Genomic DNA, 55,589 nt, shown 5'->3' on the forward strand with positions numbered 1-55,589 from the left:
TCCCTGCATCCCTGCAGTGCTCGCCTCAGGCGGGGTCCGCGTGAAACTCGCTTCGCTCAGACACACGCGGCCCTGATCCGCCTGAGGCTGCGCGCTTCGGCGGCGCAGAAGGGTCGCACAGCCCGCACCGCATACCGGGCTCCGTGGTTGTGCGACGGTTGCGTATGTATTCGCCGTGGTCGCGCGCTACGCGCCTAAACTTGCGAGCGGAACCCGAAAGGTCATGATGGCTACACCAGAACCAGCATTCGTTCGCTCCAGCATTGAACTTTCTCGGCGCACCGTTGCTGCTGCACTGGTCGCGTCGCCCGCGCTATGGCTGGGACCACGCGCGCAGCCGGCGGCGGCGCGCACCGCGACGCCTTCTCAGACGGAAGGGCCTTTCTATCCGGTCCGCTTGCCGAAGGACACTGACTACGATCTCCTGCGCAACGGCACGCTGAACTACCGTGACGGTGAACCCACCTGGGTGGACGGCATCGTGACGGACCTCGACGGAAAGCCACTGCGTGGCGCGCAGGTCGAGATCTGGCAATGCGATGAGAACGGGCACTACCACCACCCGGGCGACGGCGACCGCGCCGACGCCGCGTTCCAGGGTTTCGGTCGCGTCGCCGTCGGTGCGGACGGCAGCTACCGCTTCCACACGATCCGGCCCGTGGCGTACAGCGGCCGCACGCCGCACATTCACTTCAAGGTAAGGCTCGGCACGCGCGAACTGCTGACCACGCAGCTTTACGTGGCGGGCGAGCAGGGCAACGCGCGCGACTTCCTGTGGCGCAATCTCTCTCCGGCTGCGCGAGACGCTGTCACCGTGCCGTTCGAGCGGGGCACGGATGGATTTCAAGCGCATTTCCCGATCGCGGTGAAGGCCTGAGTTCGGCGACACAATCGAGCCCCGCTTGTCAATTCCGGCGGGCCGAGAATTCCTCCTGCATGTCTTCCCCTCCACCACCCGCTTCTTTCGCCTCATCCACGTTTTCTCTCCGCAAGATAGCCGTCCCGGCCTTTGGACCTTCCTTGCTGTTCGGTTTGGGCGAAGGCGCGATCCTTCCCATCATTCCGCTCACGGCGCGCGACCTGGGGGCCTCGGTGTCAATGGCTGCGCTGGTGGTCGGGCTGATCAGCATCGGCTCGCTGATCAACAACATCCCGGCATCGCTCATCACCATGCGCTGGGGCGAGCGCTGGGCCATCGTTGTCGCTGGTATCTGGAGCGGCCTGGGCATGGCTTTGTGCCTATGGACTTCGCACCTGAGCCTGTTCGCGACGGGCTGCCTCATGGTGGGCATGTCGCAGGCCGTCTACAACCTGGCGCGCCAGAGCTACATGTCAGAAGCCGTTCCGGTCGTGTATCGCGCGCGGGCGCTCTCGACGCTCGGCGGCGTGATGCGCATCGGCATGTTCGTCGGCCCCTTTCTTGCCGCAGCGGCAGTGCACGTCTTCGGCCTCTCGGCGGCCTACGTCATCGGGATCGTCGGGGTCCTGGGCGCGGCGGGAATCGGCGCGCGCATTCCCGACCTGGAAGTGCCGCCAGCGCCTGCCGGACAGAGCACCCCGGCGTCCGTGACCCTCATCTCCACGCTGAAGGATTACCGCCGCGTGTTTCTCACCGTGGGCGTAGGGGTGGTACTGGTCAGTGCGGTACGGGCATCGCGGCAGGCCGTCATACCGCTGTGGGCTGAGCACCTGGCGCTGGCGCCTGCGGTGGCTTCCTTGATCTACGGCCTGGCCGGCGGCATCGACATGCTGGTGTTCTATCCGGCAGGCAAGGTGATGGATCACAAGGGCCGGCGCTGGGTCGCGGTGCCGTCGATGCTGATCATGGGCATGGCGATGCTGCTGATGCCGCTGAGTACCGGATTCGTCACACTGCTGATCGCCGCGCTGGCGATCGGCTTCGGCAACGGCATCGGCTCGGGGATGATCATGACGCTCGGCGCCGATCACTCGCCACGGCACGGGCGTGCGCATTTCCTGGGCGTGTGGCGCCTGATGTCGGATATCGGTTCTTCGAGCGGTCCGGCGCTGCTGTCGTTCCTGGCCGCCAGCCTGTCCCTGGCCCTGGGCATCGCTGCGACCGGGTTGATCGCATTGGTGGCGGCTGGGGCGTTGGCCTATTGGATTCCGTCCCGTCGCGCGGGTGCGGGCGGCGCGGCGCACCAAGAGGCTGGGTGAGGACCGCTCGCGGCTGGTGGTCCTCGGTGCCGAGCAAGCTCGAGAGCTTGGAGGTCATCGTGGACAACGAGCAGGGCCCCGGCGCTGAAACTGTCCCGCGACGCCATGTATGCATCGCTCAAGGACAAGCTGCCGCCCGACGTTTGGGACTACCCCGCGCCGTAGATTGACCGCGGCGTCCGATCAGCCCGACCCGGCTCCCGGCGAGAGGGTGCGCTTCGCCTGCTCCGCAGTCACGACGCTCACGGGCACGCCGAACCGCTCGATGCGATGGGCGAGGTCGAGGCGCAACCACCGGGAGATCCGCTCTGGCAGCGTCGAGACGATGACCTCGTCGTACTTCTCGCGCTCGAGCGTCTGGTGTACGGCCTCGTACGGGTCGGTGGCCCCGACGATCCCCTGCACATGCGAGCCCGCGGCCACGTCGAGCAGCGGAATCGCGAGCTCGAGCGTGATGGCCGCTTCTTCGGTGTCCGGGTCCCAATACGGCCGAGGGACCAGGAGCGTGAACTTGCACGGCCCGCGTGCGGCTCGCTCGGCGACGGCGGCGAGCAGCTTGGGCGAGGCCGCGGTCCGGTGAGCCACGATGAGGATGCGCCGGTCACTCATGATGTGGGCGACGCCAGAGCGAACCCCAATGGCAGTCCGACGGACAAGTTACGTTGAGTGCTCACGGTTCTTCGGCTCCAGGCCGCTCACTCACCTCCGGGCGGTCGGCATCATGCTAATCCTGTCTTTCGCTTGGTGCAATCGAGGGCGTACCCAACTGGCTTCATGGGTATTGAACCGATCGTGCGTTTCCGGGAATGAACGTTCCGCTTTACCGCGGAATCAACCGTGCCGCGGGCTGTCTCCAGACTCGAACCGCAGCAATTCGAAACTGGTGGGCGCCGTACTCCGCGGTGCGCGAACAAGAAGGACTAACGAATGAAAACCCTTGTCCCCTTCATCCTGGTTGCCACTTGCGGCGGCTTTTCCATGTCGGCCGGCGCGCAGTTCGCCAAGACCGAAGATGCCATCAAGTACCGTCAGAGCGCGATGTTCATCCAGGGCCAGCACGTCGGCCGCCTGGGTGCCATGGCCGCCGGCAGGGTGCCCTACGACGCGACGGCCGCGGTGGCCAACGCAGAAGTCGTGGTCGAAATATCGAAGCTTCCCTGGGCCGGATTCGGGCCCGGCACGGAAGGCGGCAAGGCCAAGCCTGAGATCTGGCAGGAGCAGGCGAAATTCAAGGAGCTGAGCGAGACGTTAATGTCCGACACGGAGAAGCTCCTGGTCGCCGCGAAAGCCGGCAACCTCGACGCACTGAAAGCCGCCATGGGCCCGTTGGGCGAGACCTGCAAGACCTGCCACGACACCTTCAGGAAGAAGTAGCTCGCCCCCAGGTTGCCGGGAGTAGCCATTGGCGATCGAACCTTCGCGTCTTCACGGAATCCGAAGACTCGCAAGGCATGGCGCAGGTGAGGCTCACCAGACTGGCAATGACGATGACCCTGTGGTCCGAGCATGAAAAGGGGCGCCGATATACTCGCGCCCGTCACGTCAAAAAAGGCGTGATCGGGTTTAGCAGCCCATTGCCATCCTGCGACGCAAGCCGCAGTTCTGTTCCGCAGATCGTGCGGCTTCGTTGTCTGTGCCCCATGTTTTGGCGGCTCGGATGGGAGGCCCGCAAGGGCCTGCCGGTTTCCGCAAGGATGGCCCGGTCTGCTAACCCGTTCGAGTCGCCGCCCCCGTTTAGCAGTGGGTGCGGCGGTTGTAGCAAACCGCCATCCTTGGAGGCCATTCATGGCACACCCTACCTGCGCGCTCGCGCGCCACCCGAACGTCTCCTCCTTCGCCGCTTCGCGCATGCAGGCTACGGCAGCCTTCGACGCATTGCATGAGGCGTATCACGCCGCCTCATGCGTCCGTTGCCTGCTCATGCACTTGGAGAACGTACGCGATAGTCAGCGCTATTTCACCCGCACCGAATTGACAGCGCTGCATGCGGTCGTCGATTCAGAAGTCGAACGTCGATTGCAGATCGCCCGCACAGCAGCAAGCTCCGTGGTGCAGGCTCCTTAGCCTTGAAGCGATCCGACGCTGGGCACGCTGGACAGGCCGGCCAGGGAAACTGGCGGCCCCGCGTTGGACGCCGTACTCGCCCGGATTCGGCCATGATTTTTCAGTCGCCCTGCGCGGCGGTCGGGATGGTGAATCGGAAGAGGGCGCCGCCGGTCGGATTGTGCGAGGCCCACAGCATGCCGCCATGCGCCTCGATCAGCTTGCGGCAGATGGCCAGGCCAACCCCCAGGCCGCTCGCCTTGGTCGAGTAGAAGGACTCGAAGACCCGCTCCAGATCGCCTTCGGCAATGCCGCTGCCGGTGTCCGCGACCTCCACCTGGATTTCCTCGCGCTGGTTGAGCGCAATGGAGACGCTGACCACGCGCTCGCCACCACCTTGCTCGATGGCCTCCATCGCGTTGCGCAGCAGGTTCAGCACCACCTGCTGCAAATGGATCTCGTCGACTTTGACCGGTGGCAGTCCGCTCTGCGCCGACAAACGGACATCGATCTCGCGCAGGTCGCAGTCCATCTTCACCATGCCGATGCATTCGGCGATGGCGCGTTCGATGTCGATCAGTTTCGGATCCAGCGCGTGCCGCTGCACCATGCTTCGCATGCGCGTGACCACGTCGCCGGCGCGTGTGGCCTGTCCGATGACTTTGTCCAGCAACTCCGACACGCGCGTCAGGTCAGGCGCCGATTCGCCGGCACGCCGGCGCGCCGCCAGCGCGTAGTTCTCGATGGCGCCCAGCGGTTGGGTGATCTCGTGGGCGAGTGCGACCGACATCTCGCCCGCCGTATGAACCCGGACCAGATGCGCCAGCCGTTCGCGCCAATGCGCCGCCTCGACCTCCGCGGCGAGCTTGCGGCGTTCAGCCGTATCTCGCGCGTGAAGGCTGCCGAACACCTCGGCCAGCAGGCTGACACCGGGCATCAACGCGTCCGGCCATTCGTGTTCGAGCTGTGTGCTCGCGATCGACAAGGCACCCGCGACCTTGCCCGAGACGGAGATCGGCACTGCAAACAACGATCGAACGCCGGCTGCCTGCAACGCGATGCGGTCGACCTCGGCTTCGCGCGGAAGATCGCCGACCCGAGGCAGGCGAACGACGTTGCCTGCCGCCAGGCGCTGCATGGTCCAGGGGAGATCGGGTGTGTCGCCCACGGCGAACGGCGGCGCAAAGCCGTCGGCATGCCAGCGCTGAACGGAGTGAAACGTGGCGTCGCCGGATGTGCGTTCCCAGAGCCCGACCCGTTGGGCCTCCATGAACTGGCCGATCTGGCGCAGGCCGATTCCGATCGCAGCTTCGGTCTGGCCCGGCTCGGCCAGCACCAGGGAGGCCAGGATGCCACTGGCCAGCCGCTCGAACCCGATCGCATGGTCGAGCTGCTCCTGCGTATGCTTGCGCGCCAGGGCGCTGCCGAGGACGTTCGCCAGCAGCCGCATGCGGCTCAGAAGGTCGTCCGGCCAGTTGCGTTCCGCGCGGACGCAACCGAAGCTCAGGGCGCCATGCAGTTCGCCGGCCACGATGATCGGCATCGTCACATGCGATTTGAGGCCGATGCTGCGCAGCGTCTCCTTGTCGACGGTGGCTTCGGGCGGCAGGTCGTCAAGGCGCTCGAAAACCACCGGCCGATTGGCCATCACCATCCTGAGGGACCAGGGGGCGAATTCGCGCGCCGCAACGTTCATCAGCGGCGGCCCGATACCTTCCGCCGCGAACGTATGGGTGACCTCCATCCGCCCGCTCAAGGGGAAGACCCGACTGAGCGTGGATCGATCGATGCCAAGTGTCGAGACGATGCGCGCCAGACAGTCACGGATGGCACCGTCGATTTCCTGGGAGGGCAGCGCGATGAATGTCGCCGACAGATCCGACAGCAGGCGCTCGAAGCGCAGCAGGTCGTGCGCCGAGACCGACGTCGGCCCTTGCACCTGGGCCACCAGCGAGTCGGGAGCGAGTCGCATGGCAGTCGGTGTCGTGCGGGCATTGGAGGGGCGCACAGCCATCGATGACGTCCGGTTGATCGTGTTTCGGGCGACCCTAGTCAGCGTGAAAGCCCGACGCCTTCACGATGGGCGCCCAGCGCGCAATATCGGCTGCCAGGGTCGCTGCGAGTTCATCCGACGTGGTGCCAGTGGGTTCGAGTCCCCACTCGGCGAATTTGGCCGTCGATTGCGGCGAATGCACGATCGTCGCGAACACCGTTGACCATCGGTCGATGTCCTTCTTCGGGGTTCCGGATGGAGCGAAGACGCCGACCCAGCCGGCGGCCTGGATCGATGGATAGCCTTGCTCGGCAAACGTCGGCACATCCGGCAGTTGCGCCAAGCGCTGCGCGCCCGACACCGCAATGATCCGAAGCTTGTGCGCGTGATGCATCTCGATGAAGTCGGAGGTCGATGAAATGCCGGCAGGAATATGCCCCCCCACGAGATCGACCGTCATTGGCCCGGCGCCCTTGTAAGCCACAGGCTTCAACTCGATGCCCGTCTCCCGCGCGATCATGACGCCGAGAAACTGAGCCAGGCTTCCCGCGGCGCCCATTCCGTAGAACGATTGCGTCGGATGGTCCTTCGCCCAGGCCACGAACCCTGCGAGCGAGGTGGCGGGATGATCGTTCGGCACCGCGAGCGCCAAGGTGTATGTCGCAATCTGCGAGACCGGAGCGAAGTCGTGCACCGCGTCGTAGTGGACATCCTTGAAGATCAGCGGCGCCAGGACGGGCACCACGAAGGGAAACAGCGCAATGGTCTTGCCGTCGGGCGCCGCATTCTTGACCAACATGGCGCCAATGCGGCCGCTCGCGCCGGGCTTTTCATCGATATAGATGTGGGAGCCGTCATCCGCGTTCGCACGTTCGGCCATGTAGAGCGCGAGCGCCGCGGCAGAGCCGCCTTCGAAGGGCACCACGAACCTGACCGGCCCGCCGTCTTCTGCACGTGAAGGGGCGGCAAGGCAGATGCCCAGTACAAGAGTGAGGATCTTCAGGGCCTCGGCCAGACGCATAGCCGCTCCTTCGGAAGTGCGCTCGCGCGATGGACGAACCTGATATGCCATTGCGAGCTACTTCGGATCGTCCGCCAGGGCCGGAGTATGGCACCTATGGCCGCTCCGGCATGCGACCCCAGGCCTGAATGAAGACGCTCGACAGCACCAGTGTTTCAGGGTCTTCGAGGTGACGCTTCAGAAGGGCCGCCAACTCGTTCAGTTCGGTTTCTCCGATCAGTTGCTGATCGAGGAGCCTGGCCCGCGCGTTCTCTACGAAATCAAGCAGCAGCATTCGACGCCCATGGCCCACAGGGTACGCGTGGACCCACGGTTGCACGCGAATATCCACCAACCCGGCTTCACGCATCAAACGCGGCACCTTGGAGCCGATCGTCCGGTCAATCCCGTCCATTCCAGCCGACGTGTTGAGCAGATCAAGCAAACGGGTTTGGGCGTGGTGGGGTGGATCGCATCGCTGCGTGGTTGCCTCGGCCTCATGTAGGGCCACCACGCCACCGGGTCGGACAAGACGGACCATCTCATGCACCAGGCCCTCGGGTTGCGGAATGTTGACCAGAACCAGCCGCGCGGTCGCGAGATCGAACGACTGCTCAGGCAAACCTGTCTTGCGCCCATCGGCATGCAGGACTTCGACGTTCGTCAGATGGCAGTCCGCGACGAAGCCTCGTGCACGCTGCACTTGCTCGGCGCTGCGTTCCACGCCGACGACTCGGCCCGTCGCGCCGACGCGCTCCGCGAGAAGGCCCACGCAACCCTGGGGGCCACAGCCAATCTCGATCACGCGCCAGCCCGCAGCTACACCGATGTGATCGAACAGCCAGTTCGAATCGGCGGCAAGCTCTTCCGCTTGTCGCCCCAGGCGATCTTGCTCCGCCTGGCGATAGCCTAGAAAGTAGGGATCAGCTTCAGTCACTGTCCACCTCCGGGACTGTATTAGGCGCTGGATCGCACGGAGCCGAGTCAAGGCAGTATCGGCCAGGCATTGCCGGCCTTCAAGGTCCTATCAATTCAACAAGGCCAATCCCGACAACGATGGCGCGCTCGATCTGGCCGAGCATCTTCGCGCCCTGACTCTGAAGGCGAAGTAGTCGCTCGCCCGCAGATCCCTCAGCCCTGCATAGCCAAGGGATTGAGAGTCGGCTCACCGATCTTCGAGAGCGTGTTGCGGTCCGTGTGATGAAAGGGCTCGGCCAGCCCCTGGATCTGCATGACCGTGTCCTGGTTGTACGCCCAGGTGCCATCGGCATTGAACGCCACCTGGATGCGCCACTCCAGCGTGGTGAATGCATGCTCGATGAACGGGTTGGACACGATGCCGTTGACGAGGCTCCCGCGCGCAGCGACGAGTTCGAAGCGGTCCGCATCTGCATCCACATGGCCGCTCGCCATCGCGATCTGGCCGCGCGGGATCGCCAGCGTGAGCATGACGGTGCTGGTGGCAGGTTCCCACAGCCAGTAGCCGACCTGATCGTGATACATCTTGGTCAGGCCCGGCTTGTGGATGAAGGTGTGATAGCGCAGGCCATACAGCACTTGCGGGCCATTGGTCTGTGGATCGATCGGCTGCAGTTCGTAGTGCTCCACATAGACCTGCGTCTTCGGCCCCTGCGCCTTGGGCTTGACGTCCACGCCTTTCTCGCCCTGCCAAACGCCCGCCATCCTGCGCAGTGGGCCGAGGTTGGCGAGGGTTCGCCCATCGAGGTTGGAAGGCTCGGTGTAGATGTCGTCCGGAAACATGGGCATGGGATTGATGTGAAGGTTGGCAACTGGAATGCGTCGAAGTCTACGAGCAGATCCACAACAAGTGCTTCAAGGCGCGTAGGTAGCCCCGGTCGCTTTCCACGTACGTGGAGGTAGGTGGCCGCTGGGATGGCGTACTCGGACGCCGTGGCCACAATCGTCGGTGCGTTCCTACACGATCGGGGTAGAAGCATGAAAAGGATCTTCGCCATCATCGGCGTGCTCGTTGTGGTTGGCGGGGCCATCGCCGGAGCGCTCTATGTCGCGTTCCCGGTGCCGATGACGACCTACGGCGGCATGGGACTCAACTTTCTCAAGTCGCTGTCTACGCCGGCGGGCACGCTGGCTGTGGAATCGAATCCCGCCTACAAGGCGCCCGCAGCCGCAGCGCCTTCATCGCCTGTCGCCGACGCGCCCTGGCCGAACGCGAGCGCCGGAGACTGGCCGAGCTACAACCGGACACCGACCTCGCAGCGCTTCTCGCCGCTCGCCGAGATCAACACGAAGAATGTCGGGAACCTGAAGATCCTGTGCACTTACGACCTCGGCATCTTCACCGCTTTCGAATCGGGTCTGATCATGGTGAACAACGCCTTGATCGGCACGGCCGAGTTCGAAATCTTCTCCATCAATCCGACCACGTGCGCCGAGAACTGGCGCACCCGCCTGGACTATCCCGGCGGGCTCCTGCCGGCCAATCGCGGCGCCGCCTACATGGACGGCCTGCTGTTCCGCGGGACGCAGGACTGCCGGGTGCTGGCCTTCGACTTCAAGACCGGCAAGCAGGTGTGGGAGACGACCATCTGCGATCCGAAGCGCGGCGAGTCGGTGCCTTCGGCGCCGATCGCTTGGGATGGCCTCGTCTACATCGGCAATGCCGGCGGCGACTACAAGGGTGGCAAGGGTAACGTCTACGCACTCGACGGCAAGACCGGCAAGGTCGTCTGGCAGTTCTTCCTCGTTCCCAAAGCCGAGGGCGACGTCGTCCGTGGACCGGAAGGCAAGTCACCGCTCGACGGGAAGACCTGGAACAACGCGCCAGGCATACCGATCAGCGGCGGCGGCACCTGGACCTCGTACACCCTCGATATCAAGAATGGCTTGCTGTACGTCCCGGGAGGCAATCCGGCCCCTGACTTCGCCTCAGGGGCACGCGAAGGCGAAAACCTCTTCACGGACTCGGTCGTGGTCCTCGATGCCAAGACGGGCGACTACAAGAACAACTTCAAGGTCGTGAAGAAGGACTGGCATGACTGGGATGTGTCCAGTCCACCCATCCTGCATCAGACCATGGGCGGCAAGCAGCTCATGTCGGTCGCTCCGAAGGATGGGCACCTCTATGGCTACGAGCTCCCCAGCAACAACTTGATCTACCGCGTGCCGGTCACCCAAATCGAGAATGCCGAGGGCACGTTCGCCGTCGGCCAGGACGTTCACTTCTGTCCGGGTCCGGTGGGAGGCACCGAATGGAACACGCCAGGTTTCGATCCGACCACGAATCTCGTCATCACCGGCACCGTCGACTGGTGCGATACGGTGACGATCAAGACCGATGAGAGGATGCGAAAAGTGGCCGTCGGCCAGCCCTGGACCGGAATGGCAACGCTCAATCCCATCAACATGTTCGGCAAGGAAGACAAAACCGACGGACATTGGGCCGGATGGATCTATGCCAGCGACGCAGACACCGGTGTCTGGAAGTGGCGGGTCAAGTCCAACTATCCCATCGTCGCCGGGATCACGCCGACGGCCGGGGGCATCGTGTTCTTTGCCGACCTCGGCGGCAATTTCTATGCGCTTGACGCCTCCACCGGGGAGAAGCTCTGGGGAGGCCCGCTCGGAAGCGGCGGCGCGATCGGAGGCGGCGTGATCACGTACACGGCGGATGGCGCGCAGAAGGTTGCTGTCGCCGACGGATTCACCATGGTCGCATGGCCAACGAAGCCGAGGCACGCGAAGGTCGTCATCCTGGGCCTGGACAGCGCCGCAGCGAAGAAATGAAACGGGAGTTCGAACATGGACCTCGACCCCGTGACACTGTCGCGAATCCAGTTCGGGTTCGTGATCAGCTTCCACATCATCTTTCCCGCCTTCACGATCGGGCTCGCGGCTTGGCTGGCCACCATCGAAGGCGCCAGGCTGGCGACGGGCAACGCGCTCTATCGCAGGGTGTTCGACTTCTGGCTGCCAATCTTTGCCGTGTCTTTCGGCATGGGGGTGGTCACGGGCATCGTGATGGCGTTCCAGTTCGGAACCAACTGGGGTGTGCTCGCCGTCAAGACCGGTTCGATTCAAGGACCGTTGCTCGGCTATGAGGGCTTCACGGCCTTCATGCTCGAGGCGACTTTCTTCGGCGTGATGCTGCTCGGGCGCGACCGGGTATCGCCGCGCTTCTATTTCTTCTCGTGCTGCATGGTGTCGCTGGGCACGATGTTCTCGTCGTTCTGGATCCTGGCCAACAACAGCTGGATGCAGGTGCCGCTGGGCCACACGATCGTGGACGGCAAGATCATTCCGGCCGACTGGATGCAGATCGTGCTGGGGCCCATACAGATGGTGCGCTGGCCGCACATGCTGCTCGCCGCCTTGCTGACGACTTCGATGTGCGTGTCGGCGACCGGTGCCTGGTATCTCCTGCGCCGCGTGCACTTCGATGAAGGCCGGATGATGCTCCACTGGGGCCTCGGGCTGGCCGCCGTGCTGATCCCGGTCCAACTCTTCTTCGGCCACCTGACGGGCCTGTACGTGCTGGCCCACCAGCCCGCCAAGTTCGCTGCGATCGAGGCACGCTGGAAGAACGAGCAGCCCGCCAGCGAAGTCCTGGTCGCCATCCCCGACGAGGCGAACCAGCGCAACCTCTTCGCCATCACGGTGCCCAAGCTCGGCAGCCTCATCGCATCGGGCAACCTCACCGCCCCCGAGCGCGGCCTCGAGTCTTTTCCTCGCGAAGACTGGCCGCCGGTGCTGATTCCCTTCTGGACCTTCCGGCTGATGGTCGGCATGGGCCTCATCATGCTGGCCGTCTCGTGGCTCGGCAATTTCCTGCGATGGCGGGGCAAGCTGGAGTCGTCGCGCTGGTTCCTGTGGATCACCTTCGCGGCCTTCCCGACCGGCTTCGTCGCCATCCTCACCGGCTGGTACACGGCGGAGATCGGACGCCAGCCCTGGGTGGTCTACGGCCTGCTGCGCACCAAGGACGCCGTCACCCCCTCGCTGACCACGGGTGACGTGCTGACCTCGCTAATCGTCTACGTGGTGGTGTACTGGCTCTTCATTTCCTTCGGCATCTACTACATCTACAAGCTCCTGCGCCAGGGACCGCGTGCCAAGACGCAAGCCACGGGCAACGTCACCGGCAGCCGGCCGCTGGCCATCGCCGCGCGCACGGACGCTGCGCCCAACGGCGGATCCGGAGGCACGCGGTGAGCCCGGCCGTGCCCAGCGACCTGGCGCTCTTCTGGGCGGCGGTCATCGCCATCTCGATCCTGGTCTACGTGATCCTGGACGGCTTCGACCTTGGCGTGGGGATTCTTTTCGGCACCACCAGCGAGCAGGACCACCGCCTGCACATGATGGACACCATCGCGCCGTTCTGGGACGGCAACGAGACCTGGCTGGTGATCATCGGCGCGGGCCTGTTCGCGACCTTCCCGGTGGTGTATGCCGTGTTCCTGGGGGCGTTCTATCTGCCGGTGCTGTTGTTGCTCGTCGGCTTGATCTTTCGCGGCGTCGCCTTCGAATTCCGCTTCCGCAGCGTGAAGACACGCTGGCTGTGGGACACGGGATTCTTCCTGGGATCGACAGTGGTCGCCTTCGTGCAGGGGGCCGCCGTGGGGGCGTTGATGCGGGGCCTTCCAGTGGCGAATGGCCAGTTCGCGGGCACGTCCCTCGAATGGCTGCATCCGTTCTCGGTCCTGACCGGCATTGGCCTCGTCTTTGGCTATGCGCTGCTGGGTGCGGGCTGGATCGTGCTCAAGAGCGAAGGCGATCTGCGGGACTGGGCCTATCGCCGCATTCCCTGGCTCGCGGTGGCCGTCTTCGTGGTGCTCGGACTGGCATTCGCCGTGTCGTTGAGCTTCGATGCAGGTGCGATCGCGCAGAGTCACCTGAAGGATCGGCCATGGGGATGGGTCTTCGTCGCGGTGGCCGTCGCCTCGTTGATCGGCGTCATCATGGGGGCTCGTGCGCGCCGCGATGGTGTCGCGTACACGCTGACGGTGGTGTTCATCGCGGCGGCCTACCTGACGCTCGGCGTGATGTTCTGGCCCTACATGGTCCCGTACGCGGTCACCGTGGCCAGTGCGGCTGCGCCGGAGGAATCGCTCCGCTTCCTGTTCTACGGTGCCGCGGTGGTGCTGCCGGTGATTGCGATCTACACCTTCGGGGTGTACTGGGTGTTCCGCGGCAAGGTCCGCAGCGGCTACCGGTGAGGAAGAACACGTCGCCATGGATAGCGCAGGCCACACATGATCGATTCCCTGATGGATGTCTTCGTCCGCACATGGTCGGACGTCACGAGCGGCCGGCATGCGCCGCTTTCGTTCCGGTTCATCCTGCAGCCGGCGGTGGCCGCCTTCTTCGCTTTCAGGGCCGGCAGGCAGGACGCGCGAGACGGGAGGCCCGTCTACCTATGGGCGCTCGTTCACGATCGCACGCAACGCAAGGCGTTGCTGCTCGAAGGCTGGCGAGACGTCGGGAAAGTGTTCATCTTCGCCATCGTCATGGATGCCATCTATCAGTTCATCTCGGTGCGTTGGGTCTATCCCGGCGAGGCCGTGATGGTCGCGGCGGTCCTCGCGGTCGTGCCTTACCTGCTGTTCCGCAGCCTGGTGAATATCGTGCTGCGTCGCCGGCCGCACACCTGAGTCAGGCGACGAAATGAAACGGGACTTTGTTCTTGCCCTTTGGGGCATCGAAGTTCCCATCGATCAATCGGGGCGAGCCTGGCGTGGCTTGCCGGATTGGGGGGCGCGAGGCCAAGCACCTTGCCGAGCATCTTTAACTTCATTCAATGCGAAGGAAAAATCATGGCAGCGAAGAAACCCAACATCTTGATTCTTTGGGGTGACGACATCGGCATTTCGAACATCAGCCACAACAGCCGAGGCATGATGGGCTATCGGACCCCCAACATCGATCGCATCGCAGAGGAAGGGGTGACGTTCACCGACTACTACTCGCAGCAAAGCTGTACGGCCGGCCGCGCCTGCTTCATTTGCGGCCAGAACCCGATCCGTACCGGCCTGACCAAGGTCGGCATGCCGGGCGCCACGGTCGGTCTGCAGAAGGAAGACCCGACCATCGCCGAATTGCTGAAGCCGCTCGGCTACGCCACGGGTCAGTTCGGCAAGAACCATCTCGGCGACCGCGACGAGTTCCTGCCGACCATGCACGGCTTTGACGAGTTCTTCGGCAATCTTTATCACCTGAACGCCGAGGAAGAACCCGAGCTCCCCGACTATCCGAAGGACCCCGAGTTCAAGAAGCGGTTCGGTCCACGCGGCGTGCTTCACTGCATATCTGACGGCAAGGGCGGGCAGACGATCGAGGACACCGGCGCGTTGACCAAGAAGCGCATGGAAACCATTGACGAGGAGATCACTGACGGCGCGATCGCCTGGATGGAAAAGCAGGCGAAGGCGGATCAGCCGTTCTTCCTCTGGTACAACTCGACAGCGATGCACTTCCGCACGCACGTCGCCGAGAAGAACCTGGGCAAGAGCGGACAGGACCCCTACAGCGATCGCATGGTTGTCCACGATGAGCAGATCGGACAGATGCTCGACAAGCTCGACGAACTGGGCATTGCCGACAACACCATCGTCATGTACTCCACCGACAACGGCCCGGAGAACGACACCTGGCCTGATGGCGCCACCACCCCGTTTCGTGGCCAGAAGGACTCCAACTGGGAGGGCGGTTGGCGTGTGCCGTGCTTCATGCGCTGGCCGGGCAAGATCAAGGCCGGCTCGGTGCTGAACGGCATCGTCTCGCACATCGACATGTTCCCGACCTTGCTCGCGGCCGCCGGCAATGCTGACGTGAAACAGCAACTGCTCGACGGCTGTACGGTTGACGGCAAGAAATTCAACGTCCATCTCGACGGCTACAACCAGATCCCCTACCTGACCGGCGCTGTGAAGGAGAGCCCGAGAAACGCTATCGTGTACTTCAGCGATGACGGCGAAGTGATCGCGGTGCGGGTTGGCGACTACAAGTTCCACCTGGCCGTGCAACGCGCGAATACGATGCGACAGTGGGCCGAGCCGTTCGTGAAGCTTCGGCTGCCGTACATCATGAATCTGCGCCGCGACCCGTACGAGCGGGCCGAGTTCAACTCGAACACCTACCTGGACTGGATGGTCGATCACGTGCCCCAGCTGTATCTGATGCAGGCGGTGATTGCGGGGCAGATCGCGGACTTTGCCAAGTTCCCGCCGCGCCAGAAGCCCGCTTCGTTCAACCTGGACGCCGTGTTGGCGCAGGTGTCAAATCACGGCAATTCCTGAGATCGATGGGTCGTGGCAGGGCTGGCCGGGGAAGGCCCGGGGCCCTTGCATCAACCTGCACACCGGCCATGTTGAAAGACCGCGAAGCGATAGGCACCGATGGGGGTCGGGTGGCGCTGGAAGTGAGCGCCTTTTACGAACGCCATCCCTATCCGCCGCCGGTCGACGATCTCGATCACTACCGGCAGTTGTGGAACGACGATCGGCGGCGCGCCGAGTCCTTCATGTTCTGGCCGGACGAACCGTATCGGGACGACCGGACCATCCTGGTCGCCGGATGCGGGACCTCCCAGGCGGCCAAGCACGCAATGCGCTGGCCTCGCGCGAAGGTGGTCGGCATCGATTTCAGCGCGACGAGCATCGAAATGACCGAAGGGCTCAGGCGCAAGTACGGACTGGACAATCTCGAACTCCACCGTCTCCCGGTGGAGCGCGCAGCCGAGCTGGGGCGCACGTTCGAACATGTCGTCTGCACGGGTGTGCTGCATCATTTGCCGGACCCCGACGCGGGGTTGCGAGCCCTTCACGATGTGCTCGACCTGGAAGGCGCCATGCACCTGATGGTCTATGCACCTTACGGCCGCGCCGGTGTGTACCTGTTGCAGGACTACTGCCGCCGGCTGGGTATCGGAACGACGACGGATGAGATCAATGCGCTGGCGGCAAGCATCCGGGCGTTGCCGCCAGACCACCCGCTGATGCCGCTGCTGCGCAGTGCGCCGGATTTCAAGGACAAGGCCGGGCTGGCGGATGCGCTGCTTCATCCTCAGGACCGGGCCTACTCGGTCCCGCAACTCTTCGACTTCCTTCGAACGGGCGGCTTGAGCTTTGGCCGCTGGTTGGGGCAAGGGGCCTATCTGCCTCAGTGCGGCGGGCTGGCGTCGTCCCCGCACCAACCGCTGCTGGCGGCGCTTCCTCGGGAGGAACAGTATGCCGCGGTCGAACTCTTCCGCGGGTCGATGATCCGCCACAGCGTGGTGGCGTATCGCGACGACCGGGCGCAGCACAAGCCCATCGACTTCGAGGGCGATGCATGGCTTGACTACGTGCCCCATCGCTTGCCCGACACGCTGATGGTCCAGGAGCGGCTACAGCCAGGCGCAGCGGCAGTGCTGATCAACCGGCACCACACCTTCACCGACCTGTACCTTCCGATCACCGCGCAGCAGAAGAAGCTCGTCGACGCCATCGATGGCAAGCGCTCCATCGGCGAGATCGCGTCGGAGCACGCACTTCGCCCCGTCGCGCGCGTCCTTTTCGAGGGGTTATGGTGGTACGACCAGGTGGTGTTCGATCGATCACGGTCCGGTTCGCCTTTGCCGAAGGGAGGGTTCGGCAATCACTGAGCAGCGACGCCGCCAGAGGGATAGATTCACACACCATGACCGAATCTCTCGACCTGGACCACCTGCGCAGCTGGATCGGCCGCACCGAGACGCGAGACGAACTGCTCTCGCCCTGGACTGCGAGCGCGATGGCCGCGACCGTGCGCAACGACGGGAATGACTGGCAACCCGGACAGGCACTGCCGCCGCTGTGGCACTGGTGCTATTTCCTGCCGATCGCGCCGCAGAACGGGCTCGGGCCCGACGGCCACCCCGCGCGCGGCGGCTTCCTGCCGCCAGTGCCGCTGCCGCGCCGCATGTGGGCCGGCAGCCAGCTCGAGTTCCTCGCACCCTTGAAGCTCGCCACGCCCACCACGAAGACGTCGCGCGTGGTCGATGTGAATCTCAAGCAGGGCAAGGGCGGTGCGCTCGTATTCGTCAAGGTGCAGCATGAAGTGCACGCCGGCGGCACGCTGCTGCTGCGCGAATTCCACGACATCGTCTATCGCGAGGCGCCGAAGCCCGGCGAATCCGCACCGCCGCAGGCGCCACCGGCCGATGCGGCATGGGCGGTGGAGCATCGGCCGGATGCACCGTTGCTGTTCCGCTATTCGGCGCTGACATTCAACAGTCACCGCATCCACTACGACTATCCCTACGTGACGCAGATCGAAGGCTATGACGATCTCATCGTGCACGGCCCGCTGATCGCCACGCTCCTGCTCGAAGCCGCGCAGCAACACAATCCGGGCCGTGCGGTTGCCGCGTACAGCTTCAAGGCCGTGCGCCCGCTGACCTGCGGCAAGCTGTTGCGCGTGGCCGGCCATTCTCCGCAGCCGGATGGCACCGTTTCGCTGTGGGCCGAAGATGGGCAGGGCGCGCTGCTGATGCAGGCCACGGCCCGCCTAGCCTGACGTGCCGACACACGACTTTCTTCCACCTCATTGCCCCTCACCATGAACGACTCCAATCACCGCTACCAGGACATCCGCGATGCCGTGCGCGACCTGTGCGCGCAGTTTCCCAATGAATATTTCCGCAAGATCGATGAGGCACGCGCCTATCCGGCCGATTTCGTCGACGCACTGACCAAGGCCGGCTGGATGGCCGCGCTGATTCCACACGAATACGGTGGCTCGGGTCTCGGGCTCACCGAGGCGTCGGTGATCATGGAAGAAATCAACCGTTCGGGCGGCAACTCCGGCGCCTGCCACGGCCAGATGTACAACATGGGCACGCTGCTGCGCCACGGCTCCGAAGCGCAGAAGCAGAAGTACCTGCCGAAGATCGCGACCGGCGAACTGCGCCTGCAGTCCATGGGCGTGACCGAACCCTCCACCGGCACCGACACCACCAGGATCAAGACGACGGCGGTGAAGAAGGGCGACCGCTACATCATCAACGGCCAGAAGGTCTGGATCTCGCGCATCCAGCATTCCGACCTGATGATCCTGCTCGCACGCACGACGCCGCTGGCCGACGTGAAGAAGAAGTCCGAGGGCATGTCGATCTTCATCGTCGACCTGCGCGAGGCGATCGGCAACGGGCTCACGGTGCGGCCGATCCTGAACATGGTCAACCACGAGACCAACGAACTGTTCTTCGAGAATCTGGAGATTCCGGCCGAGAACCTCATCGGCGAGGAAGGGCAGGGCTTCAAGTACATCCTCGACGGCCTCAATGCCGAGCGCACGCTGATCGCGGCCGAGTGCATCGGCGACGGCTACTGGTTCATCGACAAGGTCACGGCCTACACCAAGGAGCGCGTGGTCTTTGGTCGCCCGATCGGGCAGAACCAGGGCGTGCAGTTCCCGATCGCGGAGGCTTTCATCGAGGTCGAGGCGGCGGACCTGATGCGCTATGAAGCCTGCCGTCGCTTCGACGCGCACGAGCCCTGCGGTGCGCAGGCCAACATGGCGAAGTACCTCGCGGCCAAGGCTTCGTGGGAAGCAGCCAACGCCTGCCTGCAATTCCACGGCGGCTTCGGCTTCGCCTGCGAATACGACGTGGAGCGCAAGTTCCGCGAGACACGGCTCTACCAGGTCGCGCCGATCTCGACCAACCTGATCCTGAGCTATGTCGCCGAGCACATGCTGGGCTTGCCGAGGAGTTTTTGATGCCCCCCTTACTCACTTCGTTCGCCGCCCCCCAAGGGGGTGGTCAGTGCCCTTCGGGCGGCCGGGCGGGCACTGAGATGCGCCCGCTCGAAGGCATCACCGTCCTCACGCTCGAGCACGCCATTGCGGCGCCGTTCTGCACGCGCCAGCTGGCGGACCTCGGTGCGCGCGTCATCAAGGTCGAGCGCCCGGGCAGCGGCGACTTCGCGCGCGCGTATGACCAGCGTGTCCGCGGGCTCGCATCGCATTTCGTGTGGACCAACCGGTCGAAGGAAAGCCTGACGCTCGACGTGAAGCATCCGAAGGGGCAGGAGGTTCTCAAGCGCCTGGTTGCAGACGCCGACGTGCTCGTGCAGAACCTCGCGCCGGGCGCAGCCGCGCGGCTGGGGTTGTCTTTCGAGGCGCTGTCGCCGGCGAATCCTGGCCTGATCGTGTGCGACATCTCGGGCTACGGCGATGACCCGTGCCAGCCAGGCCGGTACCGCGACAAGAAAGCCTACGACCTGCTCATCCAGAGCGAATCGGGCTTCCTCTCCGTGACAGGCACGCCGGACGAGATGGCCAAGGCCGGCTGTTCGATCGCGGACATTTCCGCCGGCATGTACGCCTACAGCAACATCCTCGCGGCACTCCTGCAGCGCGGCAAGACCGGCAAGGGCTGCCGCATCGACGTCTCCATGCTCGAAAGCATGGTCGAGTGGATGAATTTCCCGTTGTACTACGCGTTCGAAGGCGCCGAGCCGCCGCCGCGCGCGGGTGCAGCGCACGCGACGATCTATCCCTACGGCCCGTTCCCGGCCGGCGATGGCAAGCAAGTGATGCTGGGCATCCAGAACGAGCGCGAATGGCAGGCGTTCTGCGCGAAGGTGCTGGAGCAGCCCGGCCTCGCGACCGATGCGCGCTTTGCGTCCAACACACTGCGCACGGCTTCCCGCGTGGCCTTGCGCGAGATCATCGTGCAGTCGTTCTCGGCTTTCAGTGCCGCGCAGATCATCGAGCGGCTCGACGCCGCGCAGATCGCCAATGCGCAGGTCAACACCATGCAGGACGTCTGGAACCATCCTCAACTGAGGGCGCGAGAACGCTGGACCGAAGTGGGAACGGGCGCTGGTCCGGTTTCCGCGCTGTGGCCGCCCGGCGTTCCGCGCGAATGGGATCCGCGGATGGACGCGGTGCCCACGTTGGGCCAGCACACCGATGCGATCCTGGCCGAAGCCGGCTACGACGCAGCAACCATCGCCGCACTACGCGCCGAAGGCGCGGTCTGAGATCGACCCCGGCGCCCTTGTTTCACCTCTCTATTCAACCTTCGCCATGAACCAGCATCCCAGCCAGACTCTGGCCACCTTTGCCGCCGAGCTCGCCTTCGCGCAAATTCCCGCGCCGGTGATCCGGCGCGCCGAGGACCTGATGCTCGACTGGCTGGGCTCGGTGCTCGCCGCCCGTTCGGCGCGACCTGTGCACAGCATCCAGCGCTTCGCCGAGATGATGGGGCCCGCCGAGGGGCCGAGTGAAGTGTTGAACTCGCGCCGCACGACATCGCCGGTCTTCGCCGCGCTCGTGAATGCAGCAGCCTCGCACTACGTCGAGCAGGACGACGTGCACAACGGTTCGGTGTTCCATCCCGCGGCAGTGGTGTTCGCGCCGGCACTGGCAACGGCACAAGCCATTGGCGCGAGCGGTTCGCTGCTGTTGACGGCCGTGGTCGCGGGCTACGAAGTCGGCATCCGCGTGGGTGAGTTCCTGGGACGCTCGCACTACCGCACCTTTCACACCACGTCCACGGCGGGCACGCTTGCCGCTGCCGCAGCGGTCGGACGCCTGCTCGAACTCACACCCTTGCAGATGCTGCATGCCTTCGGCTCGGCAGGCACGCAGTCGGCGGGCGTGTGGGAGTTCCTGCGCGATGCGGCCGATTCCAAGCAATTGCACTGCGCACATGCGGCGGCGAGTGGCCTGATGTCGGCCTATCTGGCGCAGGATGGCTTCACTGGTGCGGCCCATGTGCTTGAAGGCCCGCAAGGCCTCGGCGTGGGCATGTCGACCGACGCTGACCCGTCGCGGCTCACGGACGGACTTGGCACGCGCTGGACGCTGGCGGAGACTTCGTTCAAATATCACGCCTCGTGCCGCCACACGCATCCTGCGGCCGATGCATTGCTGCAAGTCATGAAGCAGAACGACCTGAAGGCCGGCGACATCGCCCGCGTCGTGACGCATGTTCACCAGGGCGCCATCGACGTGCTCGGCCGCGTCGTCGTGCCGGTCACGGTGCACCAGGCCAAGTTCTCGATGGGCACGGTGCTGGGGCTCATCGCGGTGCATGGCCGCGCGGGTCTCACCGAATTCGATCGCGACTTCCTCGCGCCCGAAGTCGCCTCGTTCCGCGACAAGGTCATGATGGAACTCGACCGCGAGGTCGACACGGCCTACCCGGGGCGGTGGATCGGCAAGGTGAGCGTGACCACGACCGACGGCCGCACCTTCCCTGGTCGCGTCGACGAACCCAAGGGCGACCCGGGCAACACGCTGAGCCGTGCCGAGATCGAGGACAAGATGCAGCGCCTCACGCAATACGGCGAAGGCGCGACGGCGCAGGAGGCGAAGGCGCTGTGCGTGCGCATCTGGCGTCTTGCCGACGAGGCGCGCGTCACGCGTCTGCTCGACTGAGGATCGAAACCCATGCCGAACGCTTCGCTTTCCGAACGCGCTGTTGCGCGCAGCCTGCTGTTCGTACCCGGCCACCAGCCCGCGCGTTTCGACAAGGCCTCCCAGAGCGGCGCCGATGTGATCGTGCTCGACCTCGAAGACGCCGTACCGCCGGACCGCAAGGACGAAGCGCGCACTCAGGTGGCGCAGTGGCTTGCTGGACGCGCAGGCTCCGGCAGCACCGGCGTTCTTGTTGCCGTCCGCATCAACGCCGCGGATACGCCTTGGCATGCCGCCGATCTGGCCTTGTTTGTCGAAGCGCGCATCGATGCGCTGATGCTGCCCAAGGCGGAGGACGCTGCCGTGCTTCACGCCATCGCCGAAGTGCACCCCGCCGTGGCGTTGCTGCCCCTGGTCGAGACTGCGCGCGGCATCGCCAGGATGGACGAGATCGCTTCGGCGCCCGGGGTGCAGCGGCTGGTGTTCGGCACCGTCGACTTCCAGGCCGATCTCGATATTGAAGGCGATGGGCAGGAGTTGCTCTACTTCCGTTCGCGCATGGTGCTGGCTTCGAGGCTCGTGGGGCTGCAGCCGCCGGTGGACGGCGTGAGCACGACGATTGACGATCCGGCGCGCATCGAGGCCGATGCGCTGCACGCGCGACACCTGGGCTTCGGCGGCAAGCTCTGCATCCATCCGAAACAGGTCGCCGTCGTCAACCAGGGTTTCTCTCCAACGCCCGCGCAGATCGATTGGGCACGGCGGGTGATCGATGCCGATGCAGCCAGCGGCGGCGCACCGGTCGCGGTCGACGGCAAGATGGTCGACCGGCCCGTGGTGCTCAAGGCGCGGTCGGTGCTGCGCGCGGCCGGGCACTGAGCCGACGCGTTCAGGCGAAGAGGCGGCCGTGGCCCGGCGAGCGCGGGTCCAGTCCGGCGCAGCGCACCAGATCCCAGAAGCCCGCGGGCGAACTCGAAACGACCGGCACCTGGAGTGACGCCTCGACTTCCCTCACTGCGTCGAGCGTGACCAAGCCTCCGCAGGAGATCAGGATGCCGTCCGCGCCGGGGCTGGCTTCGAAGACGCGCACGCAAAGATCGACCAGCACCTGCGTCGGCACCTTGCCGACCGCCTGCACGTCCGAAATCGAGAGGCCCTCCAGCGCGAGCGTCTCGAAGTCGCTGTCCTGCAAGTAGCGGCGCAGCTGTGTGTTGACCTCGTCGATGTAGGCCGTGGCCACGGCAACCCGGCGTACGCCGAGCGTCCGCAAGCCGCCGACGATGGCATTGCTCATCGTGCTGCACGGCAAGCCAGTGGCGCGCGCCATTTCGGCCTGCAGTTCACGATTGAAACCCGCGCCCCGAAAGAAGCTGAGCGAAGTGCCCATCAGCGAGACGGCACTGACGCCTTCGCCCGCCAGTTCGAGGGCCTTGCCGACGACCGAATCGATCACTTCGGTGTAGCCACGCGTGGAGATTTCGCCCAGGCCGAGTCCGCGCGCGCTGAAGCGAATGCGGTCTCCGTACAGCAGCGGCCCGTCGACAGGCACAGCACCCGCGGCGGGTGGAACGATCAGGCCCAGCTGCGGCTGCGGCTGCGGCATTCAGCTTCCCTCCATCGTGATGTGCTGGTCGGCGATGGTCCGCTTCCATCGTGCGGTTTCGTCCTTCATGTCCTTTCGCAACTGTTCCGGCGTGCTGTAGGCCCGCAGGGTGCCTTGCGCAGCCGCCGTTGTCGCGGCCTCGGGCGTGTCGAGCACCGTCTTCACCGCGGCCGACAGCTTGTCGACGATCTCGTCGGGCGTGCCGGCCGGTGCGAGCAAGAAAATGCGCGGCGCGACGTCGAAGCCCGGCAGTGCGGAGGCCAGCGGCGCAACGTTGTCGGCGCCTTCGAGGTGTGTGGTGTTCATCAGCGCGACTGCACGCAGCTTGCCGGCCTTCGCCTGCGACATCGCGGCGGTGGCGCTCACGACACCGATCGGCACTTGTCCGCCGATCACGTCGGGCACGATCTGCGCGGCGCCGCGATACGGCACGTGGACCACGAAGGCGCCCGTGCTCTGCTTGAGCATCTCGAAGCCAAGGTGCTGCACGGTGCCGACGCCCGAGGTGGCATACGAGTATTGGCCCGGATGAGCCTTCAGCAGCGTGACCAGTTCCGTGGGTGTGCGGGCCGGGAAGTCGTTGCCCGTGACGATCATCAGCGGCGAGATGAACGCGCCGGCCACGGGCTTGAAGCTCGTGAGCGGATCGATGCCGATCTTGGGCTGGAGCAGCTTGGCGATGAGCAGGGCGCTGTCGCCCATCATCAAGGTGTAACCGTCCGGCGGGGACTTGGCGACGAGATCCGCGGCGATCAGCCCGGTCGCGCCGGTGCGGTTCTCGACCAGCACCTGTTGTCCCAGCACCGCCGGCAGGCGCGCGCTGAGCAGCCGCGCGACCGCATCGACGCCACCGCCCGCGGAGTAACCCACGATGAGCCGGATCGGCTTGTCCGGGTACTTCTGCGCCCATGCGGCGGGGGCGGCGAGCGTTCCCGCCATGCCGAGCGCCGCTGCCATCGCCGCCCAACGCAATGCATGCCGGCGTGCCGATCGAATGACTGGTCTCTGTTCCATCGTGTCTCCGTTGTCTTTTCTTGTTGCCGCTAGGCTTTGCCCTTGCCGTGGGATGTCGGCAGCTTGGCGAATTCGCGCACGCGGTCAGCGTTCGGCGAAAAACCGAGTCCTGGTGTCTCGGGCAGCGTCAACCAGCCCTGGTCGGGCACCGGCAGGCCGTCGAAGATCTGCTTGAGCATCTGCACCGCCACATAGTGGTACTCCACCATCCCGCCGTTCGAGACGCCCGCGTGCAGGTGCATATTGTGGAAGGGCCACGCACCGCCGTTGTCGATCGGCACGTTGAAGGCCTGCGCCATGCCTGCGATCTTCAGGCACTGCGAGTAGCCGCCGGAGATCGTCACATTCGGTTGCAGCACGTCGGCGGCCTGGCCGACCAGCAGGTCGCGGAAGCGGAAGGCGAGCCCTTCGTTCTGGCCGCACGCGAGCGGGATGGTGGTACGGGTGCGCAGGTCGGCCATCTGGCGCACGTCGTTCTGAGTCAACGGCTCCTCGAAGAAGCTGATGCCGTAGGGCTCGATGCGGCGCGCGAGATCGGCTGCATGGAACAGGTCGAGGCCGCAGTTGGCGTCGACGTAGAGCTTCACGTCGGGACCGACGGCCTCGCGCACCGCGGCAACGCGGCGCACGTCCTCGTCGATCACCTCGTCGATCGGGCGCGGCTCGTCGCGGCGTGCGAGCGCGTGGCCGCCGACCGTCATCTTCAGACGCTGGAAGCCCTGTGAAACCCACAGCTTCGCGGCGGCGGCGAGTTGGTCGCGCTCGAAGAAGGCGAAGCCGAAGGTCGCATAGACCGGCACGCGAGAGCGCGCGCCGCCGAGCAGGCGCCACAGAGGCTGCCCGAGCGCCTTGGCCTTGAGGTCCCACAGCGCGATGTCGAGCGCGGCGATGGTGTGACTCGCATACCCGGTCTGGCCGCGCGGCGAGAGCAGCCAATAGAGCTTGCTCCAGAGCCGCTCCGTGGCCATCGGGTCCTCGCCGATCAGTGCAGGGCCCGCCACTTCGCGCACGGCGGCGGCGATGATTTCCTCCTCGGTGATGGCGGTCATGCCGTGCCCGACGAGTCCGGTGTCGGACTCGATCTCGGTCAGGCAGAGCGAGAGCGACGTTTGTTTGTCGAGACCCAGCACGTCGATGGTGACCGGGATGTTCAGCGGCGTGGCGCTGACGCGGATGATCTTCAAGAAATGTCCCCTTGCGCGATTGGCTCGCACCATTTTTGATGCCCGGGCCGCGGAGAACAATTCGTTTCTGGCGGGCGCGAGGCTTCGCGTTTGGCGAAGGCTCAGGCGGGCTGGCGCAGGTGCTCCAGCACCGAGCGAGCGGCGGAGGTCAGATCCTGCTCGCGCCGCACGCAGAGAAGATGCTGGCGCCGGGCCCAGGGCGCATCGAGCCTCAGGCAGCGCAGACGAAGGATCTGCAACTGAGGAAGGATCGCCGCATAGGGCAGCACGCCGATGCCGATGCCCTGTTCGACCATGCGGCACACCATGTCGAAGCTGCCGACCTGCATGCGGACCTTGAGCGGCGCCTGCGCTTCGAGCGCGGCGCTCAGCAGCAAGCGGTGCAGGGCCGTGCCTTCGCGGACCACGATATGGTCGTGCCGCAGTACTTCGTCCACGCCGATGCGCTTGCGCCGGGCCAGCGGATGGTCGCGCGCCACGATCACGGCAAGCTCGTCGCTGCGGTAGGGAAGGCACTCGAGTTCGCCGCGCGCCGTATGGCCCTCGATCACGCCGATGTCGGCCAGGCCGGCGCCCACCGCCTTGACCACCTCGGTGCTTGCGCGCTCTTGAAGATCGATCTTGAGCGCTGGGTGGTGCCGCAGGAAGGAACCGATCTGCGTCGGCAGGAACTGGGCAATGGCCGACGCGTTGGCCGTGATGCTGACCACGCCGGCTACGCCGTTCTGGAAATCGTCGAGCTCGGCGCCCAGCCGGTCCATCGCCGACAGCACGGCGCGGGCATGCAGCAGCAGGCCGTGGCCGGCCGAGGTGAGCGTGACGCCGCGCGCATGGCGGACCAGCAGCGGCAGCCGTGCCCGCGCCTCGAGGTCGGAGATGCGCTTGCTGGCGGCCGCCAGAGCGATGTGGCAGCGCTTGGCGCCTTCGCTGATGCTGCCGTGGTCCGCGACGGCTGTGAACAGGCGCAACGACTTCGGATCGATCGACATCAGGGATGCACTACGGCTTCTCGGCTGGCTGTGCCAGATAGTCGAACAGCTCGCGCGCCGAAGCCGGCAACAGCTCGCGATTGCGCGCGACGATCTTCAATTCGCGCTCTGCCCAGGCATCGGCAAGCGGCACCGTCACGATCCGCATCGAGCGGGCATGGCGCCGGGCGGACGAAGCCGGCAACACACCGACGCCGACACCTGCCTCGATCATCAGGCAGATGGCCTCGAAGCTGCCCACCTGGATGCGCGGGCTGTAGCCCCGTCCCGCAAGCTCGGCCTTGAGCAGCAGGAAGCGATGGATCGCGCTGCCGTGGTGCAGGCCCACGTGCTGTTCTTCGAGCGTGTCGCCGAAGGACACCCCACTCGCTCCTGCAAGCCGATGCGTGGCCGGCACGACGAGAACGAGCTGGTTGCGCCCGAAAGGCCGCGCATCGAAGTCGCCCGTGTGAACGTCGCCGGCGAGGATGCCGATGTCCGCGGTGCCATCGGCCACCGAGCGCACGATTTCCTCGCTGAGGTATTCGCGCAGGTCCACCTGCACGGCCGGATGCCGCGTGAGAAAGCCGGCCAGCTTTTCCGGAAGGTATTCGGTGATCGAGGTGGTGTTGGCGAAGACGCGCACATGGCCCTTGATGCCCTTGCCGAAGTCCTGCATGTCGATGCGCAAGTGCTCCATCTGCTGCATCACGCGCTTGGCGTGGTAGAGCAGGGCCTCGCCCGCAGCCGTCAGGCTCACCCCCTGCGCATTGCGATGCAACAGCTTGCCGCCCACGGCCTCTTCCATCTGCTTGATGCGCGTGGATGCCGCCGCGAGCGAGATGCAGGCCTTGTCCGCACCGCGCGTCAAGCTCCTCGCATCCGCCACGTAGACGAACAGTTTCAGGTCGAAGAGGTCGAAATGCAGGTTCAAGGGAAGAGGGCGCGGGCACACCGCGCGGCTGGATCAGGAAAACGCGATTGTCCCGCGAAAGCACTCAGACTCGCCTTGGGACTGGCCCGGGCCGCGAGCCCGTTCGGGAAACACCGCGGAACCGGCTTCGCCGGGCCGCTGGTGTTGCCCCCGGTAGGGGGTGGGCGCCCGGACACGAAGTGCCGGGCAACCTGGGGGCGAGCTTTGTTTCATACTGGGTCCCAGCTGAATACGTCCGCCGATCGATCCAAGGGATAAAAGCTCGCGCGCATCGCCGGCATCGCATGATCGGCAATGGTCTGCGGCGTCCAGCCTTCGGAGCGGTGGATGGAGCGCACCGGGCGCGGCTGGCTGATCAGCGAGATCTCGTTGTTGCGCACCGAGAAGATCTGGCCGTTGACTTCCTTCGCGGCATCGCTCGCGAGATAGACCGCGAGCGGCGCGATCTTGGACGGCGTCATCTGCTGGATCTTGGCGACACGTGCCTTCTGTTCTTCGGTGTCGGTCGGAATCGCTCCGATCATCCGGCTCCAGGCAAAGGGCGCGATGCAGTTGGAGCGCACGTTGAACTTGAGCATGTCGAGCGCGATCGATTTCGACAGCGCCACGATGCCGAGCTTGGCGGCCGAATAGTTGGCCTGGCCGAAGTTGCCGATCAGCCCCGAGGTCGACGTCATGTGCACCATCGCGCCCGAAGCCTGTTCCTTGAAGAACACGGCGGCGGCGCGGCTCACGAAGTAGGTGCCGTAGAGATGGACCTTGATGACCGAGTCCCACTCGTCGACCGACATCTTGTGAAAGAAGCGGTCGCGCAGGATGCCGGCGTTGTTCACGACGGCGTCGATGCGGCCGAAATTGTCGACCGCGCACTGCACGATCTTCGCCGCGCTCGCGGCGTCCGCCACGCTGTCGGTGCTGGGAACGGCTTCGCCGCCCAGCGCGTGGATCTCGTCGACCACCTGCTGCGCCGGCCCGGCGTTGCGGCCTTCGCCGTCGACCGCGGCGCCGATGTCGTTGACCACCACCCTCGCACCGTGGCTGGCCATGGCGAGCGCGATGTCCCGACCGATGCCGCCGCCTGCGCCCGTGACGAGCACGACTTTTCCTTCAACCATGAGACATCTCCGGAATTCTTGCGGAATAGCCGGCAAAGGATGCCACGGGAGGCGCCATCCGCGGTTCGTCTTTCCGAAAACTGGCGCTTCGGCAGCCCGGCGGTGGCCAGGCAGTGCGATTACAGTTGCGCCACTTCCGAAATTTCAATCCGCAGCAATGCGTTCCCCATGCGCCGATTCGCCACCCTTTCCGTCTTCGTCCTTGCGACCCTCGTCATGGGGTGTGCGTCGTCCCGGCAAGCGCCCCGCGTGACTTTTCTCGGCGACGGCGTGCTCAAGTCGCCCACCGCCGCTGAAGCCGAAGCCTATTGCCGCAATTTCGGCGCACCGATGCGCTTCCTCAACACCAAGGGGCCGGGTACGCCGGAGGGGGAAGTCACCTATCGTTGCGACTGACGGCGACCCGCTCTCGCACCATGCCTCGCTACGTCGCATTTCTTCGTGGCGTGAGCCCGATGAACGCCAGGATGCCGGAACTGAAGCGCTGCTTCGAGAGCGCGGGTTTCACCGACGTGAAGACGGTGTTGTCGAGCGGCAACGTCGTTTTCAACGCGCGGACTTCGGCGGACGCAGCGCTCGAACGCAAGGCCGAGGCGGCCATGGCGAAGCACCTGGACCGCACATTCCGCACCATCGTGCGGCCGGTCGATGCGTTGCTTGCCCTTCTTGACGCCGATCCCTACGCTGCCTTCAGCCTGCCGGCGAACGCCAAGCGGGTCGTGACCTTCCTGCGCAACCGTCAGGAAGCGAAGCTTTCGCTCCCGATCGAGTTCGATGCTGCGCGCATCCTGGCGATGAATGGAGGCGAAGTCTTTTCGGCCTACGTTCCAGGACCTCGCGGCCCGGTGTTCATGGCGTTGATCGAGAAGACCTTCGGCGACGGCGTGACCACCCGCACCTGGGACACGGTCAGGAAATGCGCCGCCGCCTGAACGGACGGTTGGCCCTCAGGTCTCGGTGACCGGCTTGTCCAAGTGACTTCCCAGGATGCGGGCCGCGCGTTCGAGCAGGTCGAACTCCTCGTCCGACATCGGCTGTCTCACCATGTCGAAGTGACTCAGCGTTCCCCATAGCTCGCCGAATTCGTTCGAGAGTGGAACGCTGTGATAGGACACGACCACGCCGCTATATGGGTGGCCCTGCAGTCTCTGGTCGCGCCCGGAGTCGTCCGTACGAAACGATTGATCCTTTCGCACGAACTGGCAGAAGCTGTGTTCGAAGGGCACGGCAAGCAGAAACTGCGGACGTAGCTCATCGCGCTTGTCGTGCAACAACACATTGCGCAGCAGGTTGTCGTCGAACCTGTAGACGGCGGTGTACCGATGAGGCACACCCCTGTTCAGGTACGCCAACGCGGCAGCAGGCCCTTCGCTGAGAAGCACCGCTGAAAACGCATCGATGTTTCGTGGTGGCGGGGTCGTCATCCTTGCTCACCTGGGAGGGCTCGGACGACTATAGAGCAATCGCACGGTGCGCAAAGAACGCTCGCGTTCGTTTTTGTTTCAGGCCTACGGCCGTAGCAGGTGCTTCAACAGCTTCCCGGTTGCCGTCCGTGGCACGGTGTCGCGGAACTCATAGGCGCGCGGGATCTTGTAGCGCGCCAGGCGCGGGGCGAGGAATTCCCGCAGGGCTGCTTCATCGAGCGTGCGGCCGGAGCGCGCGACCAGCACCGCCGTCACCGTCTCACCCCACTCCGGGTGCGGCCGACCGATGACGGCGACATCCTGCACGTCGGGATGGGTCGCGAGCGCGTCCTCGACTTCCTTCGAATACACGTTCTCGCCGCCGGTGATGATCATGTCGCGCAGCCGGTCGACGATGAAGAGAAAGCCGTCCTCGTCGACGCGCGCCAGGTCGCCCGTGCGATACCAGCCCTGCGGATCGAAGGCGGCGGCGGTGGCCTCGGGGTTGTCGAGGTAGCCCTTCATGACGGCTGGCGAGCGCAGGTGGATCTCGCCGACCTCCCCGGCCGTGCAGCACTGGCCGTCGGCCCGGCGCACTTCGATCGCCACGCCCGGAACGCCCGAGCGGCCGATGGAGCCGGCCTTGGCGATGGCTTCCTCCGGGTACAAGACGGTTCCCAGCGGGCCGGACTCCGTCATGCCGTAGACCTGCACGAAGCGGTCGCTGCGGTAGCTCGCGGCGAGCTTGCGCGCCATGTCCGCACCCAGCGGCCCACCGCCATAGGCCCACATGCGCATCGCGCCGAAGTCGTACGAGCCCACGTCCGGCACCACAGACAGCGGCGCCAGGAACGCGATGGGCGCACCGAAGGTGAAGCTGATGCGTTCCTGCGCCAGCGCGTCGAGGAAAGCCTTTGGCGCGTATTCGCGCAGCAACACGGCGGTGCCACCCATCAGCAGCGTGCCGAGCAGCCAGTTGTTGAGCGGCGACGAATGCCACACGGGCATCGCGATCAGTGTGCGTTCATGGCGTGAGAGGCCCGTGCTCGCGGCGGCGCAGATCGCGGCCAGGAACACGTTGCCGTGCGTGTGCAGGCAGCCCTTGGGCTTGCCGGTGGTGCCCGAGGTGTAGAGGATCTCGGCCAGCGCTTCGGCGGCGGGCGGAGCACCTGCCGCGCAAGGTTCGGCCCGCTCCAGCAGTTCTTCGAACAGCGGCATGTCGGCGGCGACGCTGTCCGTCGTGATCCAGGTCACCGCGTGCTCGATGCGCTGTGCTACCGTCGCGAGCGCGCCGTCCACCACGCAAAGACGACTGCCGGAATGCGCCAGCATGTAGTCGATCTCCGGCGCCTGGAGCTTGTGGTTGATCGGCACCACGACCGCACCGAGTCGCCATGCGCCGAACAGCGCGATGACGAAGCCCGGCGTGTTGAAGCACAGCAGCGCGACCTTGTCTCCCGGGCCCACGCCGTTGTTGCGCAGCACGGTGGCTGCGCGGCGCGTCAGGTCGGCGAACTCGGCATAGCTGATCGAACGGCCGGCGGCACGCAGGCATTCCTTGTCGGCCTGCACGCGCGCGTGTTGGTCGATCACCGAAACAAAATCTGTCATCGATGCCTCCGTCTCACTGCCAGGCTGCGCGAAGCAGCGCAGCCGGGTCGCTGGTGCCGGCGCTGATGCCGGTCACCGGGCCCCAATCCGGATCGAAGCGGCTGTCGATGAAGGCGGCCGAGGCCTCGGGACTCGCGTGCTGAAGCATCAGGCAAGCCTGCGCCGTGAGCACGAGACGCTGGGTGAAACGGCGAGCCTGGCGTTCGAGTTCGACCGGTGACAGCTGGATGGCGTCGCGCAATGTCTGCACCTGGGTCCGCACGCGGGCGTCTTGAGACGCCACGTCCTGCAGATGGTCGAGCACGAGGTGGGCATCGTCCGGGTTGCGCGACACGGCGCGCAGGACGTCCAGGCTCATGACGTTGCCAGAGCCTTCCCAGATCGAGTTGACCGGCGCTTCGCGGAACAGGCGACCCATCGGGCCGTCCTCCACATAGCCGTTGCCGCCGAAGACTTCCATGGCCTCGCCAGTCAGCGACACCGCGCGCTTGCAGTTCCAGAACTTGGCGGCGGGCGTCATCAGCCGGCGCCATGCGACGTCCAGCGGATCGGTGGACCCGAAATGCGAGGCGAGGTCCATCGCGAGCAGCGTCGCGGCCTCGGATTCGAGGGCCATGTCGCCGAGCAGCTCGGTCATCACGGGTTGGTCGACCAGCGCCTTGCCGAAGGCGTGGCGGTTGCGCGTGTAGTGCAGCGCTTGCGCCAGCGCCTGGCGGATGAAGCCTGCGCTCGACAGCGCGCAGTCGAGCCGCGTGTAGGTCGCCATCTCGATGATGGTCGGGATGCCGCGGCCTTCCTCGCCCACGAGCACGCCCCAGGCTTCCTTGAACTCGACCTCGCTGCTGGCGTTGGAGCGGTTCCCCACCTTGTCCTTCAGGCGCTGGATGTGGATCGGGTTCTTGCTGCCGTCCGGTCGCCAGCGCGGCACGAAGAAGCACGATGAGCCGCGCTCGTCGGTCTTGGCGAGCACCAGGTGGCCGTCGCACATCGGCGCCGAGAAGAACCACTTGTGGCCGGTGATGAGGAACTCGCTGCCCCACGGGCCCTGGCCGGCAGGCACGGCGCGCGTGGTGTTGGTGCGCACGTCGCTGCCACCTTGCTTTTCGGTCATGCCCATGCCGACGGTGATGGAGCGCTTCTGTTCGAGCGGCAGGTCGCGCGCGTCGTGTTCCATCGATGCGAGCTTGCCGCCGACGGCACCGAAGAGTGCGCCGTTGTGGCGCAGCACGGGGATGCAGGCCTTGGTCATCGTCGTCGGGCAGGTCGAGCCCGATTCGATCTGGCTGTGCATGTAGAGCGAGGCACCGTAGGCGGTCCAGGCTGAGGGGCGCTCGTCGAAGAAGGGCAGGTTGGCGATGCCGTTGCGCCGGGCGATCGACATCATGGTGTGCCAGCCGGGATGGAACTTCACGAGATCGATGCGTTCGCCGGTGCGCGAGTGCGTGTGCAGTTCGGGCTCGTGGCGATTGGCGTCCTCAGCGGCGCGAAGCGTGGCTTCGGCGCCGTATTCCGCGCCTTGGCGCGCGAGTTCGTCGTCGCGCCAATCGGCACCGCCGCGCGTCACGGCGCGACACAGTGCCGGGTCGCTGGTGTAGACGTTGTAGTCCTTGAGTTCGGGAACCTGGTTGTCTGGATGGATGCCGATCATGATGTGTTTCGATGGGTCGATGGATGGAATTGGAGATGTGTCTATGCGCCGGCGCCGCGCTCGCGCAGCACCAGCGTCTGGATGGCGACGCCGATCGGTCCGCGCTCGTCGTAGAGGCGCGAAAGCGTCGTGCCCGCGCCGCTGCCGTCGGCCTGCGTCTCGGACGCGAGGCCGATCCATTCGCCCACAGGCGCACGGTGCAGGTGCATGCTGAGGTCGGCGTTGGAGAACAAGTAGCGCTGGGGCGGCAGGACCCAGCTCAGCCCGTTGCCGAAATCCGCCGCTGCCGCCGCGCGCATGGCCGGCGAGGTGGGGGCGCCTTGCAGCATCGGCACGATGAGCCGGAACCATGCGGCAGCCGGCCCCGGATTGGCAGGATCGCCATGCGCCACACGCGAATCCACGGCCTGGCGATGGAAGTACACGCCGTCCGGCAGGCCAGGGATGCGAACGCGATCCTTGCAGGCGTCCGGCAGCGGCGCCAGGTTCGGTGGCGACCAACCCGGCAAGCCGGCCGGCAAGGCCAATGCCTGGCCGCGAAGCATCAGCGCGTGCGCACGGGCGACGAGCGTGTCACCCGCCAGCAGGTCGACGCTCACCCGGGCGGTCGAGCGCGAGGTCTGTGCCGTGCTGCGGTGGGTCAGCGGCGCGATCGGCACCGGCCTGACGAGTTCGACGGTCAGCCGCGCCAGTTGCCAGCCGGGCTCGGTCATCGCGCTCTCCGCGATGTGCGCCAGCAGCGCGGACGGCGCGCCGCCGTGTTGCGCACGAGGATCCCAGGGGCCTCGCGAAAGGTCGCCGGGTTGCCAAATCTCACCATTGCGGGTGTACACCGCGAGCGCGGACTCGGTCTGGGTAGTAGGGATGCTGTCGGTCATGTTGTCTCCTGCGCAGCGGGGTGCGTTCCACGCCTTCGGGCGCACTGCAAAATGCGTCCGATGGCCATCGAAAATTCTAGGAAGAACATGCGCCGAGGGTGTTCGGGTTCCGCCGCATGAAAGCCAAGGCCGGCCGTTCTGCCGCCGTGCCCAGGAGAAAGCCGCGTCAATCGCGCGCGCGACACACCTCCCTGGCCCTGCAGGAAGCCTTTGTTCGGCTTTTGGTCGAGCGCGGCTACGCGGGTATCACGATCCGGGAGATCGTCGCGGTCGCCGGCACGGGGCTGGGCAGCTTCTACGAGTATTTCGCGAGCAAGGAAGATTTGGCGCGCGTGTGTCTGCATTTGCGCTCCAAGGCGTTGCTGATGGCGCTGCACGACGCTGTCGAGCGGCACACGGGCCGGCCGCTGCGCGAGATCGTCGATGCGCTGATCCAATCGCAGATCGAGGCGCACCGGGAGCATCCGCTCGAATGGGGTGCCCACTACCTGCTGGAGCGGCATCTTTCCGGGCCCGAGGCCTATCGCAAGATGTACGACCGTTTCGTCGATGAATGGCTCGGCGCGCTCGATGCCGCCGCCGACGTTCCGCCGACGCTCGCGAAGGAAGAGGCGGCGCGTGTCGGCTTCACCATCATGTACGGCCTCTTCGCCCACGCGCACATCGGCGCCCGCGGCAAGCCCGATCTGCAGGCGTTGTCGCTGCAGGCGCGATCGGCGATCAACGCCTATCTGGCATCCCTTTGCGCTGCTTCGCCAGCGACGAGACTCACGAGAGGACCGCAATGACGCCTCGATGGATCAGGATCCTCAAGCGGATCGGCCTCATCGCGGTCACTGTCGTGGTCGTGCTGGTCGGTGGGCGCATCTACAGCATCCAGAGCGGGCCAGCGCTCGAACCCTGGCACACACATGTGCCGCACGAACTCTCCCGCAATGAGCTTCGCAAGGCCGACTGGGCCGCCTACCTCGCTGCCGAGAACGCGGTCTTCGCGGAAGTGCGAACGGAGGTCATGGACAAGCTGCCTCCAGGCGACCAAGTGCCCGGCAACCGCTATTACGAGGCGAGCCCGCTCAATGCGGCGCATTTCGCGCGGGACTGGAATCGCTCTTTCGTGCTCGAGCCGAAGGGACCGCCTCTCGGCGCCGTCGTCTTGCTGCATGGACTGACGGATTCGCCGTACAGCCTGCGGCATATCGCCAACCTGTACCGCGACCGCGGCTTCGTCGCCGTCGCGATCCGCATGCCAGGTCACGGCACCGTGCCCGCAGGATTGACCAACGTCGATTGGGCGGACTGGTCGGAAGCGACGCGCCTCGCGGTCCGGGAGGCCCGCCGCCGTGTGCCGGCGCCACTGCCGCTGCACATCGTCGGCTATTCCAACGGCGGCGCGCTCGCGATGAAGTACGCGCTCGACGCGCTGGACGACGAAAGCCTCGCGCGGCCGGATCGGCTCATTCTCATCACGCCGATGATCGGCGTGACCGAACTCTCGCGCTTCGCAGGCGTGCTCGGGTGGCCCGCGATTTTCCCGGCCTTCGAGAAAGCGGCGTGGCTCGGCATCACGCCCGAGTTCAATCCCTTCAAGTACAACTCGTTCCCCGTGAACGGCGCGCGGCAATCGTCGCTGTTGACGCGGGACCTCCAGGCTCACATTGCGCGCGAGGAGAGTTCCGGGCGCCTCGCCAAGTTGCCGCCGATCCTCACCTTCCAATCGGTCGTCGACGCCACGGTCAGCACGCGCGCGATCGTGACCGCCCTGTACGCGCGTCTTCCGGCCAACGGCAGCGAACTGGTGCTCTTCGACATGAACCGCAGCGCCAAGTTTGGTCCGCTGCTGAACGATGCGAGCGATCCGGAGCCGGCCCGCTTGCTCCCGCCCGCGCCGAGGTCATTCAGGTCGACGTGGATCACCAATGACGACGTGGGCTCGTTGTCCGTGGTGGAGCGCAGCGTCGATGCCGGCGCCGTGGCGGAGAAGACCCGGCCATTGGGGCTCGCATTTCCGCGCCAGGTGTTCTCGCTGTCGCATGTGGCGCTGCCGTTTCCAGTGACTGATGCGCTGTACGGACTGCAGCCGGACGGGAGCGAGGATTTCGGCATCAACCTCGGCGCCCTGGCCGTGCGAGGAGAGAACCGCGCGATGGTCGTCAGCTCGGACTTCCTCACGAGGCTGCTGTCGAATCCGTTCTATCCCTACATGGCCGAGCGAATCGAGGAGGGCATCCCGCAACGCCCGCAACGGTAGGGATGCCGCATCCGCGCATTCAGGTCAGGCGAGCTTGAAAGGCAGCGCGCGCACGGGTTTGCCGGTGATCGAAGCCACGGCGTTCGCGAACGCCGGAGCAAGCGGCGGCAAGCCCGGCTCGCCCATCCCTGTGGGTGCATCGGCACTCGGCACCGTGTACACGGCAATCTGCGGCATGTCGGTGATGCGGGGCACGACGAAGTCGCCGAAATTGCTTTGCTGCACCACGCCGTCCTTGAGCGTGATCGCGGCGCCGGGCAGGCACATCGACAGGCCCATGACCGCGGCACCTTGCACCTGCGCTTCCAGGCTCTGCGGATTGACCACCAGATTGCAGTGCACGCCCGCCGTCACGTTGTGCAGCGTGGGCGTGCCGTCCTTGACCGAGGCCTCGACGACATACGCCACCACCGAGTTGAATGATTCGTGCACGGCCACGCCCCAGGCCCGGCCCGCTTCGAGCTTCTTCTTGCCGTAGCCGGATTTGTCCACCGCCAGTTGCAGCGCCGCCTTGTGCCGCGGGTGCTGGTCGCCGATGAGTTTCATGCGGTAGGCGACCGGGTCCTGGTGGGTGGTGCGGGCGATCTCGTCGACCAGTGTTTCCATGACGAATGCGGTGTGGGTCGAGCCCACGCTGCGCCACCAGAGCACCGGCACGTTGAGCTTCGGGTGATGCACCGTGAGGCGCATCGGGATGTCGTACGGCTCCTTCATGCCCTCGACGGCGGTGGCGTCGATGCCGTCCTTCACCATCATCGGCTCGAACATGCTGCCCATCAGCAGCGACTGGCCGACGATCGCGTGGTCCCAGCCGACGACCTTGCCCTGCGCGTCGAAGCCGATCTTTGCGGTGTGAAGATGCATCGGCCGGTAGTAGCCGCCCTTGATGTCGTCTTCGCGGCTCCACAGCGTGCGGATCGACGCGGTGATGCCCGCCGTCTGCGCGGCCTTGACGACGCTGCAGGCTTCGGCCACGAAGTCGCTGGTCAGCAGGCCGCGACGACCGAAGCCGCCGCCCGCCATCTGCACGTTGACCTTGACGTTCTGCGGCGGCACGCCGAGGACCTTGGCGGCCGCCATGCCGTCGATCCCCGGCATTTGCGTTCCGGTCCACACTTCGGCCTTGTCGCCCGCGAGGCTGACCGTGCAGTTGAGCGGCTCCATCGGCGCGTGCGCGAGGTAGGGGAACACGAACTCGGCGTTGATCTTGTGCGGCGCACTGGCGAGCTTCGACACGTCGGCGTCGTACTTGCGCGGTCCGGGCTTCGTCGCAAGGTCGCGGTATTGCGCGAGTTGCTTCTCGCTGTCGACCTTCTCGACGCTGCCGCTGTCCCATTCGAGCTTGAGCGCGTCGCGACCTTGCTTGGCGGCCCAGTAGCCGTCGGCGATCACTGCCACGCCTTCGCCGCCGCGATCGACGGGGACGCGCAGCACGGCCTTGACGCCCTTGATCGACTTTGCCGCGCTGTCATCCACGGACCTGAGCTTGGCAGCAAACACCGGCGGATGCGCCACGACGGCGGTGAGCATGCCGGGCAGGCGCATGTCGATGCCGTAGCTCTGGTGGCCGCTGGATTTGGCTTGCGCATCGAGCCGCCCGGTGGGTTTGCCGATGAGGCGGAAGTCCTTGGGGTCCTTCAGCTTGACCGTCTCCTGCACCGGCTGCTTCATTGCCGCGTCTGCAAGCTCGCCATAGCCGAGCTGCTTGCCGCCAGGGCCGATGACGACGCCATTGCGCGTTTGCAGCGTGGCCGCGTCAACCTTCCACTGTGCCGCCGCCGCGTTGACGAGCATGGCGCGCGTGCGTGCCCCGAGTTCGCGGTACTGCGTGTACGAATTCTTGATGGAGCCCGAGCCGCCCGTGATGTGCATGCCGAACGCTGGATCGACATACGCCGGATCGTTGCTTCCATGAACGCTCTTGACCTTGGACCAGTCGGCGTCGAGTTCCTCGGCCAGGATCATCGGCAGCGACGTCTGCACACCCTGTCCGAATTCGAGCCGGTTGATGGTGATGGTGGTCGTGCCGTCGCGGTCGATGCGCACGAAGGCCGACGGCTGCTGCAACGGCTTCAGGCCGGCCGGCTTGGCGCCTGCGGCGGTCGTGTCCTGCGCCAGCGCGCTCATCGGGAAGACGCCGAGGGCGAAGCCGCTCATGGCGGTGAGCTTCAGGAAGCTGCGCCGCGGGAGGCCTTGGGATTCGGGGGCACCGTCCTGGCGTGTCATCAGCGCCCGCAGGTTGGCGGGCAGTTCGAAGGTGGTCTGATCGAAGTTCATGATGTGATCTCCTTCAGGCCAGCGTCTTGGCGGCGTCGGCGATCGCGGCGCGAATGCGCGCGTAGGTGCCGCAGCGACAGATGTTGCCGGCCATGGCCGAATCGATATCGGCCTCGCTGGGTAGCTTGCCGGGCGGGACCGTCTTGAGGAAGGCGGTCGCCGACATGATCTGGCCGCTCTGACAGTAGCCGCATTGCGCCACGTCATGCTTGACCCAGGCCTCGTGAACGGCCTTGCCGACCTTGTCGCTGCCGTCGGTGACGCTTTCGATGGTGGAGATCTTCTGTCCCGCGGCCGCGGAGATCGGCGTCACGCATGAGCGGATCGCCTGGCCGTTGAGATGTACCGTGCAGGCGCCGCACAGCGCTGCGCCGCAGCCGAACTTGGTACCCGTCATGCCGAGCGTGTCACGCAGCGCCCAGAGGATGGGGGTGGAAGGGTCGGCGTCGACCTGTCGGTCCTGGCCGTTGATATGGAGCGTCGTCATCGCGGGGTCCTTTGGGCGAACATTAATTCGGCCAAACGATAGACCTGTCGCTTCTCGCGGTCAAGCGACTCAGGCCTTGATGCCGTCCCAGCAGAGTCCGAAAGCCATCGTCAGATTGGCATTGGTGTGGGCCAACGCGCCGGAGCGCAGCAGATTCGCGGTCTCGCGCACCGAGCCGCCGAAGCTGTTGATCAGCAGCACGGTCGGCACGTCCTTCAGGATCTGCTGGGCCTTGGCCTCTTCGATCAGGTCGACCCAATCCTTGATGAGCCGGGCCGACAGGTTGCGGCTTTCTTCGCTGAACCAGGGGGAGTTGTAGTACTGCTCCAGAAACACGACCTGCGCATAGTGCGTCAGGCGGTGTTCGAGCCAGTTCATCCACATGTGTCGAAAGCGACTGCGAAACGGCGCCTTCGGGTTGTCGCCATGCATGAGGCTGGCCGCGGTTGCAGTCTTGGCCTGCTCGTAGAGCGCGACCATCAACTCTTCCTTCGACTTGAAATAGACGTACAACGTGCCGGTGGCCAGGCCCGCTTCGCGGGCGATGGCGGCCATGGTCAGGCCGCTCAAGCCGGTTTGCCCGACGAGCGTGAACGTCGCCTGGGCGATGGCGCGGAGCTTTTCGTCGTCTTTGAGTTTCACGGCGTCGATCTTAGTTTTTTTGTTCTTGGGTGAACAAGAATTCATTCAAGAACGTCGAAGCCTAGGTGAAAGACCTGAGTTGCTGGGCTCAAGGTCGCTGCATATAGTCCGTATAACCGGACAACCTGACATCCAAGAGGTCGCCATCGTCCATGAGCATCTCCTCCACGATCAATCGTGATTCACCGCTGCCGCTTTACGCACAGGTGAAGCGCAGCTTGCAGACCAAGCTCATGTCCTGGCCGGCTGACGACGACCGCTTCTACACGGACCAGGAGCTGCAGCGCATCTTCGGCGTGAGTCGCGCCACCGTCCGCCAGGCGTTGACCGAACTCGAGGACGAAGGATTGGTGCGCCGGCGCCGCGGCTTCGGCACCTTCGTCAATCGAGACAAGATCGAGGAATCCTTTGCTGCGCGCAGCGACTTCTCCGGCCAATGGGCGCAGAGCGGCCGGCAGTTGCGCGTGGCGGACCTGAAAGTCGAACGCGTGAACTGTCCTGCACATTTCGCAAAGGGACTGGGTCTCCCGGCCCAAAGCGAGGTGCTGAGCATGGAGCGCATACGCCTCTCGGGTGAACTGCGCGTGGCCTGGGACTTGCGCTATGTGCCGCTCTCGATTGCCGGCGAGATTCCGCTCAAGGAATTCGAGAATGTCTCGCTGCTCGAGGTGCTGCGGCCCCATGTCGACATCGAGCGCGCCGACACGCAGATCGAAGCCGCGTTGGCCGGCGAGGACTACGCAGAGCGGCTGAACATCGACTCGGCCGAGCCCGTGCTCATCCGTGAGATGACCTACTTCGCCGCCGACGGTACAGCGGCCTTCACCGGCATCTCTGTCTACCGCGCCCATCAGGTCCGCTACAAGTTCAGCGGCCCGCTGGAGACCGACGGCGACATCGTTCGATCGCACGTCCGCGTCAAGATGGCGCCGTCTTCAGGGCCATGAAACGGCGCGTCACCACCAGATCCTTTCCTGCATCGGCCCGATCCCCGTGGCCCCCAATTCAACCCTTGTTCCGAGGAGTGTCGTGATGAAGCGTGATGTGTTCCCGAAAATGGCCTTGTCCATGTTGACGGCGGCGACTTTGTCGTTCTGCGCAGTGTCTCCCGCATTCGCGCAGGGCACCGTGAAGGTCGGTTCCATCCTGTCCGTCACGGGTCCCGCAGCCTTTCTCGGCGAGGACATGAAGGCCGGCATGGAACTCGCGGTCGACGAGATCAATGCGAAGGGCGGCGTGGCAGGCAAGAAGATCGAATGGGTCTTCTACGACGCGGAAAGCCAGACCCAGAAGGGCCTGACCGCGACGCGCCGCCTGCTCGACCAGGACAAGGTCGACATGATCGTGGGGGGCGGCAACATGAGCGGCATGGCGATCGCGATGCTCGGACTGACCGAGAAGGCCTCGGTCCCGTTCATCTCGACGGAAGGTGCCATGGACATCGTGACGCCGGTGGCCGAACGCCAGTGGACCTTCAAGAGCACGGCCGACGACGAGCAGGTGATGGAGCGCCTTGCCGACTACTACGCGAAGAAGGGCATCAAGAAGATCGCATTCCTCGGTGACTCCAGCGGCTTCGGCCAGGGCGCCGCAGTGCAGCTCAAGAAGGTCGCGCAGCGCCGCGGGCTGGACGTGATGTACGAGAGCTTCAATCCTTCCGACACCGACCTCACGCCGCAGCTTGGCAAGATCAAGGCCGCGGGCGTGCAGTCGGTCATCTGCTGGACCGTCACTCCTGCGGGCGTGGTGTTCCTGAAGCAGGCACAGCAGCTCGGCATGGAACAGATGAACCTGATCCACAGCTACGGCTTTGTCGACAAGCGGTACATGGACCTGGCAGGCGATGCGGCAAAGAACGTGCTGCTGGTCTCGGTCAAGTTCCCGGTCGGCGCGCAGTTGCCGGACGGCGATCCGCAGAAGGAACGCATCGCCGCACTGACCAAGGCCTTCGAGGCCAAGTACAAGCGCAAGCCGAACCAGTTCGCCGCGCAGACCTATGACGCGGTCTACCTCGCACGCACCGCCATCGATCGCGCCGGCAGCGCCGACCGCACCAAGGTTCGCGACGCGCTGGCAGGCATTGACAAATGGCCGGGCGTCGGCGGCGTCTTCAACTTCAGTCCGCAGCGCCACTCGGGGCTGTCGAAAGACGACCTCGTCTTGTTGAGCTATCGCGACGGTGCTTTCCAACTGGCCGACTACAAGTGATCCATCGCGAAGGAATGCAGCCATGACCAACGCCACACTGCAACCGTCCGCGGCTCCACGGGCCCTGTTCCCCGATGCCGCAACCATCATCGACGCGCCCGAGAACCGCTTCCCGCTGAAACTCGACGTCACGAACCGGCGCATCCGCGACCTGTTCCACACGGCGACGCGGATGCAATGGAATCCGGCAACGGACATCGACTGGGAACAGCTTCACCCCGAGCAGTACACCGAGGAACAGCGCCGCGCCGCGCGCATGTACTGGAGCCGCCGGGCCTGGGGCGAGTACGGCGCGATCTCGGAAAGTCCGGCGCTGCAGATCCGCTTCTGCCATGAGCACTGCCCGCCAGACATGGCGCTGTTCTTTTCGATCCGGTCGCAGGAGGAGTCGCGCCACGCGGAAGTCTGCTATCGCATGGCCGAGGCGCTCGGTGGCTACTACGACCAGCCGGCCGCGGTCGCATTCCAGGGCTCCGTGGCTTCACACGGCATTCGCAAGGTGGCGCTCGATCCGACGATCTCGCTCGAAGGGACGATCGCCGCGCTGGTCTGCGCGGCCGAGGAGATCGCCTTCGACGTGTTCCGCCATCTGACGGAGATCACGGTGAACCCCGTCGCGCGACAGGTGGTCAAGGCCATCCTGCGCGACGAGGTGCGCCACTGCGCCTTCGGCTGGGCCTTCCTCGACCAGCGTATGCCGCAGATGAGTGCGCAGGAAAAGGACGTGGTGCGCCAGGCGGTCATCAACATGATCGAGAAGGTGGAACTCAACGGCTATCACAGCTCCTGGCTGGCGCCTGACAACCCTTCGTCCAAGGCCGAGATGGAAACCGACGAGATCACCTACCAGGCCGGTCTTGGCGCAACGACCGAGGCGCTGGAAAAACCGGTGTTCCTCAAGTCGATCGCCGCGATGCGCGAACGCATGCGCGAGAACTGGGGCATCGAGATCCCGATGTTCCGTCATCCGAAGTTCGAGGCAGCGTTCTAGGTCCGGCCGTTTTCGCCGCCTTTCCGTCCCTCTCGTTGACCTTGCCAAGGAGCAGTTCCGTGCAGTATTCAGAATCCTCGCGCTTGTCGACCGGCCGCACGCCGATCCGCGTCGAGCGCCGTTTCCCGCTCGATCTGCGGCAGTCCGACCAAGCCATCCGCGCGCTCTACGAGGATGCGAAGAAGGCCCACTGGACGCCCGAGACCGATGTTCCATGGGATGCCTTCGATGTCCGTGCCCACGACCCGGCCGCGCTGGACGCCGCGCGCCGTGTGTGGAGTCGCCGCGCCTGGCTCGAATACACCGGCCTCGCGGAAACTCCGGCGCTGGTGATCCGCTTCTGCCTCGAGCTCGACCGCGAGGCCGACCCGAAATACTTCCTGACTGTGCGAAACACCGAGGAAGCGTGGAACGTCGAATCCTTTCATCGCTACGCCGAGAGCTGCGGCGGCTATCTGGACAGCCCTGCCGATGCGCAATGGCAGCCGCTCTTCAACCGTGCGCTGCATCGCGATGCGCTCGATGCGGACCGCTCGCTCGACGGTCATGTGCTGACGCATTGCACCTTCGGCGATGGACTCGAACATGCGCTCGCCGCCGCATGGCTCGCGCAGACCCGGGAGCCCGTCGCCAAGGCGCTGCTGGAGCGATGCGTCGCGGCGCGCGAGCGCCATGCACGCTTCGGCTGGCTCTACATCGAGCGGCGCGCGCCGCTGATGTCGGGCGAAGAGCGCGCAGCAGCCGTGCAGGCGCTGGTACGCCACTTGAACGAGGTCGAGTTGGCTGGCGCGCGCTGCGTCGGCCTCGCGACCACGATCGACGCGTCGGCCGACGTCGCCGATCTCGACCGCGTTGCCAGGGCCGGCCTCGGTGCCGTGGATCCCGAGGCTGAAATCGGGGTGTTCAAGGCCCACCTCGAAGCTTGCCGCAATCGCCTCGACGCGATCGGCATCGAGCTGCCGGCACTCCGGCATCCCCGGCTCGGCCGTCTCTGAGCATCGAGGTCCTGGTGGATCAACTGCCCAATCTTCTGCTGTCGGGAATTTCCACCGGCAGCGTCTATGCGCTCGTGGCGCTCGGCTTCAATGTCATCTTCAAGAGCACCGGCGCGATCAATTTCGCACAGGGTGAGTGGGTGATGATGGGCGGAATGGTCGCCGCGGCGGCCTTCGCAGCGCAGGTGCCGCTGGGCCTGGCGGTGCTGTGCGCTGTCGCCGCGGTCGTCGTCCTCGCGTTGCTGAGCGAGCGTTTCGTCGTGCGGCTTCTGCCGGCGAAAAGCCCGCTGACGGTGACGCTCGTGATGATCGCGGTGGCGATTTGCACCAAGAGCCTGGTGATGCTGGTGCTCGGCAAGAATCCGATGAGCCTGCCGGGCTTCTCGGGCGGCACGCCGATCGTGCTCGGCGCGCTGCGTATTCACCCGCAGACCTTCTGGATCGTGGCCACCTGCGCGCTGGTGATGGTGGGGGCGCACTGGTTCTTCGAGCACACAGTGCTCGGCCGCGCGATGCGCGCGGTCGCCGCGCAGCCGGAAGCCGCCGCGCTCTGCGGCATAGAGCCGCGCATGGCCATGGCGCTGTCCTTCGGGCTCGCGGCGGCCTTCGGCGCGATCGCGGGCATCGTCGTCACGCCGCTGACGCTGACTTCGTTCGACCACGGCACCGTTCTTGGCTTCAAGGGCTTCTCGGCCGCGATGCTCGGCGGTATCGGGAGTCTGCCGGGCGCGCTCGTGGGCGGGGTGCTGCTGGGCCTGCTCGAATCGCTTTCAGGCGGGCTCCTGTCTTCGCACTTCAAGGATGCGGTTGCCTTCGTCGCGCTGCTGGCGACACTGTTCCTTCGTCCGGCGGGCCTGCTCGGCCGCCATGCCGTTGAGCGCGTATGACGCATCACGCAACCCTTCCGCTCGCGTCGTCACCGCTGCACGAGCGCTCGCGGCGCATCCGACTCGTTGCCGTCGTGTGGATCCTGTTCGCCGCATGGCCTTTCGTCGCGGGCAATGACTATGTGCTGAGCCTCGGTGTGTTCTTCTTCGTCAACCTGCTGCTTCTCGGCGGGCTCAATCTCGTGATGGGGTACGGTGGCCAGATCTCGCTGTGCCAGGCGGGTTTCTTCGGCATGGGGGCCTACATGTCGGGCGTGTTGTCGGTGCGATGGGGCGTCCCGCCCGCTTTCGGCGCGCTCGCCGCGATGGCGGGGGCGGCGGTCTCGGCCTTCGTCATCGGCGTGCCTGCCTTGCGGCTGCGCGGCCACTACCTGAGCATGGCGACGCTGGGCTTCAATGCCATCCTGTCGGTCCTGTTCAACGAGCTGGTGTCCGTCACGGGCGGGCCCAACGGGTTGTCGGGCGTACCGCCGATCGCACTGTTCGGTTTTGCGTTCGACACGCCTGCACGCTTCTTCTGGCTGGCGTGGCTCGCAGGTCTCGTGCTGATGCTGCTGGTGGCCTCATTGCTCGCGAGCCGCGCGGGCCGCGCCTTGCGCGCGGTGTCCGGCAGCGAGGTGGCGGCCGACAGCATGGGTGTCGACACCTTCCGTGTGAAGCTTGCGTCCTTCATGGCTTCGGCCGTGGCGGCGGGACTCGCTGGTGCGCTCTACGTGCATTTCAACCAATACGCATCACCGGAGACCTTCAGCTTCTCGGCCTCGGTGCTGCTGGTGGTCATGGTGGCCATCGGCGGCTGGGGGCGCTACTGGGGTCCCCTGTTCGCGGCGGCGGTCTTCACCGCAGTGCCCGAGTTCTTGCGACGCATCCAGGATGCCGAACTGCTTGTCTTCGGGGCCTGCATGGTCGTGGTCATGCTTTTCCTGCCGGGGGGCATCGCGAGCCTCGCGGCGCGCCTCGGACGGCGCCGGAAGAAGAGCGCGGACCCTGCGGCCAACGAAGAGAAGGTGGTGCGCCATGGCATCGCATGAAGTGCGGCCGGCGCATGTGCCTGCGCTGGAAGTGCGATCCCTCAGCGTGACCTTCGGCGGGCTGCACGCGGTTGCTCAGTTGTCGTTCACGGTTGCTGCCGGCACCATCAAGGGAATCATCGGCCCCAACGGCGCGGGCAAGACCACCTTGTTCAACGCCATCGCCGGCGTCACGACGCCCACGCGCGGCAGCGTCATGCTGAACGGCGTTGACATCACCGCGCTGCGCCCGCACCAGCGCGCGGCGCTGGGCCTGTCGCGCACATTCCAGAACCTGCAGTTGTTCCCGATGATGAGCGTGCTCGAGAACGTCATGGTCGGAGCGCACCCGCGGCTGACCGGCGGCTGGTTGTCCGGTCTGTTCGGCGGCGGCCTTGCCGAAGAGCGTGCGGCCGAGGCCGAGGCGTGGCGTCTTCTGGCGTTGCTGGGGCTGGAGGCGCGCGCCGGCACGCCTGCGGCGGACCTCGGCTTCGCGGATGCCAAGCTGCTCGAGATCGCGCGCGCGATGGCCTCGAAGCCCCAGGTGCTGCTGCTCGACGAGCCGATCGCGGGGGTGCCGCTGGCGGAACAGAACCGGATCCTCGAAGTGATTCGCGCGGTCAACGCACAGGGCGTGACCGTGGTGCTGGTCGAGCACAACATGCGCGTCGTGATGAGCGCCTGTGACGAGATCCTGGTGGTCAATCATGGCCAAAGGCTGGCCGAAGACCGGCCCTCGGAGGTCGCGCGCAATCCCGAGGTGATCCGTGCCTATCTCGGCGGAGAGGTGGCCCATGCCGCTGCTTGAAATCAAGGGCCTGCGTGCGGGCTACGGCGCGTCGGACGTTCTGCACGACGTCTCCTTCGCGATGGAACGCGGTTCTTTTCACGCGCTGATCGGCGCCAACGGTGCGGGCAAGTCGACCACGATGAAGGCGCTGTCGGGGCTGCTGCGACCCGTGCGCGGCGCGATCAGCCTGGCCGGCGAAGAGATCACGCGGCTGCCGGCCGCACGCATCGTCTCCAAGGGCTTCGCGTTGGTGCCCGAGGGGAGGCGCGTGTTCGGTCCGCTGAGCGTGAAGGACAACCTCCAGATGGGCGCGTTCGGCGACCTGTTCCCGCGACGGAAAGGCGATCTCGACGCGCGGATGGCATTTGTGCTGTCGACCTTTCCGCGCCTGGAGGAACGGCTCCAGCAGCCGGCGGGCACCTTGTCGGGCGGCGAGCAGCAGATGCTTGCGATCGGACGGGCGCTCATGTCGGGCCCGCGTCTGCTGGCGCTCGACGAACCTTCGATGGGGCTCGCGCCTGTGATCGTGGAGCAGGTCTTCGCCGCGCTCAAGCAGTTGCAGCGCGGGGGGCTGACGATCCTGGTGTCAGAGCAGAACGCGAACATCACACTGGCGCACGCCGACGTTGGTCACGTGATGGAAAGCGGCGCCATCACGCTCTCCGGCGCGGCTTCGACCCTGCGCGATGACGACCGTGTGCGAGAGGCCTATCTTGGACTTTGAACCCGCAGAACTCGACCCGATGCCGCTGCCCGTCGATCCCGCCCTGGAGCGCGAATACGCCTTGCGCGCGCGGCACCCCGAGCGCAACGCAGTCTACGAGCGACAGGCCCGCGCCAGTGCCGAACTGCGCGCGGCCGTGCCGGGGCTCAGTACGCGGCGCTACGGCGCGTCAAAAGGATGCTTGCTCGATTTCCTGCCGGCCCCGCATCCCGTGGCCATGGCCGCGCCGCTGTTCGTCTTCATCCACGGCGGCTACTGGCGCGCGCTCGAACGCGGCATCTTCACATTTCTCGCGGCGCCCTGGCTCGAGCGCGGTGTGCATGCGGCCTTCATTGGCTACGACCTGGCGCCGAAGCTGCGCGTGTCGGCGATCGTCGCGGAGATCGACGAGGCGATGGCGTGGCTGCGCGCGCATGCTCAGCAGCTTGGTGTGGACAGCGCGCGCATGATCGTGGCGGGCCATTCGGCGGGCGCGCAGCTCGGCGCCTGCGTGCTCGATGGGCTGCACGACTGGCAGGCAGCCGCCTTTGTGGGTGTCAGCGGTGTCTACGACCTCGAACCCCTGCGCCACACGAGCATCAACGCAGATATTCGACTCGACGAGCAAGAAGCACGCGCGATCAGCCCCATGGCGCGGTGGCCAGAGCGCACAACGCGACATCTCGTCGTCGCGGGAGGCGCCGAGACCGAGGGCTTCCGGCTCCAGTCGATCAACTATGCCGAGCACCTGCGGCGTGCCGGCTGCAGGGCAGAGCTTCGCATCGTTTCGGGACGCACCCATTTCGACATCCTCGATGACCTCGGCGACGGGCGAAGCGCCTTGTTCCGAGATGCATTCGAGCTGCTGGATGCCCAGTGAATCCGAACCCACCCTTGACGCTCATGAAAAAGCACAACCCATCCACGATCGCCGCACCGGCCGGTGCCTACTCGAACGGTGTCTCGGCGCCCGGCGGCGGCCGCTGGCTGCATATCGCCGGGCAAGTTGCCATCACGGCCGACGGCACGGTTCCCGAGGGCCTGGAGGCGCAAGCGCATCTGGCCTGGCGCAATCTGGTCGCGGTGCTGGCCGACGCGGGCATGGGCGTTGCCGATCTCGTCAAGGTCAACCACTTTCTGGTGCGTTCCGCAGACATGGCCGCTTATGCGGCTGTGCGCGCCGGCTACCTTGGCGACGCGCGGCCGGCGTCGACGGTATTGATCGTGCAGGCGCTGGCCAATCCCAAGTGGTTGGTCGAGGTGGACGCCGTCGCGTGGAGTGCGCAAGGCTGAGGCATCGACATGCCTGTTCAGCCGCAACCGCATGCTGCGATGGCAGCGCTTCTTGCGCAGCTTGCGGCGGCGCGCGCCGGGAGCCCGAACCGCTATGAGCTGCCCTTTCCCGACGCGCGCAAGCAATTGCTGGCCGAGCGGGAGTTGTGGCTTGACGATGGTCCGTCCTGCCTGATCTCGTTGCGGCAGATCCGGACGGCGGGCCGTGCGGTCAATCTGGAAGTCGTGCGACCGCAGCGCTGCGAGAGTGATCGCGTGCTCGTTTATCTGCACGGCGGCGGGTGGTGCGTGGGCTCGCCGCGCACGCATGAAGCCATTGTCCGAAGGCTTGCGACGGCTTTGCGGTGCGAGGCATGGTCGATCGACTACGCGCTGGCGCCTGAGCATCCCTGGCCGGCGGGACTGCGGGACTGCATCGCCGCGATCGAGCAGGTTGCACTGGAACGTCCGGACGCACAATTCATCGTCGCCGGAGACTCGGCTGGCGCGAGCCTTGCACTCGAAGCGGCAATCCAGCTTCGCGACCGCCGTCGCGTCGAAGTTGGCCGGGAGAACGGCGCGTGGCCCGATGCGTTGCTCCTCTTCTATGGCGTCTATACCCGGTCGCTCGCAGGCGAGAGCATGGCTTCCTTCGGTGATGGGCGTCATGGCCTGTCGGTCGCTGCTCACGTGCGCTATCTCCGCGCCTACCTCGGCGGCAACGCAGATCCGGCGGTCCCGCACACCGGGTTTGCGCTGGATGGTGGCATCGATCTCGAACAACTTCCGCGTGTCTTCCTGCTGGCGGCCGAGATTGACATTCTTCGCGACCAGACGCGGGCCATGGCCGCTGCGCTGCGCGCTTCCGGCAATGACGTCGCGGAACGCGAAGCATCAGGGGTGATCCATGGCTTCCTGGCCTATGGAAAGGCGCTGCCCGACGACGTTGATGCAGCGATCCGCGCGGCCGCGGACTTCGCGCTTCGGGCTACTTGACGGTTGGAACGGGCGGCAATGCCGTTTGCGATTCAAGCCGGCCGTGACTCACCCTTCAACCTCCAGGTCTTCAACACCGGTACGAGCGCTGCCGACGCGATGGTGATCATATGCGCGGTCACGCGACCGCCTTTGAATGCGATGACGAGTTCCGGACGCCCCTCGCGCAGCATCTGAGCGTTTCTGATGAGCCCAGCACGACCCGGGTAGCGTTCCCAGTCTGCAGGGTAAGTGGCGACCTTGATCCCGCGTGTCCTGGCCCATCGACGCGCGAACTCGTCGGCACCCGAGCCTCCGCCCTCGATGAGGGTCGTGATGGGCTGACGCGCATGCATGCGGTCGAGCACATGGACGATGAAGGGCCAGTCGTCGAAGTTGCGACCGCCGCAGACGAGCACTCTCACGGATCAGCTCAACGGGTCCATGCAGTAGGCCACTTCTTCATCTGGGCGTCCTTCATGTCTGTGGGCTCGTGATGGGTGCATAGGGAAGTTTGAGCAGGAAAAGGCGATCGCGTGCACAGTGACCGGCACGTCCAGGACGCAATGTAGCCAGACTGAAGCATGGAGGGCGCGGCGTTTGCGGCGATTGGTGTGTGGTTTCGCACGGAATCAAGGCACTTCAAGAGCGACGTTAGTGGATGGCTGCCGCTCGAGTAGCGCACCATTGCAGGGCAATTTCTGTGTACGTATAGGTACAAAGTGTGCATGCTTGTCAGTGCACCGGCGCCCGATGCCGGGCGAGGAAACGCGCATGACAAGACCTCGCCGAAGCTCTGGCGATCGTCCGCCTAGCGCTGGACGACGTGGAGCGCGCGTTCTAGTTGAGCCCTGAAGACCTGCGCCCTCACGGCGCGAACGTGCGCCACCGCACAGACCCGCTCATTCAAGCGCGTATGTTTGGGGCTCGGGGCGGGATGCCTTGTCCCGAGGAAACGGAAATGCATCAGCAGGCTCTCAGTCGCGGCTGCCGGCTCGCTCTCGTGAAGTTGTGCAGCCCCGCCGGTCACGCAGGAATATCTGGGTCGAGGCGCTGGACATCATGCGCGCAAGGCGCCCCGACGCCGCTGGAGATGGCCTACCTGGCGCGTTGGGGTGTCAATTTGAAGGACGATTCCATGAGCAACACATTGACCCGGTGGCGAATCGCGGCAACCCGCATCGGCGGAAACGAAGGGCCGCCGATTGAAGACGAGGTGGAAAGCGACGAGAGGCCGTCGGATAGCGAGGCGGCGCGCGTGCTAGTGCAGAAATCGCAGATGCAGGGAGAACCGGTGCCGACCGGTGCGACCGACATCGACAGGCTGCGGGACTACGGCTTCAAGATCACGAGCATCGAACGCCTGGAAGACAGCACAGCGGCCTCAACGCTTTAGCGCTTGCTCCGCTCGATCAGCGCGGCACCGCTGAACTTCATCACGGTTCGGCACGCCGATGCGTTCGAGCATCTCGCGCGCCTGCTGCTCGGCAGATTTCTTTTTCGGCTTTGCCGGGCGCTGCTTGAGCGGAGGCATCCTTTTTCGGAGGCTTTGCGATGTCACTCGACGCTGCATTTCATCGGTTCGAATACGACGGTTGGCACGTAGTGATTGAGTTTGACGGGGCCGCCCTTGATGGGATTTCCTCGGGGCATGCGGATCTCCATCGCAGAGGGGAACCCAAGCGCCGGATCATCTTGGCCGGGAAACACAAGAACACTGGGAGCGCGCTCGCGTCGTTGTCAGAAAGGGCGCGCGCATTCGTCGACGAATGGGACATCCAACGCGGCGAGGGCGCCTCGCCCTTCATCGAGGGATAGGCCCCTGATCCAGGCAAGACTGGCCGGGATGATGCCCGCCTAGATCAACGGGTAAATTGCACGCAAAGGCCCGCGCAAGTTTTTCACTTCGCGAGCCGGCTGCTGGCAGCATGACGGCGAAGGATCAGCTTGGCAGCTTGTGTGTCCTTCGCCTGCCGGTTTGCCGCCACAACTTTTTTCGCAACGCGCCGCGGTTGTACGAGGCGCTTTTGGGCTGCGTCAGCGTCAGCAGGAGCGACCGGTGCCGCCCGCTTTACGGGCTTCCGAAGCATCTCTTTGAGAGAGGCGATAACCTTCGCATTTGCCTCTTCGTGGGTGGTAGTGGCAGCGTCGGGCACGGAGTACTCCCAGGGTCAAAGCGGCAGCTTGCAGTCGATGGCCCAGCCGCACGGTACGAAATTGCCGACGTCTCGCGACAGCTTTTAGCTCTTTCGAGCCGGCGAACGGGCAGGGAAGGGTGGCCGATGTGAAGTTCGGTGCCTCCGCACCTGATCGAGTTCTTGGTGCTGTGCGCATTGCTCCAGGAGCCGCGTGGTTCGTGCTCGCGCATGAGACGGATTGCAGCCGGAACCAAGCGCTGAGAATTCTTGCCCCACGTACTCGCACATCGCAGCAGGTACTCTTCGCCAGCGGCAATTTCCTCATCAGCAAGGGGCGCGAGTGACGAACCGGAGATCTCAACGAACTCCCATACGCTCAAACAAAAACGGCGCTATCGTTGCAATAGCGCCGTTTCTTTACCAGAGTGGGTTTGCTGGTGGGCCCTGAGTGACTCGAACACTCGACCTACGGATTAAGAGTCCGCTGCTCTACCAACTGAGCTAAGAGCCCCTGATCAACATTTCTGTCGTTTCAGGCAATCCCACGATTATAGCCACAACTTTTTGAGCAGTCCGTCACACCCGCTCAAAAATGCACGCGATGCCCTGGCCGCCGCCGATGCACATGGTCACGAGCGCGTAGCGGCCCTGGATGCGTTCGAGCTCGTACAGCGCCTTGACCGTGATCAGCGCACCCGTCGCGCCGATCGGATGGCCCAGCGAGATGCCCGAGCCGTTCGGGTTCACCTTCGCGGGGTCGAGACCGAGGTCCTTCGTCACCGCGCAGGCCTGCGCCGCGAAAGCTTCGTTGGCTTCGACCACGTCCATGTCGGAGGCTTTGAGCCCGGCTTTTTCGAGCGCCTTGCGCGAAGCCGGCACAGGCCCGATGCCCATGTAGGCCGGATCGACGCCGGCAAAAGCGTAGGCCACGACGCGCGCCATCGGCTTGAGGCCGCGTCGTGCGGCTTCTTCCTTTTCCATCAGCACCACAGCAGCGGCTGCGTCATTGAGGCCGGAAGCATTGCCGGGCGTGACGGTGCCATTCTCCTTCAGGAAGGCAGGCTTGAGCTTCGCCATGTCTTCCATCTTCGCGTTGAAGCGAACGTGCTCGTCGGTGTCGAACTGCGTCGCGCCCTTGCGGCTTTCGAGCGGCACCGGAACGATCTGCGACTTGAAGTAGCCGGCCTCGATGGCCTTCTGGGCGCGCTGATGGCTGGTGAGCGCGGTCTGATCCTGCGTCTCGCGGCTGATGTCCCACTTCTTGGCCACGTTCTCGGCCGTGATGCCCATGTGGATGTTCTGGAACGGGTCGTGCAGCGCGCCGATCATCATGTCGACGAGCTTGGTGTCGCCCATGCGAACGCCCCAGCGAGCGGTCAGCGAGGAAAGGGGCGCGCGGCTCATGCTCTCGGCGCCGCCGCCGACGGCCACCTTGGCGTCGCCGAGCTGGATGCTCTGCGCTGCGCTCACGATGGCCTGCAGGCCCGAGCCGCACAGGCGGTTGACCGTGAGCGCGGGCGTTTCCTGTGCGCAGCCGCCTTCGATCGCGGCCACGCGGCCCATGTACATGTCGCGCGGCTCGGTGTTGATGACGTGGCCGAAGACCACGTTTTCCACGTCCTTGCCGTCGACCTTGGCGCGCGCCAGCGCTTCCTTGGTAACCAACGCGGCCAGTTTGGTGGGGGGAACATCCTTCAGGCTTCCGCCAAAAGTACCGATGGCGGTGCGAACGCCGCTGACGACAACCACTTCTTTCATGACGACTCTCCGTGCAAACAAAACCTCGATGATGCCAGCACGCGCGCCACCGGGGTGATGGCGGCGTTACGATCCGTGCCCTTACTAGGAGCCTTCAATGAACGAAGCGAACGCCGCCCGTCACATCGTCGTGACGGGCGCCGCCGGCGCACTGGGTCGCGCCGTAGTGCGGCATTTTCTCGACGCGGGTGCCCGCGTGGCCCTGATCGATCATCGGATGGAGCACCTGAACAGTGCCTTTCCCGGGCTCGACAACTCGCAGCACCTCCTGCTGGAGGCGGATGTCACATCGGTGCCGGCGATGGCCGACGCGGCAACGCGCATCCTCGGCGCCTTCAAGCAGGTCGATGCGCTGGTCCACATCGCGGGCGGCTTCGAGATGGGAGAGGCGGTGCACGCCCTGAGCCGTGCTGCCTGGGACCGCATGATGAACCTGAACGCATGGTCGTTCGTGGCGGTTTCGCAGGCGCTGGCGCCGTCGATGATCGAGCGCAAGACCGGCAGCATCGTTGCCGTCACCGCGAAGACGGCGATGCGCGGCCTGCCGGCCATGGCCGCCTACATTGCATCGAAGAGCGCCCTGCAGCGCCTCGTCGAGGCCTCGGCGGCCGAACTTGCGCCGCATGGCATCAACGTCAACAGCATCGCGCCCAGCGTGCTCGACACACCGGCCAACCGGCAGGCCATGCCGGACGCCAATCCGGCCGGATGGGTGTCGACCAGCGTGGCGGCCCAGACCATCGGTTTCCTGGTTTCTCCCGCGGCGGCCGCACTGCACGGCCAGCATTTGACGCTCGACGCCTGACCGGCTCGGCCCGGTTTCGCGCCGGGTACGTGCACCAAGGGGCAATCAGCGCTTCACCATCGGACAAGTGCGCTTTGCCCGCGACCTGCGCATGCTATCGGGTGGGTGCTTCGGCGCGGCGAATGTTGCCGCGCCGATTGATTCGAGGAGGAGATGACGATGGCGCACGTGATCCCCGGACCCGATACGCAAATGAAGCTCAGCGACGAGTACGTCCGCCTCGTCGCGCGCGACGCCTTCTTCTGGGCGTGGCCGATCGTCAACGTCTACAACCGCCGCAGCACCTTCGGCCAGCTGCCGCACCCGATGCTCCTCGGCGGCGTGTTGCCGGTCGGGCCGGTGAACACGCTGACGATGCTCACCGACTACATCGATCCGGCCGAGCGTGCGGTCGCCTGCCCGAACCAGGACGTGGTGTACGGCAACGGGATCGTTGCGCTCGACGAGTCGCCGGTCGTGCTGCAGGTCCCGGATTTCGGCGACCGCTTCTGGGTGTACCAGGTGGTGGATTCTCGAACCGACAGCTTCGCCGAACTGGGAAAGATGTACGGCACTCGGCCTGGCTTCTATCTGCTGGTCGGGCCGAACTGGGTCGGCACGGTGCCGCATGGCATCAGCAAGGTGTTCGCGTCGCAGACCTGCACGGGCGTCGTGGTTCCGCGCGTGTTTCGCGAAGACACACCGCAGGATCTGGCGGCGGTCCAGTCCGTCATCAACCGGATCGGTCTCTACCCGGTCGCCGAGTTCAACGGAAAAACGAAGATCACCGACTGGCGCAAGGTGCCTGTGGCGAGCAATCCGGCGAGCGGGGGCGACGGCGCGGAAACCCGCTGGGTGCCGCCCGCGGCGTTCCGCGACCTGCTGCCGGGCGCGCTTGCCGACGCCAAGCCGCTGCCCGGGGAGTCGGCCCGCTACGCGCAGGTGCTCGCTGTGGTCGATGCGGCTGCAAGGGAACCGCACGTCCGGGACGTGTTCGACCGGGCGGTGGTCGCAGCGGAAAAGGAACTGGTCGATCCGCTCTTCGAGTTCCGCAACTACGGCCGGCAACTGCCGCACCATTGGTCCACCATCGCCAACGGCGCGGGCTTCGGCACCGACTACTTCACACGCACCGCGGTTGCGAAATCGAACATCTTCGTCAACAGGCAGGGCGAGACGAAATATTTCTACCAGGACCTCGACGCGGAAGGCGAGCGGCTGAGTGCCTCCCGTCGCTACAGGGTCACCTTCCCTCGCGGCGAGACCCCGCCGGTCAAGGGCTTCTGGTCGCTCACGCTCTACAACAAGCACCACTTCTTCGAGTCGAACCGGCTTGCGCGCTATTCGGTCGGCACTAAGAGCAAGGCGCTGCGCTATGACACGGACGGATCGCTGACGATCCGCGTCCAGGCCGACTCGCCGGGCGCCGAGGAGGAGGGCAACTGGCTGCCCGCTCCGGCTGATGGCACGAGCGAGTTCTCCCTCTAC

General features: G+C 65.4%; 55 protein-coding genes and 1 tRNA gene (1 of these 56 running past the window's edge). 34 read left to right on the forward strand and 22 right to left on the reverse strand.

Annotated elements, in window-relative coordinates; translation table 11 throughout:
* Positions 1-226 precede the first annotated feature (226 nt).
* Entirely contained in the window at positions 227-877 is a 651-nt protein-coding gene (locus tag AC1DN9_RS25870) for a dioxygenase family protein (protein WP_478104756.1), read from the forward strand.
* Positions 878-936: 59 nt separating this feature from the next.
* Positions 937-2,178 carry an MFS transporter gene (locus tag AC1DN9_RS25875; protein WP_478104757.1) on the forward strand — a complete coding sequence of 414 codons (1,242 nt, stop codon included), beginning with the start codon at positions 937-939 and terminating at the stop codon, positions 2,176-2,178.
* A 183-nt stretch (positions 2,179-2,361) separates the two neighbouring features.
* Here AC1DN9_RS25875 and AC1DN9_RS25880 read toward each other — a convergent pair whose 3' ends face one another.
* A complete protein-coding gene (locus tag AC1DN9_RS25880; protein ID WP_478104759.1) occupies positions 2,362-2,763 on the reverse strand; it encodes a hypothetical protein in 402 nt (133 codons plus the stop codon).
* A 342-nt stretch (positions 2,764-3,105) separates the two neighbouring features.
* On the opposite strand from AC1DN9_RS25880, the gene AC1DN9_RS25885 reads away from it, so the two are divergent.
* Complete coding sequence (locus AC1DN9_RS25885; RefSeq protein ID WP_478104760.1) at positions 3,106-3,552, forward strand: c-type cytochrome; 447 nt, start codon at positions 3,106-3,108, stop codon at positions 3,550-3,552.
* A 411-nt stretch (positions 3,553-3,963) separates the two neighbouring features.
* Positions 3,964-4,242: a hypothetical protein gene (locus AC1DN9_RS25890; RefSeq protein ID WP_478104761.1), complete on the forward strand. Its 279-nt coding sequence runs from the start codon at positions 3,964-3,966 to the stop codon at positions 4,240-4,242.
* A 100-nt stretch (positions 4,243-4,342) separates the two neighbouring features.
* Here AC1DN9_RS25890 and AC1DN9_RS25895 read toward each other — a convergent pair whose 3' ends face one another.
* From AC1DN9_RS25895 to AC1DN9_RS25910, 4 genes are all read right to left on the reverse strand, one after another.
* A complete protein-coding gene (locus tag AC1DN9_RS25895) occupies positions 4,343-6,193 on the reverse strand; it encodes a GAF domain-containing sensor histidine kinase (protein ID WP_478104762.1) in 1,851 nt (616 codons plus the stop codon).
* Positions 6,194-6,269: 76 nt separating this feature from the next.
* Positions 6,270-7,235: a tripartite tricarboxylate transporter substrate-binding protein gene (locus AC1DN9_RS25900; protein WP_478104764.1), complete on the reverse strand. Its 966-nt coding sequence runs from the start codon at positions 7,233-7,235 to the stop codon at positions 6,270-6,272.
* A gap of 94 nt (positions 7,236-7,329) precedes the next feature.
* A complete protein-coding gene (locus tag AC1DN9_RS25905; protein WP_478104765.1) occupies positions 7,330-8,151 on the reverse strand; it encodes a methyltransferase domain-containing protein in 822 nt (273 codons plus the stop codon).
* 194 nt (positions 8,152-8,345) lie between these two features.
* Positions 8,346-8,981, reverse strand: coding sequence for an FABP family protein (locus tag AC1DN9_RS25910; protein ID WP_478104767.1), 636 nt, complete (start codon positions 8,979-8,981; stop codon positions 8,346-8,348).
* A gap of 189 nt (positions 8,982-9,170) precedes the next feature.
* Between AC1DN9_RS25910 and AC1DN9_RS25915 the strand changes: the two genes are divergently transcribed.
* The 11 genes from AC1DN9_RS25915 (at position 9,171) to AC1DN9_RS25965 (ending at position 22,457) form a co-directional block, all read left to right on the forward strand.
* Positions 9,171-10,979: an outer membrane protein assembly factor BamB family protein gene (locus AC1DN9_RS25915; protein WP_478104768.1), complete on the forward strand. Its 1,809-nt coding sequence runs from the start codon at positions 9,171-9,173 to the stop codon at positions 10,977-10,979.
* Positions 10,980-10,994: 15 nt separating this feature from the next.
* Positions 10,995-12,404 carry a cytochrome ubiquinol oxidase subunit I gene (locus AC1DN9_RS25920; protein ID WP_478104769.1) on the forward strand — a complete coding sequence of 470 codons (1,410 nt, stop codon included), beginning with the start codon at positions 10,995-10,997 and terminating at the stop codon, positions 12,402-12,404.
* Positions 12,401-13,408: a cytochrome d ubiquinol oxidase subunit II gene (gene cydB, locus AC1DN9_RS25925; protein WP_478104770.1), complete on the forward strand. Its 1,008-nt coding sequence runs from the start codon at positions 12,401-12,403 to the stop codon at positions 13,406-13,408. Before AC1DN9_RS25920 ends, cydB begins: the two co-directional genes overlap by 4 nt.
* Before the next feature lie 36 nt (positions 13,409-13,444).
* On the forward strand, positions 13,445-13,843 hold the full coding sequence (locus AC1DN9_RS25930; RefSeq protein ID WP_478104772.1) for a hypothetical protein: 399 nt from the start codon (positions 13,445-13,447) through the stop codon (positions 13,841-13,843).
* 162 nt (positions 13,844-14,005) lie between these two features.
* Positions 14,006-15,487, forward strand: a complete 1,482-nt coding sequence (locus AC1DN9_RS25935; RefSeq protein WP_478104773.1) for an arylsulfatase — start codon at positions 14,006-14,008, stop codon at positions 15,485-15,487.
* A gap of 68 nt (positions 15,488-15,555) precedes the next feature.
* Positions 15,556-16,833, forward strand: a complete 1,278-nt coding sequence (locus AC1DN9_RS25940; protein ID WP_478104774.1) for a class I SAM-dependent methyltransferase — start codon at positions 15,556-15,558, stop codon at positions 16,831-16,833.
* Positions 16,834-16,868: 35 nt separating this feature from the next.
* On the forward strand, positions 16,869-17,726 hold the full coding sequence (locus AC1DN9_RS25945) for an HTD2 family dehydratase (protein WP_478104776.1): 858 nt from the start codon (positions 16,869-16,871) through the stop codon (positions 17,724-17,726).
* 42 nt (positions 17,727-17,768) lie between these two features.
* Positions 17,769-18,929 (forward strand): acyl-CoA dehydrogenase family protein, encoded by a 1,161-nt coding sequence (locus tag AC1DN9_RS25950; RefSeq protein ID WP_478104777.1) that lies wholly within the window; start codon positions 17,769-17,771, stop codon positions 18,927-18,929.
* A 77-nt stretch (positions 18,930-19,006) separates the two neighbouring features.
* On the forward strand, positions 19,007-20,197 hold the full coding sequence (locus AC1DN9_RS25955) for a CaiB/BaiF CoA transferase family protein (RefSeq protein ID WP_478104841.1): 1,191 nt from the start codon (positions 19,007-19,009) through the stop codon (positions 20,195-20,197).
* Between the two features lie 46 nt (positions 20,198-20,243).
* Positions 20,244-21,599, forward strand: coding sequence for an MmgE/PrpD family protein (locus AC1DN9_RS25960; protein WP_478104778.1), 1,356 nt, complete (start codon positions 20,244-20,246; stop codon positions 21,597-21,599).
* 12 nt (positions 21,600-21,611) lie between these two features.
* The gene (locus AC1DN9_RS25965; RefSeq protein WP_478104780.1) at positions 21,612-22,457 is read left to right on the forward strand and encodes an HpcH/HpaI aldolase/citrate lyase family protein; all 846 of its coding nucleotides are present in this window, start codon (positions 21,612-21,614) and stop codon (positions 22,455-22,457) included.
* A gap of 10 nt (positions 22,458-22,467) precedes the next feature.
* On the opposite strand, the gene AC1DN9_RS25970 is transcribed toward AC1DN9_RS25965, so the two are convergent.
* The 6 genes from AC1DN9_RS25970 to AC1DN9_RS25995 form a co-directional block, all read right to left on the reverse strand.
* Entirely contained in the window at positions 22,468-23,181 is a 714-nt protein-coding gene (locus AC1DN9_RS25970) for an arylmalonate decarboxylase (RefSeq protein ID WP_478104781.1), read from the reverse strand.
* Positions 23,182-24,195, reverse strand: coding sequence for a Bug family tripartite tricarboxylate transporter substrate binding protein (locus AC1DN9_RS25975; RefSeq protein WP_478104783.1), 1,014 nt, complete (start codon positions 24,193-24,195; stop codon positions 23,182-23,184).
* A 29-nt stretch (positions 24,196-24,224) separates the two neighbouring features.
* A complete protein-coding gene (locus AC1DN9_RS25980) occupies positions 24,225-25,379 on the reverse strand; it encodes a mandelate racemase/muconate lactonizing enzyme family protein (RefSeq protein WP_478104784.1) in 1,155 nt (384 codons plus the stop codon).
* Positions 25,380-25,480: 101 nt separating this feature from the next.
* A complete protein-coding gene (locus AC1DN9_RS25985) occupies positions 25,481-26,368 on the reverse strand; it encodes a LysR family transcriptional regulator (RefSeq protein ID WP_478104785.1) in 888 nt (295 codons plus the stop codon).
* Between the two features lie 10 nt (positions 26,369-26,378).
* Positions 26,379-27,281 carry a LysR family transcriptional regulator gene (locus AC1DN9_RS25990; protein ID WP_478104787.1) on the reverse strand — a complete coding sequence of 301 codons (903 nt, stop codon included), beginning with the start codon at positions 27,279-27,281 and terminating at the stop codon, positions 26,379-26,381.
* A 209-nt stretch (positions 27,282-27,490) separates the two neighbouring features.
* Entirely contained in the window at positions 27,491-28,396 is a 906-nt protein-coding gene (locus AC1DN9_RS25995; protein ID WP_478104788.1) for an SDR family NAD(P)-dependent oxidoreductase, read from the reverse strand.
* A gap of 168 nt (positions 28,397-28,564) precedes the next feature.
* Here AC1DN9_RS25995 and AC1DN9_RS26000 point away from each other — a divergent pair, with 168 nt between their 5' ends.
* Together AC1DN9_RS26000 and AC1DN9_RS26005 are read left to right on the forward strand one after the other, a co-directional pair.
* Positions 28,565-28,792, forward strand: a complete 228-nt coding sequence (locus tag AC1DN9_RS26000) for a hypothetical protein (protein ID WP_478104789.1) — start codon at positions 28,565-28,567, stop codon at positions 28,790-28,792.
* 20 nt (positions 28,793-28,812) lie between these two features.
* Positions 28,813-29,328 carry a DUF1697 domain-containing protein gene (locus AC1DN9_RS26005; protein WP_478104791.1) on the forward strand — a complete coding sequence of 172 codons (516 nt, stop codon included), beginning with the start codon at positions 28,813-28,815 and terminating at the stop codon, positions 29,326-29,328.
* Between the two features lie 15 nt (positions 29,329-29,343).
* Here the strand turns inward: AC1DN9_RS26005 and AC1DN9_RS26010 are convergent, their stop codons facing one another.
* From AC1DN9_RS26010 to AC1DN9_RS26025, 4 genes are all read right to left on the reverse strand, one after another.
* Entirely contained in the window at positions 29,344-29,820 is a 477-nt protein-coding gene (locus tag AC1DN9_RS26010; RefSeq protein ID WP_478104792.1) for a GAF domain-containing protein, read from the reverse strand.
* 84 nt (positions 29,821-29,904) lie between these two features.
* Complete coding sequence (locus tag AC1DN9_RS26015; RefSeq protein ID WP_478104793.1) at positions 29,905-31,410, reverse strand: class I adenylate-forming enzyme family protein; 1,506 nt, start codon at positions 31,408-31,410, stop codon at positions 29,905-29,907.
* A gap of 13 nt (positions 31,411-31,423) precedes the next feature.
* Positions 31,424-33,058, reverse strand: coding sequence for an acyl-CoA dehydrogenase family protein (locus AC1DN9_RS26020; RefSeq protein ID WP_478104795.1), 1,635 nt, complete (start codon positions 33,056-33,058; stop codon positions 31,424-31,426).
* Between the two features lie 41 nt (positions 33,059-33,099).
* Complete coding sequence (locus tag AC1DN9_RS26025; protein ID WP_478104796.1) at positions 33,100-33,936, reverse strand: thioesterase family protein; 837 nt, start codon at positions 33,934-33,936, stop codon at positions 33,100-33,102.
* A 116-nt stretch (positions 33,937-34,052) separates the two neighbouring features.
* Between AC1DN9_RS26025 and AC1DN9_RS26030 the strand changes: the two genes are divergently transcribed.
* Complete coding sequence (locus AC1DN9_RS26030) at positions 34,053-34,724, forward strand: TetR/AcrR family transcriptional regulator (RefSeq protein ID WP_478104797.1); 672 nt, start codon at positions 34,053-34,055, stop codon at positions 34,722-34,724.
* Positions 34,721-36,184, forward strand: a complete 1,464-nt coding sequence (locus AC1DN9_RS26035) for an alpha/beta hydrolase (RefSeq protein WP_478104799.1) — start codon at positions 34,721-34,723, stop codon at positions 36,182-36,184. The genes AC1DN9_RS26030 and AC1DN9_RS26035 overlap by 4 nt, the downstream gene beginning before the upstream one ends.
* A gap of 24 nt (positions 36,185-36,208) precedes the next feature.
* On the opposite strand, the gene AC1DN9_RS26040 is transcribed toward AC1DN9_RS26035, so the two are convergent.
* From AC1DN9_RS26040 to AC1DN9_RS26050, 3 genes are all read right to left on the reverse strand, one after another.
* On the reverse strand, positions 36,209-38,461 hold the full coding sequence (locus AC1DN9_RS26040; protein ID WP_478104800.1) for a xanthine dehydrogenase family protein molybdopterin-binding subunit: 2,253 nt from the start codon (positions 38,459-38,461) through the stop codon (positions 36,209-36,211).
* Between the two features lie 13 nt (positions 38,462-38,474).
* Positions 38,475-38,948, reverse strand: a complete 474-nt coding sequence (locus tag AC1DN9_RS26045; protein WP_478104801.1) for a (2Fe-2S)-binding protein — start codon at positions 38,946-38,948, stop codon at positions 38,475-38,477.
* Positions 38,949-39,017: 69 nt separating this feature from the next.
* Complete coding sequence (locus AC1DN9_RS26050) at positions 39,018-39,590, reverse strand: TetR/AcrR family transcriptional regulator (protein ID WP_478104803.1); 573 nt, start codon at positions 39,588-39,590, stop codon at positions 39,018-39,020.
* Positions 39,591-39,742: 152 nt separating this feature from the next.
* On the opposite strand from AC1DN9_RS26050, the gene AC1DN9_RS26055 reads away from it, so the two are divergent.
* From AC1DN9_RS26055 to AC1DN9_RS26105, 11 genes are all read left to right on the forward strand, one after another.
* A complete protein-coding gene (locus tag AC1DN9_RS26055; protein WP_478104804.1) occupies positions 39,743-40,537 on the forward strand; it encodes a GntR family transcriptional regulator in 795 nt (264 codons plus the stop codon).
* A gap of 85 nt (positions 40,538-40,622) precedes the next feature.
* On the forward strand, positions 40,623-41,798 hold the full coding sequence (locus AC1DN9_RS26060; RefSeq protein WP_478104805.1) for an ABC transporter substrate-binding protein: 1,176 nt from the start codon (positions 40,623-40,625) through the stop codon (positions 41,796-41,798).
* Between the two features lie 22 nt (positions 41,799-41,820).
* A complete protein-coding gene (locus AC1DN9_RS26065) occupies positions 41,821-42,789 on the forward strand; it encodes a ferritin-like domain-containing protein (protein ID WP_478104807.1) in 969 nt (322 codons plus the stop codon).
* A gap of 59 nt (positions 42,790-42,848) precedes the next feature.
* Complete coding sequence (locus tag AC1DN9_RS26070) at positions 42,849-43,784, forward strand: hypothetical protein (protein ID WP_478104808.1); 936 nt, start codon at positions 42,849-42,851, stop codon at positions 43,782-43,784.
* Positions 43,785-43,798: 14 nt separating this feature from the next.
* A complete protein-coding gene (locus tag AC1DN9_RS26075; protein WP_478104809.1) occupies positions 43,799-44,671 on the forward strand; it encodes a branched-chain amino acid ABC transporter permease in 873 nt (290 codons plus the stop codon).
* Positions 44,668-45,702 carry a branched-chain amino acid ABC transporter permease gene (locus AC1DN9_RS26080; RefSeq protein ID WP_478104810.1) on the forward strand — a complete coding sequence of 345 codons (1,035 nt, stop codon included), beginning with the start codon at positions 44,668-44,670 and terminating at the stop codon, positions 45,700-45,702. Before AC1DN9_RS26075 ends, AC1DN9_RS26080 begins: the two co-directional genes overlap by 4 nt.
* Positions 45,689-46,489 (forward strand): ABC transporter ATP-binding protein, encoded by an 801-nt coding sequence (locus tag AC1DN9_RS26085; protein ID WP_478104811.1) that lies wholly within the window; start codon positions 45,689-45,691, stop codon positions 46,487-46,489. Before AC1DN9_RS26080 ends, AC1DN9_RS26085 begins: the two co-directional genes overlap by 14 nt.
* Positions 46,476-47,195 carry an ABC transporter ATP-binding protein gene (locus AC1DN9_RS26090; RefSeq protein ID WP_478104813.1) on the forward strand — a complete coding sequence of 240 codons (720 nt, stop codon included), beginning with the start codon at positions 46,476-46,478 and terminating at the stop codon, positions 47,193-47,195. Before AC1DN9_RS26085 ends, AC1DN9_RS26090 begins: the two co-directional genes overlap by 14 nt.
* Positions 47,185-48,054: an alpha/beta hydrolase gene (locus AC1DN9_RS26095; protein WP_478104814.1), complete on the forward strand. Its 870-nt coding sequence runs from the start codon at positions 47,185-47,187 to the stop codon at positions 48,052-48,054. Before AC1DN9_RS26090 ends, AC1DN9_RS26095 begins: the two co-directional genes overlap by 11 nt.
* A gap of 23 nt (positions 48,055-48,077) precedes the next feature.
* The gene (locus AC1DN9_RS26100) at positions 48,078-48,467 is read left to right on the forward strand and encodes a RidA family protein (protein ID WP_478104815.1); all 390 of its coding nucleotides are present in this window, start codon (positions 48,078-48,080) and stop codon (positions 48,465-48,467) included.
* A gap of 39 nt (positions 48,468-48,506) precedes the next feature.
* Positions 48,507-49,442, forward strand: coding sequence for an alpha/beta hydrolase (locus tag AC1DN9_RS26105; protein ID WP_478104817.1), 936 nt, complete (start codon positions 48,507-48,509; stop codon positions 49,440-49,442).
* A gap of 32 nt (positions 49,443-49,474) precedes the next feature.
* Here AC1DN9_RS26105 and AC1DN9_RS26110 read toward each other — a convergent pair whose 3' ends face one another.
* Positions 49,475-49,846: a DUF2493 domain-containing protein gene (locus AC1DN9_RS26110; RefSeq protein ID WP_478104818.1), complete on the reverse strand. Its 372-nt coding sequence runs from the start codon at positions 49,844-49,846 to the stop codon at positions 49,475-49,477.
* Positions 49,847-50,559: 713 nt separating this feature from the next.
* Here AC1DN9_RS26110 and AC1DN9_RS26115 point away from each other — a divergent pair.
* A complete protein-coding gene (locus AC1DN9_RS26115; RefSeq protein WP_478104819.1) occupies positions 50,560-50,817 on the forward strand; it encodes a hypothetical protein in 258 nt (85 codons plus the stop codon).
* On the opposite strand, the gene AC1DN9_RS26120 is transcribed toward AC1DN9_RS26115, so the two are convergent.
* The gene (locus AC1DN9_RS26120; RefSeq protein ID WP_478104821.1) at positions 50,806-50,955 is read right to left on the reverse strand and encodes a hypothetical protein; all 150 of its coding nucleotides are present in this window, start codon (positions 50,953-50,955) and stop codon (positions 50,806-50,808) included. The genes AC1DN9_RS26115 and AC1DN9_RS26120 overlap by 12 nt on opposite strands.
* Positions 50,956-50,975: 20 nt before the next feature.
* Between AC1DN9_RS26120 and AC1DN9_RS26125 the strand changes: the two genes are divergently transcribed.
* On the forward strand, positions 50,976-51,239 hold the full coding sequence (locus AC1DN9_RS26125; RefSeq protein WP_478104822.1) for a hypothetical protein: 264 nt from the start codon (positions 50,976-50,978) through the stop codon (positions 51,237-51,239).
* A gap of 755 nt (positions 51,240-51,994) precedes the next feature.
* Here AC1DN9_RS26125 and AC1DN9_RS26130 read toward each other — a convergent pair.
* A tRNA-Lys gene (locus AC1DN9_RS26130) sits at positions 51,995-52,070 on the reverse strand.
* Between the two features lie 65 nt (positions 52,071-52,135).
* Positions 52,136-53,317 carry a beta-ketothiolase BktB gene (gene bktB, locus AC1DN9_RS26135; RefSeq protein ID WP_478104823.1) on the reverse strand — a complete coding sequence of 394 codons (1,182 nt, stop codon included), beginning with the start codon at positions 53,315-53,317 and terminating at the stop codon, positions 52,136-52,138.
* A gap of 97 nt (positions 53,318-53,414) precedes the next feature.
* On the opposite strand from bktB, the gene AC1DN9_RS26140 reads away from it, so the two are divergent.
* Positions 53,415-54,122: an SDR family NAD(P)-dependent oxidoreductase gene (locus AC1DN9_RS26140; RefSeq protein ID WP_478104825.1), complete on the forward strand. Its 708-nt coding sequence runs from the start codon at positions 53,415-53,417 to the stop codon at positions 54,120-54,122.
* A gap of 159 nt (positions 54,123-54,281) precedes the next feature.
* On the forward strand, positions 54,282-55,589 hold the 5' portion of the coding sequence (locus AC1DN9_RS26145) for a DUF1254 domain-containing protein (RefSeq protein WP_478104826.1). The gene runs 75 nt beyond the window's last position; only the first 1,308 of its 1,383 coding nucleotides appear in the window; the start codon lies at positions 54,282-54,284; the stop codon falls past the right edge of the window.

The sequence above is a fragment of the Variovorax sp. 05L425 genome (assembly GCF_056397705.1).

Bases quoted from the DNA above. Each gene is read 5' to 3' on its own strand.
- AC1DN9_RS25870 (WP_478104756.1), top strand. From the start codon at position 227: ATGGCTACACCAGAACCAGCATTCGTTCGCTCCAGCATTGAACTTTCT.
- AC1DN9_RS25875 (WP_478104757.1), top strand. From the start codon at position 937: ATGTCTTCCCCTCCACCACCCGCTTCTTTCGCCTCATCCACGTTTTCT.
- AC1DN9_RS25885 (WP_478104760.1), top strand. From the start codon at position 3,106: ATGAAAACCCTTGTCCCCTTCATCCTGGTTGCCACTTGCGGCGGCTTT.
- AC1DN9_RS25890 (WP_478104761.1), top strand. From the start codon at position 3,964: ATGGCACACCCTACCTGCGCGCTCGCGCGCCACCCGAACGTCTCCTCC.
- AC1DN9_RS25895 (WP_478104762.1), bottom strand. From the start codon at position 6,193: ATGCGACTCGCTCCCGACTCGCTGGTGGCCCAGGTGCAAGGGCCGACG.
- AC1DN9_RS25900 (WP_478104764.1), bottom strand. From the start codon at position 7,235: ATGCGTCTGGCCGAGGCCCTGAAGATCCTCACTCTTGTACTGGGCATC.
- AC1DN9_RS25910 (WP_478104767.1), bottom strand. From the start codon at position 8,981: ATGCCCATGTTTCCGGACGACATCTACACCGAGCCTTCCAACCTCGAT.
- AC1DN9_RS25915 (WP_478104768.1), top strand. From the start codon at position 9,171: ATGAAAAGGATCTTCGCCATCATCGGCGTGCTCGTTGTGGTTGGCGGG.
- AC1DN9_RS25920 (WP_478104769.1), top strand. From the start codon at position 10,995: ATGGACCTCGACCCCGTGACACTGTCGCGAATCCAGTTCGGGTTCGTG.
- AC1DN9_RS25930 (WP_478104772.1), top strand. From the start codon at position 13,445: ATGATCGATTCCCTGATGGATGTCTTCGTCCGCACATGGTCGGACGTC.
- AC1DN9_RS25935 (WP_478104773.1), top strand. From the start codon at position 14,006: ATGGCAGCGAAGAAACCCAACATCTTGATTCTTTGGGGTGACGACATC.
- AC1DN9_RS25940 (WP_478104774.1), top strand. From the start codon at position 15,556: ATGTTGAAAGACCGCGAAGCGATAGGCACCGATGGGGGTCGGGTGGCG.
- AC1DN9_RS25945 (WP_478104776.1), top strand. From the start codon at position 16,869: ATGACCGAATCTCTCGACCTGGACCACCTGCGCAGCTGGATCGGCCGC.
- AC1DN9_RS25950 (WP_478104777.1), top strand. From the start codon at position 17,769: ATGAACGACTCCAATCACCGCTACCAGGACATCCGCGATGCCGTGCGC.
- AC1DN9_RS25955 (WP_478104841.1), top strand. From the start codon at position 19,007: ATGCGCCCGCTCGAAGGCATCACCGTCCTCACGCTCGAGCACGCCATT.
- AC1DN9_RS25960 (WP_478104778.1), top strand. From the start codon at position 20,244: ATGAACCAGCATCCCAGCCAGACTCTGGCCACCTTTGCCGCCGAGCTC.
- AC1DN9_RS25965 (WP_478104780.1), top strand. From the start codon at position 21,612: ATGCCGAACGCTTCGCTTTCCGAACGCGCTGTTGCGCGCAGCCTGCTG.
- AC1DN9_RS25970 (WP_478104781.1), bottom strand. From the start codon at position 23,181: ATGCCGCAGCCGCAGCCGCAGCTGGGCCTGATCGTTCCACCCGCCGCG.
- AC1DN9_RS25975 (WP_478104783.1), bottom strand. From the start codon at position 24,195: ATGGAACAGAGACCAGTCATTCGATCGGCACGCCGGCATGCATTGCGT.
- AC1DN9_RS25985 (WP_478104785.1), bottom strand. From the start codon at position 26,368: ATGTCGATCGATCCGAAGTCGTTGCGCCTGTTCACAGCCGTCGCGGAC.
- AC1DN9_RS25995 (WP_478104788.1), bottom strand. From the start codon at position 28,396: ATGGTTGAAGGAAAAGTCGTGCTCGTCACGGGCGCAGGCGGCGGCATC.
- AC1DN9_RS26000 (WP_478104789.1), top strand. From the start codon at position 28,565: ATGCGCCGATTCGCCACCCTTTCCGTCTTCGTCCTTGCGACCCTCGTC.
- AC1DN9_RS26005 (WP_478104791.1), top strand. From the start codon at position 28,813: ATGCCTCGCTACGTCGCATTTCTTCGTGGCGTGAGCCCGATGAACGCC.
- AC1DN9_RS26010 (WP_478104792.1), bottom strand. From the start codon at position 29,820: ATGACGACCCCGCCACCACGAAACATCGATGCGTTTTCAGCGGTGCTT.
- AC1DN9_RS26015 (WP_478104793.1), bottom strand. From the start codon at position 31,410: ATGACAGATTTTGTTTCGGTGATCGACCAACACGCGCGCGTGCAGGCC.
- AC1DN9_RS26020 (WP_478104795.1), bottom strand. From the start codon at position 33,058: ATGATCGGCATCCATCCAGACAACCAGGTTCCCGAACTCAAGGACTAC.
- AC1DN9_RS26025 (WP_478104796.1), bottom strand. From the start codon at position 33,936: ATGACCGACAGCATCCCTACTACCCAGACCGAGTCCGCGCTCGCGGTG.
- AC1DN9_RS26030 (WP_478104797.1), top strand. From the start codon at position 34,053: ATGAAAGCCAAGGCCGGCCGTTCTGCCGCCGTGCCCAGGAGAAAGCCG.
- AC1DN9_RS26035 (WP_478104799.1), top strand. From the start codon at position 34,721: ATGACGCCTCGATGGATCAGGATCCTCAAGCGGATCGGCCTCATCGCG.
- AC1DN9_RS26040 (WP_478104800.1), bottom strand. From the start codon at position 38,461: ATGAACTTCGATCAGACCACCTTCGAACTGCCCGCCAACCTGCGGGCG.
- AC1DN9_RS26045 (WP_478104801.1), bottom strand. From the start codon at position 38,948: ATGACGACGCTCCATATCAACGGCCAGGACCGACAGGTCGACGCCGAC.
- AC1DN9_RS26055 (WP_478104804.1), top strand. From the start codon at position 39,743: ATGAGCATCTCCTCCACGATCAATCGTGATTCACCGCTGCCGCTTTAC.
- AC1DN9_RS26060 (WP_478104805.1), top strand. From the start codon at position 40,623: ATGAAGCGTGATGTGTTCCCGAAAATGGCCTTGTCCATGTTGACGGCG.
- AC1DN9_RS26065 (WP_478104807.1), top strand. From the start codon at position 41,821: ATGACCAACGCCACACTGCAACCGTCCGCGGCTCCACGGGCCCTGTTC.
- AC1DN9_RS26080 (WP_478104810.1), top strand. From the start codon at position 44,668: ATGACGCATCACGCAACCCTTCCGCTCGCGTCGTCACCGCTGCACGAG.
- AC1DN9_RS26085 (WP_478104811.1), top strand. From the start codon at position 45,689: ATGGCATCGCATGAAGTGCGGCCGGCGCATGTGCCTGCGCTGGAAGTG.
- AC1DN9_RS26090 (WP_478104813.1), top strand. From the start codon at position 46,476: ATGCCGCTGCTTGAAATCAAGGGCCTGCGTGCGGGCTACGGCGCGTCG.
- AC1DN9_RS26100 (WP_478104815.1), top strand. From the start codon at position 48,078: ATGAAAAAGCACAACCCATCCACGATCGCCGCACCGGCCGGTGCCTAC.
- AC1DN9_RS26105 (WP_478104817.1), top strand. From the start codon at position 48,507: ATGGCAGCGCTTCTTGCGCAGCTTGCGGCGGCGCGCGCCGGGAGCCCG.
- AC1DN9_RS26115 (WP_478104819.1), top strand. From the start codon at position 50,560: ATGAGCAACACATTGACCCGGTGGCGAATCGCGGCAACCCGCATCGGC.
- AC1DN9_RS26120 (WP_478104821.1), bottom strand. From the start codon at position 50,955: ATGCCTCCGCTCAAGCAGCGCCCGGCAAAGCCGAAAAAGAAATCTGCC.
- AC1DN9_RS26125 (WP_478104822.1), top strand. From the start codon at position 50,976: ATGTCACTCGACGCTGCATTTCATCGGTTCGAATACGACGGTTGGCAC.
- bktB (WP_478104823.1), bottom strand. From the start codon at position 53,317: ATGAAAGAAGTGGTTGTCGTCAGCGGCGTTCGCACCGCCATCGGTACT.
- AC1DN9_RS26140 (WP_478104825.1), top strand. From the start codon at position 53,415: ATGAACGAAGCGAACGCCGCCCGTCACATCGTCGTGACGGGCGCCGCC.